This window comes from Actinomycetospora sp. C-140 (assembly GCF_054796175.1).
Map to the genome: position 1 here is coordinate 169,454 of NZ_JBTWNF010000006.1, position 57,671 is coordinate 227,124.

At 75.5% G+C, this 57,671-nt stretch carries 47 protein-coding genes and 1 pseudogene (1 of these 48 cut by a window edge); 14 read left to right on the forward strand and 34 right to left on the reverse strand.

Annotated elements, in window-relative coordinates; translation table 11 throughout:
- A protein-coding gene (locus ACR9E3_RS12455; RefSeq protein ID WP_460380594.1) for an ABC1 kinase family protein crosses the window boundary here: on the forward strand, nucleotides 1-514 show its 3' portion. 800 nt of this gene lie to the left of the window's left edge; 514 of the gene's 1,314 nt are visible here — the last part of the coding sequence; its start codon lies beyond the left edge, outside the window; it ends in the stop codon at nucleotides 512-514.
- A gap of 176 nt (nucleotides 515-690) precedes the next feature.
- On the opposite strand, the gene ACR9E3_RS12460 is transcribed toward ACR9E3_RS12455, so the two are convergent.
- Nucleotides 691-999: a WhiB family transcriptional regulator gene (locus ACR9E3_RS12460; protein ID WP_285655803.1), complete on the reverse strand. Its 309-nt coding sequence runs from the start codon at nucleotides 997-999 to the stop codon at nucleotides 691-693.
- A gap of 669 nt (nucleotides 1,000-1,668) precedes the next feature.
- Entirely contained in the window at nucleotides 1,669-3,762 is a 2,094-nt protein-coding gene (locus tag ACR9E3_RS12465; RefSeq protein ID WP_460380595.1) for an ATP-dependent DNA helicase UvrD2, read from the reverse strand.
- 101 nt (nucleotides 3,763-3,863) lie between these two features.
- Here ACR9E3_RS12465 and ACR9E3_RS12470 point away from each other — a divergent pair, with 101 nt between their 5' ends.
- The 4 genes from ACR9E3_RS12470 (at nucleotide 3,864) to ACR9E3_RS12485 (ending at nucleotide 9,335) form a co-directional block, all read left to right on the forward strand.
- On the forward strand, nucleotides 3,864-4,838 hold the full coding sequence (locus tag ACR9E3_RS12470) for an ATP-binding cassette domain-containing protein (RefSeq protein ID WP_460380596.1): 975 nt from the start codon (nucleotides 3,864-3,866) through the stop codon (nucleotides 4,836-4,838).
- Nucleotides 4,835-5,671, forward strand: coding sequence for an ABC transporter permease (locus ACR9E3_RS12475; RefSeq protein WP_460380597.1), 837 nt, complete (start codon nucleotides 4,835-4,837; stop codon nucleotides 5,669-5,671). The genes ACR9E3_RS12470 and ACR9E3_RS12475 overlap by 4 nt, the downstream gene beginning before the upstream one ends.
- 72 nt (nucleotides 5,672-5,743) lie before the next feature.
- Nucleotides 5,744-9,055, forward strand: a complete 3,312-nt coding sequence (locus ACR9E3_RS12480) for a bifunctional proline dehydrogenase/L-glutamate gamma-semialdehyde dehydrogenase (protein ID WP_460380598.1) — start codon at nucleotides 5,744-5,746, stop codon at nucleotides 9,053-9,055.
- Nucleotides 9,056-9,089: 34 nt separating this feature from the next.
- Nucleotides 9,090-9,335: a mycoredoxin gene (locus tag ACR9E3_RS12485; protein ID WP_460380599.1), complete on the forward strand. Its 246-nt coding sequence runs from the start codon at nucleotides 9,090-9,092 to the stop codon at nucleotides 9,333-9,335.
- 4 nt (nucleotides 9,336-9,339) lie between these two features.
- Here the strand turns inward: ACR9E3_RS12485 and nudC are convergent, their stop codons facing one another.
- The 6 genes from nudC to ACR9E3_RS12515 form a co-directional block, all read right to left on the reverse strand.
- Nucleotides 9,340-10,431, reverse strand: a complete 1,092-nt coding sequence (nudC, locus tag ACR9E3_RS12490; RefSeq protein WP_460380600.1) for an NAD(+) diphosphatase — start codon at nucleotides 10,429-10,431, stop codon at nucleotides 9,340-9,342.
- Nucleotides 10,428-11,810 (reverse strand): M16 family metallopeptidase, encoded by a 1,383-nt coding sequence (locus ACR9E3_RS12495; protein ID WP_460380601.1) that lies wholly within the window; start codon nucleotides 11,808-11,810, stop codon nucleotides 10,428-10,430. Before ACR9E3_RS12495 ends, nudC begins: the two co-directional genes overlap by 4 nt.
- A complete protein-coding gene (locus tag ACR9E3_RS12500; protein WP_460380602.1) occupies nucleotides 11,807-13,126 on the reverse strand; it encodes a M16 family metallopeptidase in 1,320 nt (439 codons plus the stop codon). Before ACR9E3_RS12500 ends, ACR9E3_RS12495 begins: the two co-directional genes overlap by 4 nt.
- Before the next feature lie 10 nt (nucleotides 13,127-13,136).
- Nucleotides 13,137-13,883 carry a hypothetical protein gene (locus ACR9E3_RS12505; RefSeq protein WP_460380603.1) on the reverse strand — a complete coding sequence of 249 codons (747 nt, stop codon included), beginning with the start codon at nucleotides 13,881-13,883 and terminating at the stop codon, nucleotides 13,137-13,139.
- Nucleotides 13,884-14,228: 345 nt separating this feature from the next.
- Nucleotides 14,229-15,203, reverse strand: a complete 975-nt coding sequence (locus ACR9E3_RS12510; protein WP_460380604.1) for an SDR family NAD(P)-dependent oxidoreductase — start codon at nucleotides 15,201-15,203, stop codon at nucleotides 14,229-14,231.
- 104 nt (nucleotides 15,204-15,307) lie between these two features.
- The gene (locus tag ACR9E3_RS12515; protein WP_460380606.1) at nucleotides 15,308-15,739 is read right to left on the reverse strand and encodes a DoxX family protein; all 432 of its coding nucleotides are present in this window, start codon (nucleotides 15,737-15,739) and stop codon (nucleotides 15,308-15,310) included.
- 194 nt (nucleotides 15,740-15,933) lie between these two features.
- On the opposite strand from ACR9E3_RS12515, the gene ACR9E3_RS12520 reads away from it, so the two are divergent.
- Nucleotides 15,934-17,670 (forward strand): gamma-glutamyltransferase family protein, encoded by a 1,737-nt coding sequence (locus ACR9E3_RS12520; RefSeq protein ID WP_460380736.1) that lies wholly within the window; start codon nucleotides 15,934-15,936, stop codon nucleotides 17,668-17,670.
- A gap of 87 nt (nucleotides 17,671-17,757) precedes the next feature.
- Nucleotides 17,758-18,078 (forward strand): DoxX family protein, encoded by a 321-nt coding sequence (locus ACR9E3_RS12525; protein ID WP_460380737.1) that lies wholly within the window; start codon nucleotides 17,758-17,760, stop codon nucleotides 18,076-18,078.
- 75 nt (nucleotides 18,079-18,153) lie between these two features.
- Here the strand turns inward: ACR9E3_RS12525 and ACR9E3_RS12530 are convergent, their stop codons facing one another.
- From ACR9E3_RS12530 to ACR9E3_RS12540, 3 genes are read right to left on the reverse strand one after another with little or no spacing between them, the layout of a single operon-like run.
- On the reverse strand, nucleotides 18,154-19,152 hold the full coding sequence (locus ACR9E3_RS12530; protein WP_460380607.1) for a pirin family protein: 999 nt from the start codon (nucleotides 19,150-19,152) through the stop codon (nucleotides 18,154-18,156).
- A 26-nt stretch (nucleotides 19,153-19,178) separates the two neighbouring features.
- Nucleotides 19,179-22,751, reverse strand: a complete 3,573-nt coding sequence (locus tag ACR9E3_RS12535; RefSeq protein ID WP_460380608.1) for an ATP-dependent helicase — start codon at nucleotides 22,749-22,751, stop codon at nucleotides 19,179-19,181.
- Nucleotides 22,748-26,005 carry an ATP-dependent helicase gene (locus ACR9E3_RS12540; RefSeq protein ID WP_460380609.1) on the reverse strand — a complete coding sequence of 1,086 codons (3,258 nt, stop codon included), beginning with the start codon at nucleotides 26,003-26,005 and terminating at the stop codon, nucleotides 22,748-22,750. Before ACR9E3_RS12540 ends, ACR9E3_RS12535 begins: the two co-directional genes overlap by 4 nt.
- Nucleotides 26,006-26,172: 167 nt before the next feature.
- Between ACR9E3_RS12540 and ACR9E3_RS12545 the strand changes: the two genes are divergently transcribed.
- The gene (locus tag ACR9E3_RS12545; RefSeq protein WP_460380610.1) at nucleotides 26,173-26,478 is read left to right on the forward strand and encodes an MGMT family protein; all 306 of its coding nucleotides are present in this window, start codon (nucleotides 26,173-26,175) and stop codon (nucleotides 26,476-26,478) included.
- Between the two features lie 36 nt (nucleotides 26,479-26,514).
- On the opposite strand, the gene ACR9E3_RS12550 is transcribed toward ACR9E3_RS12545, so the two are convergent.
- From ACR9E3_RS12550 to ACR9E3_RS12575, 6 genes are all read right to left on the reverse strand, one after another.
- Nucleotides 26,515-27,627 (reverse strand): MSMEG_0565 family glycosyltransferase, encoded by a 1,113-nt coding sequence (locus ACR9E3_RS12550; protein ID WP_460380611.1) that lies wholly within the window; start codon nucleotides 27,625-27,627, stop codon nucleotides 26,515-26,517.
- Nucleotides 27,628-27,631: 4 nt separating this feature from the next.
- The gene (locus ACR9E3_RS12555; protein WP_460380612.1) at nucleotides 27,632-28,480 is read right to left on the reverse strand and encodes a carbon-nitrogen hydrolase family protein; all 849 of its coding nucleotides are present in this window, start codon (nucleotides 28,478-28,480) and stop codon (nucleotides 27,632-27,634) included.
- A 9-nt stretch (nucleotides 28,481-28,489) separates the two neighbouring features.
- Entirely contained in the window at nucleotides 28,490-29,356 is an 867-nt protein-coding gene (locus tag ACR9E3_RS12560; RefSeq protein ID WP_460380613.1) for a carbon-nitrogen hydrolase family protein, read from the reverse strand.
- Entirely contained in the window at nucleotides 29,353-30,885 is a 1,533-nt protein-coding gene (locus tag ACR9E3_RS12565) for an MSMEG_0567/sll0787 family protein (protein WP_460380614.1), read from the reverse strand. Before ACR9E3_RS12565 ends, ACR9E3_RS12560 begins: the two co-directional genes overlap by 4 nt.
- A 5-nt stretch (nucleotides 30,886-30,890) precedes the next feature.
- Nucleotides 30,891-32,024: an MSMEG_0568 family radical SAM protein gene (locus tag ACR9E3_RS12570; RefSeq protein WP_460380615.1), complete on the reverse strand. Its 1,134-nt coding sequence runs from the start codon at nucleotides 32,022-32,024 to the stop codon at nucleotides 30,891-30,893.
- Nucleotides 32,025-32,102: 78 nt separating this feature from the next.
- Nucleotides 32,103-32,621, reverse strand: coding sequence for an MSMEG_0572/Sll0783 family nitrogen starvation response protein (locus ACR9E3_RS12575; protein WP_285655105.1), 519 nt, complete (start codon nucleotides 32,619-32,621; stop codon nucleotides 32,103-32,105).
- Nucleotides 32,622-33,037: 416 nt separating this feature from the next.
- Here ACR9E3_RS12575 and ACR9E3_RS12580 point away from each other — a divergent pair, with 416 nt between their 5' ends.
- The gene (locus ACR9E3_RS12580) at nucleotides 33,038-34,015 is read left to right on the forward strand and encodes a hypothetical protein (protein WP_460380616.1); all 978 of its coding nucleotides are present in this window, start codon (nucleotides 33,038-33,040) and stop codon (nucleotides 34,013-34,015) included.
- A gap of 114 nt (nucleotides 34,016-34,129) precedes the next feature.
- Here the strand turns inward: ACR9E3_RS12580 and ACR9E3_RS12585 are convergent, their stop codons facing one another.
- The 10 genes from ACR9E3_RS12585 to ACR9E3_RS12630 all read right to left on the reverse strand — a co-directional run bounded on the left by ACR9E3_RS12585 (nucleotide 34,130) and on the right by ACR9E3_RS12630 (nucleotide 43,540).
- Nucleotides 34,130-34,384, reverse strand: a complete 255-nt coding sequence (locus ACR9E3_RS12585) for a hypothetical protein (protein ID WP_460380617.1) — start codon at nucleotides 34,382-34,384, stop codon at nucleotides 34,130-34,132.
- A gap of 49 nt (nucleotides 34,385-34,433) precedes the next feature.
- Nucleotides 34,434-34,820 carry a hypothetical protein gene (locus ACR9E3_RS12590; protein ID WP_460380618.1) on the reverse strand — a complete coding sequence of 129 codons (387 nt, stop codon included), beginning with the start codon at nucleotides 34,818-34,820 and terminating at the stop codon, nucleotides 34,434-34,436.
- Entirely contained in the window at nucleotides 34,817-35,509 is a 693-nt protein-coding gene (locus tag ACR9E3_RS12595; RefSeq protein WP_460380619.1) for a sirohydrochlorin chelatase, read from the reverse strand. Before ACR9E3_RS12595 ends, ACR9E3_RS12590 begins: the two co-directional genes overlap by 4 nt.
- Nucleotides 35,506-36,369 carry a uroporphyrinogen-III synthase gene (locus ACR9E3_RS12600; RefSeq protein WP_460380620.1) on the reverse strand — a complete coding sequence of 288 codons (864 nt, stop codon included), beginning with the start codon at nucleotides 36,367-36,369 and terminating at the stop codon, nucleotides 35,506-35,508. The genes ACR9E3_RS12595 and ACR9E3_RS12600 overlap by 4 nt, the downstream gene beginning before the upstream one ends.
- Nucleotides 36,366-36,674 (reverse strand): nitrite reductase small subunit NirD, encoded by a 309-nt coding sequence (gene nirD / locus ACR9E3_RS12605; protein WP_460380621.1) that lies wholly within the window; start codon nucleotides 36,672-36,674, stop codon nucleotides 36,366-36,368. Before nirD ends, ACR9E3_RS12600 begins: the two co-directional genes overlap by 4 nt.
- A gap of 149 nt (nucleotides 36,675-36,823) precedes the next feature.
- Nucleotides 36,824-39,454 (reverse strand): nitrite reductase large subunit NirB, encoded by a 2,631-nt coding sequence (gene nirB, locus ACR9E3_RS12610; RefSeq protein ID WP_460380622.1) that lies wholly within the window; start codon nucleotides 39,452-39,454, stop codon nucleotides 36,824-36,826.
- 3 nt (nucleotides 39,455-39,457) lie between these two features.
- Nucleotides 39,458-40,840: a nitrate/nitrite transporter gene (locus ACR9E3_RS12615; RefSeq protein WP_460380623.1), complete on the reverse strand. Its 1,383-nt coding sequence runs from the start codon at nucleotides 40,838-40,840 to the stop codon at nucleotides 39,458-39,460.
- A gap of 198 nt (nucleotides 40,841-41,038) precedes the next feature.
- On the reverse strand, nucleotides 41,039-41,857 hold the full coding sequence (locus tag ACR9E3_RS12620; protein WP_460380738.1) for a TIGR02569 family protein: 819 nt from the start codon (nucleotides 41,855-41,857) through the stop codon (nucleotides 41,039-41,041).
- A 194-nt stretch (nucleotides 41,858-42,051) separates the two neighbouring features.
- Nucleotides 42,052-42,504, reverse strand: a complete 453-nt coding sequence (cynS, locus tag ACR9E3_RS12625) for a cyanase (protein ID WP_460380624.1) — start codon at nucleotides 42,502-42,504, stop codon at nucleotides 42,052-42,054.
- Between the two features lie 13 nt (nucleotides 42,505-42,517).
- Nucleotides 42,518-43,540: an o-succinylbenzoate synthase gene (locus ACR9E3_RS12630; RefSeq protein WP_460380625.1), complete on the reverse strand. Its 1,023-nt coding sequence runs from the start codon at nucleotides 43,538-43,540 to the stop codon at nucleotides 42,518-42,520.
- A 19-nt stretch (nucleotides 43,541-43,559) separates the two neighbouring features.
- Between ACR9E3_RS12630 and menE the strand changes: the two genes are divergently transcribed.
- Both menE and ACR9E3_RS12640 read left to right on the forward strand, forming a co-directional pair.
- Nucleotides 43,560-44,738 carry an o-succinylbenzoate--CoA ligase gene (menE, locus tag ACR9E3_RS12635; protein ID WP_460380626.1) on the forward strand — a complete coding sequence of 393 codons (1,179 nt, stop codon included), beginning with the start codon at nucleotides 43,560-43,562 and terminating at the stop codon, nucleotides 44,736-44,738.
- On the forward strand, nucleotides 44,735-45,955 hold the full coding sequence (locus ACR9E3_RS12640; protein WP_460380627.1) for an FAD-dependent monooxygenase: 1,221 nt from the start codon (nucleotides 44,735-44,737) through the stop codon (nucleotides 45,953-45,955). Before menE ends, ACR9E3_RS12640 begins: the two co-directional genes overlap by 4 nt.
- 14 nt (nucleotides 45,956-45,969) lie before the next feature.
- Here the strand turns inward: ACR9E3_RS12640 and ACR9E3_RS12645 are convergent, their stop codons facing one another.
- From ACR9E3_RS12645 to ACR9E3_RS12655, 3 genes are all read right to left on the reverse strand, one after another.
- On the reverse strand, nucleotides 45,970-46,299 hold the full coding sequence (locus tag ACR9E3_RS12645; RefSeq protein ID WP_460380628.1) for a TfoX/Sxy family protein: 330 nt from the start codon (nucleotides 46,297-46,299) through the stop codon (nucleotides 45,970-45,972).
- A 19-nt stretch (nucleotides 46,300-46,318) separates the two neighbouring features.
- Nucleotides 46,319-46,639, reverse strand: coding sequence for a VOC family protein (locus ACR9E3_RS12650; protein ID WP_460380740.1), 321 nt, complete (start codon nucleotides 46,637-46,639; stop codon nucleotides 46,319-46,321).
- A 128-nt stretch (nucleotides 46,640-46,767) separates the two neighbouring features.
- On the reverse strand, nucleotides 46,768-48,315 hold the full coding sequence (locus ACR9E3_RS12655; protein ID WP_460380629.1) for an HNH endonuclease signature motif containing protein: 1,548 nt from the start codon (nucleotides 48,313-48,315) through the stop codon (nucleotides 46,768-46,770).
- A 113-nt stretch (nucleotides 48,316-48,428) separates the two neighbouring features.
- On the opposite strand from ACR9E3_RS12655, the gene ACR9E3_RS12660 reads away from it, so the two are divergent.
- Nucleotides 48,429-49,340, forward strand: coding sequence for a 1,4-dihydroxy-2-naphthoyl-CoA synthase (locus tag ACR9E3_RS12660; protein ID WP_460380630.1), 912 nt, complete (start codon nucleotides 48,429-48,431; stop codon nucleotides 49,338-49,340).
- Between the two features lie 23 nt (nucleotides 49,341-49,363).
- Nucleotides 49,364-49,765 (forward strand): VOC family protein, encoded by a 402-nt coding sequence (locus tag ACR9E3_RS12665; protein WP_460380631.1) that lies wholly within the window; start codon nucleotides 49,364-49,366, stop codon nucleotides 49,763-49,765.
- 67 nt (nucleotides 49,766-49,832) lie between these two features.
- Here ACR9E3_RS12665 and ACR9E3_RS12670 read toward each other — a convergent pair whose 3' ends face one another.
- From ACR9E3_RS12670 to ACR9E3_RS12680, 3 genes and pseudogenes are all read right to left on the reverse strand, one after another.
- Entirely contained in the window at nucleotides 49,833-50,222 is a 390-nt protein-coding gene (locus ACR9E3_RS12670; protein WP_460380632.1) for a VOC family protein, read from the reverse strand.
- Between the two features lie 97 nt (nucleotides 50,223-50,319).
- A complete protein-coding gene (locus tag ACR9E3_RS12675) occupies nucleotides 50,320-51,363 on the reverse strand; it encodes a Cys-every-fifth RiPP peptide CefA (RefSeq protein WP_460380741.1) in 1,044 nt (347 codons plus the stop codon).
- Nucleotides 51,309-54,470 (reverse strand): annotated as a pseudogene (locus ACR9E3_RS12680) (glycosyltransferase); the annotation flags it as partial. The pseudogene ACR9E3_RS12680 and the gene ACR9E3_RS12675, both read right to left, overlap by 55 nt.
- A 780-nt stretch (nucleotides 54,471-55,250) precedes the next feature.
- On the opposite strand from ACR9E3_RS12680, the gene ACR9E3_RS12685 reads away from it, so the two are divergent.
- A complete protein-coding gene (locus tag ACR9E3_RS12685) occupies nucleotides 55,251-56,984 on the forward strand; it encodes a sensor histidine kinase (RefSeq protein ID WP_460380633.1) in 1,734 nt (577 codons plus the stop codon).
- On the opposite strand, the gene ACR9E3_RS12690 is transcribed toward ACR9E3_RS12685, so the two are convergent.
- Nucleotides 56,960-57,655 carry a response regulator transcription factor gene (locus tag ACR9E3_RS12690; RefSeq protein WP_460380634.1) on the reverse strand — a complete coding sequence of 232 codons (696 nt, stop codon included), beginning with the start codon at nucleotides 57,653-57,655 and terminating at the stop codon, nucleotides 56,960-56,962. The genes ACR9E3_RS12685 and ACR9E3_RS12690 overlap by 25 nt on opposite strands.
- Between the last annotated feature and the right edge of the window lie 16 nt (nucleotides 57,656-57,671).

Here is a 57,671-nt window from a genome sequence, read left to right on the forward strand (position 1 = left end):
GTTCCACTTCTCCTCGCCCGCGCGCGTCGGGCTACTGCACGCCGACCCGCACCCCGGCAACTTCCAGGTCCTGCCCGACGGGCGGCTGTGCGTGATCGACTTCGGCGCCGTCGCGCGCCTGCCCGACGGGCTCCCCGAGGAGCTCGGGCACATGCTGCGGCTGGCGGTCGAGGACCGCGCCGACGACCTGCTGAAGCTGCTGCGCGAGCTGAACTTCGTGCTGCCCGGCGTCGACATGGGCCCGGACGAGGCGATGGCCTACCTGGGGCCGCTGACCGACCCGCTGCGCACCGAGAAGTTCCACTTCACGCGCGCGTGGCTGCGCGGGCAGGCCGAGCGCCTCGGCGACCTGCGGCGTCCCGAGTTCACCACCGGGCGCGGTCTCAACCTCCCGCCGCAGTACATGCTCGTGCACCGGGTGACGCTCGCCTCGGTGGCGGTGCTGTGCCAGCTCGACGCCGAGGTCCCGATGCGCGCGGTCTTCGAGGAGTGGCAGCCGGGCTTCGCCCTCTGACCGGCTCCTCCTCCGGGGCCCGGTGCGCCCCCGAGGCGCACCGGGCCCCCTCTCCCCCGCGCTCGGGGGTCTCGGGCCGGGCGGGGGCGACGGAGCGAGGGGCGCCTCCGCTGCGTCACACGCAGCGGAGGGCGCCCTCGCTTCCCCGACCCGCGGCCCGGCGGTGCGGGGTCTGGTCAGGCGACCCCGGCGGCCGCCCGGGCCGCGGCGATCTCGGCGTCGCGGGCGAGGTCGGCCTTCGAGGGCCGGCCCCGGGGCCGCTTGCGGGCGATCACCGCGCCCCGGTCGAGGATCTCCCCGCCCCACACGCCGCAGTACTCGCGGCGCTCCAGCGCGCCGGACAGGCAGGCGCGCCGGACGGGGCAGTCACCACAGAGGGCCTTGGCCCGCTCGAGGTCGGCGGGGAGGTCGGAGAACCACAGGTCCTCCTCCGCCCGCCGGCAGGGCAGGTCGTCGACCACGGTGAGCGCGTCGAAGAGGTCGATGTCGAGGGTCTCGGGTCCGGTCTCGGGGGTGGTCGGTGCGGCGGCGAGTCCGGCGGGGGACACGGTCTACCTCCGGTGACGGTTCGGCGGGGCCGGGAGCCGCGGAGTCGTGTCCTGACACTGCTCGGAAACGACGAAAGGCCGCGGTCCCTGGTGCGGGTCCGCGGCCTCGAGGTGCTGGTGGTGGGCCTGGTGTCAGGTCCCCCACCGCGAGGGCGCGGACGGTCGCTGCGGACGGAAGGTCGGGAGATTGCGCAGATCGCGCCGGCGGATGCGGGGGCGCGGCATCTCGACCTGCTGCCCCTGCGGCTCGCACGCGGCGACGCCGACCAACGGCGTCACGGTGACGTACGAGCGCCAGCTTCCGACGTGGCGACCGGTGCCCGCGAGAGTCACGATGTCCATCGTCACGAGCCCCCTTCCTGCGTCACCACGTGGCGGCGAACCGCCCGACCGGCAGCCTCGTGCGCCGGTGTGTGATCGACCGTAGGACCGGCCCGATGAGAAGGGCAACGTATTTTCCGGAAGTTTTCTCCGAGATCTCCGGACCGGACACGGACGACCACGGCGCGCCGGCGCGAGCGGCACGTCGCCCATGATCGACAGGGCCGGGGCCCGCGGACGGTGCCTCTCGCGGCGGCGAGCACCGACCCGCGCCGCCACCGTGACCTACGAGGCGTGCTCCCGCAGCAGGGTGAGCACCTCGGTGCCGTAGCGCTCGAGCTTCGACGACCCGATGCCGGGGATGGCGACGAGGCCCGAGGGGTCGTGGGGGCGCTGCTCGGCGAGGGCGATGAGCGTGGCGTCGGTGAACACGACGTAGGCGGGCACCGAGCGCGACTTCGCCTCCGCGGAGCGCCAGGCCTTCAGCGCGTCCAGCAGCGACTCGTCGACGTCGGTGGGGTGGGTGCTGCAGCGCCCGAGCTTCGCGGACGCGGCGTCGGGCAGCGGCTTGCCGCACAGCCGGCACACCGCCTTGCCCTTCGTCCCGTTGCCGCCGGTGGGCACGCGGGCGGCCGGGTGCTCGTCGGGGACGAGGCCGTAGAGGAAGCGGCTGCGCCGCCGCGAGCGCCGCCCGCCCGCGCTGCGCGACAGGGCCCACGACATCCGCAGGTGCACGCGCGCGCGGGTGACGCCGACGTAGAACAGGCGCCGCTCCTCCTCGATCGCGTCGTCGTCGCCCTCGGCGTGCTGGATCGGCAGCGTCCCGTCGGTGAGCCCGACGAGGAACACGGCATCCCACTCGAGGCCCTTCGCGGCGTGCAGCGACGCGAGCGTGACCCCCTGCACGGTCGGCGGGTGCTGGGCCTGGGCGCGGGTGGTGAGCTCGCCGAGGAAGACGTCGAGGTCGGCGTCGGGCACCGATGCGACGAGCTCCTCGGCCAGCTCGGCGAGCGCGCGCAGCGACTCCCAGCGCTGGCGGGCCGCGCCCTGCCCGGCCGCGCCGGCGGGCGGGGAGTCGGTGAGCCCCTGCTCGCCGAGCACCGCGCGCACCAGCGACACCATGCCCTCGCCCCGCGCGTCCTCCGGAGCCCGCGCCGCCGCGGTGCGCAGGGCGGCGACGGCGGTGCGGACCTCGGTGCGCTGGAAGAACCGCTCGCCCCCGCGCACCTGGTAGGCGATGCCGGCGTCGCCGAGCGCCTGCTCGTACACCTCGGACTGCGCGTTGACGCGGTAGAGCACCGCGATCTCCGCCGGCGGCACCCCGTCGTCGATCAACTCGCGGATCGCCGCCGCGACGGCGGTGCCCTCGGCCGGCTCGTCGTCGTGCTCGGCGAAGTCGGGCGCCGGGCCGGGCGGGCGCTGGCCCTCGAGGCGCAGCCGCGACCCGGCCGCGCGGCCCCGTGCCGCCCCGATGACGGTGTTGGCGGCCGCGACCACCTGCGGGGTGGAGCGGTAGTCGCGCACCAGGCGCACGACCGTGGCCTCGGCGAACACCCGGGGGAACTCGAGGAGGTACGAGGGGCTCGCCCCGGCGAACGAGTAGATGGTCTGGTTGGCGTCGCCGACGACGGTGAGGTCGTCGCGCCCGCCGAGCCACGCCGAGAGCAGCCGGTGCTGGGCCGGGGTGACGTCCTGGAACTCGTCGACGACGAAGCAGCGGTACCGCTCGTGGAACTCGTGGGCGACCTCCGGGTGCTCCTCGAGTGCGGCCGCGGTGTGGAGCAGGAGGTCGTCGAAGTCGAGCAGCTCGGCGCGGTTCTTCAGCGTCTCGTAGGTCTCGTAGACGGCGGCGACCTGCTCGACCGGCGCCGGCACGTCGCGGGCCGCCCGCCCGGCCGCGGCGGGGTAGTCGTCCGGCGGCACCAGCGAGGCCTTGGCCCACTCGATCTCGCCGGCGAGGTCGCGCAGGGACTCGCGGGTCGTCGGGGCGCCCGCCCGCTGTGCCGCCTGCCCGACGATGCGCAGCTTGCCCTCGAGTACCTCCCACGGCGTGCCGCCCACGACACGTGGCCAGAAGTAGCGCAGCTGGCGCAGCGCGGCGGCGTGGAAGGTGCGCGCCTGGACCGGCGGCTGCCCCGGGCCGCCCACGCCGAGATCCCGCAGCCGCGTGCGCATCTCCCCCGCCGCCCGGGCCGTGAACGTCACGGCAAGGACCTGCCCCGACGAGACGTGCCCGGCCGAGACGAGGTGGGCGATGCGGCGGGTGATCGTGCGGGTCTTGCCGGTGCCCGCGCCCGCGAGGACGCACACGGGACCACGCGGCGCGAGGACGGCCTGGGTCTGCTCGGGGTCGAGCCCGGACGTCGCGTCACCACCCACGCCCCCATCGTCTCAACCCGGTCCGACGGGCGTGGCGCGGACGGGCGGGAAGGTCCGAAATCTCCATGACGCTGTCGGACCCCCGTGGAACGGTGGAGGGCGTGCCACCAGCCATCGAGGCCGACGGTCTCGTCAAGCGCTTCGGCGCCACCACCGCCCTCGCCGGGGCGAGCCTCTCGGCCGCCGAGGGCACGGTCCTCGGCGTGCTGGGGCCCAACGGCGCGGGCAAGACCACGGCGACGCGGGTGCTCGCCACGCTGCTCGCGCCCGACGAGGGCCGGGCGACGGTGGGCGGGTACGACGTCGTCACCGAGCCGCACCGCGTGCGCTCGCTCATCGGGCTCACCGGCCAGTACGCGGGGGTCGACGAGGCGCTCACGGGCACCGAGAACCTCGTGCTCATCGCCCGCCTGCTCGGGCAGTCCCGGCCCGCCGCGCGCACCCGGGCCGCGGAGCTGCTCGAGCAGTTCGGGCTCACCGACGCGGCCGGGCGCGCGGCGCGCACCTACTCGGGGGGCATGCGCCGGCGTCTCGACCTCGCGGCGTCGCTGGTGGGACGCCCGCGCATCCTGTTCCTCGACGAGCCCACCACGGGGCTCGACCCGGCGAGCCGCAACGAGCTCTGGGACATGGTGCGCTCGCTGGTCGGCGGCGGGGTGACGGTGCTGCTGACCACGCAGTACCTCGACGAGGCCGACCAGCTCGCCGACGACATCGTCGTCATCGACCGCGGCACGGTGGTCGCGACGGGCACGCCCGACGAGCTCAAGGCGCGCGCCGGGGCCGCGGTCCTGCAGATGCGTCCCGCGCACGGCGAGCAGCTCGAGGTGGTGCGGCGCGTCGCGGGCGAGCTGGCCGGCGCGTCGCCGACGGTCGAGCACGGCACGGTCGCCGTTCCGGCCGCCGACGAGACGCTCATGCCCGGGGTCGTCCGCCGGCTCGACGACGTCGGCGTGCGGCTCGCGGAGCTCACGCTGCGCCGCGCCACGCTCGACGAGGTGTTCCTCGCCCTCACCGGCCACCGCGCCGTGGACGTGGCGACCGCCGACCAGACCGACGTCCGGGAGACCGCGTGACCCTCGACCGCACGGTGCCCCGCGATCCGGCCACCGCCGCCGCTCCGCCCCCGCCGGCGTCCCGGCGCGCGACGCCCGCGCAGTGGGTCAGCCAGTCGATCACCATGGCCTGGCGCAGCCTCGTCCAGATCAAGCACAACCCGTCCGAGCTGCTCGACCTCTCGATCCAGCCGATCATGTTCGTGCTGCTGTTCACGTTCGTGTTCGGCGGCGCGATCGGCGGCTCCACCGACGCCTACCTGCAGTTCTCGCTGGGCGGGCTCATCGCGCAGAACGCGCTGTTCCTCACGATCTACACGGCGACCGGGCTCGCGACCGACCTCCAGAAGGGCACGTTCGACCGGTTCCGCAGCCTGCCGATCGCCCGGTCCGCGCCGCTGTCCGGGCGCATCCTCGGCGACGTCCTGCGCCAGTTGTGGTCGCTGGTCGTGCTGCTCGTGGTCGGGGTGGTGCTCGGCTTCCGCATCACGACGAGCCCGCTCGCGGTGCTCGGGGCCTTCGGCCTGCTCGTGGCGTTCACGGTCGCGTTCTCGTGGACGTCGGTGCTGCTCGGGGTGCTCGCGCGCGACCCGGAGAAGGTGCAGATCTACGGGTTCACCGTGCTCTTCCCGCTGACGTTCGCGAGCAACGCCTTCGCGCCGACCCAGACGATGCCCGACTGGCTGCAGGCCTGGGTGTCGATCAACCCCGTGTCGCGCATGGCCGACGCCCTGCGCGGCCTGCTCGTCGGCGGGCCGGTGGCGGCCAACGCGATCGCGACGCTGCTGTGGGGTGCGGCGTTCGCGGCGGTCTTCGGGCCCCTCGCGGTCTGGGCGCTGCGCACACGGGTCTGACGCGCGGGTCCTGGTCGCGGTCCGGAACGGGACGGACGGGACGCCGGCGCCGGGCCGGAGCACGATGGGGGCATGACCGAGCAGCTCGCGCCCGGCACGTCGCCCGGCGAGACCGGCGGGATCCCCGACGACCTCGTCGAGCGGGCCGTCGCCCGCGCCGACCGCTGGGCCCGGGCGGGCGCGGCGGGCACCGGGAGCGGCCCGTCGGCCCAGCTCGCCGCGCTGATGCACGACCCGGCGGGCGTCGACTTCACGCTGCGCTTCGTCGACCGCGTCGCCCGGCCCGCCGACCAGGGTGTCGCGGCCCGGGAGCTCGCCCGGCTCGCGGGCCGCGGCGGGGAGCTCCCCGCCTTCGTCCGCGGCCTCGACCGCCTGCTGCTGCGCGCCGGCGGGGTGCTCGCGCCGCGCCTGCCCCGGGCCGTCGTGCCCCTCGCGCGCCGCCGGATGAAGGCGCTGGTGGGACACCTCATCGTGGACGCCGACGGACCCGACCTCGCCCGGCGCCTGCAGCAGGCCCGCGACGAGGGCTTCCGGCTCAACCTCAACCTCCTCGGCGAGGCCGTGCTGGGCGAGGACGAGGCCGACCGGCGCCTCCGGCGGATCACCGACCTGATGCGCCGCGACGACGTCGACTACGTGTCGGTGAAGGCGTCGTCGGTGGCGAGCCAGCTCGTGCCGTGGGACCTCGAGGGCAGCCGGGACCGGCTCGTCGAGAAGCTGCTGCCGCTGTTCACGCTCGCGCGCGACACCGGAACCTTCGTGAACCTCGACATGGAGGAGTACAAGGACCTCGACCTCACCGTCGCGCTGTTCACGACGCTGCTGGCGCGCCCCGAGTTCACGGGGATGTCGGCGGGCATCGTGCTGCAGGCCTACCTGCCCGACGCGCTCGGCGCGCTGACCGAGCTGGCCGCGTTCGCACGAGACCGGGTCGCCGCGGGCGGCGCGCCCATCAAGGTGCGTCTGGTCAAGGGCGCGAACCTCGCGATGGAGCAGGTCGACGCGGAGCTGCACGACTGGCCGCAGGCCCCGTACCCGACGAAGGCCGAGGTCGACGCGAACTACGTGCGGCTGCTCGACCACGCCATCGGCGGCGACCTCGTCGACGCGCTGCGGATCGGCGTCGCGAGCCACCACCTGCACCACGTCGCGCTCGCCGTCGAGCTGGCGGCCGCGCGCGGGGCCGAGCGCCAGGTCGACGTCGAGATGCTGCAGGGCATGGCCCCGGCCCAGGCGAAGGTCGTCTCGGCGGACGTCCGGGAACAGCTCGTGCTCTACACGCCGGTGGTGCACGCCGAGGACTTCGACGCCGCCGTCTCCTACCTCGTGCGGCGTCTGGAGGAGAACGCGTCGCCGGAGAACTACCTGTACGCGCTGTTCTCGGACGCAGGCCCGGGCAGCTACGTCGACCGGTTCCGCGCCTCGGTGCGCGACCGCGACGCCGTGCCCGCCGAGCCGCGTCGGTCACGGGAGCGGGTGGCGATCGGCGAGTCGTTCCGCAACGAGCCCGACACCGACCCCTCGCTGGCCGCCGACCGCGCATGGGCCCTGACGGCGATCGGCACACCCGCCCCGCCCGTGCGCACCCCCGAGATCACCGATCCCCGCGCGGTCGACGCCGTCGTCGAGCGGGCGGCGGCGTCCTCCTGGGGCGCCCGTCCGGCCGGCGAGCGCGCCGCCGTGCTCCGCGACGCGGCCCGGGCGCTGGCCGCCGCCCGCGGCGAGCTGCTCACGGTGATGGTCGGCGAGGCCGGCAAGACCATCGCCGAGGCCGACCCCGAGATCTCCGAAGCGATCGACTTCGCCGCCTACTACGCGGACCGGGCGGTGGAGCTCGACGGCGCGCCCTTCACCCCGGACCGCGTCGTGGTCGTCACCCCGCCCTGGAACTTCCCGGTCGCGATCCCCCTCGGCTGCTGCCTCGCCGCGCTCGCGGCCGGCGCGTCCGTGGTGATCAAGCCGGCGCCGCAGGTGCGCGCCTGCGCCGAGGTCGGCGTCGCCGCACTGCACCGCGGCGGAATCCCCGCCGACGCGCTGCAGCTCGTGCACACCGACGAGGGCGAGGCCGGGCGGCGGCTGGTGACCCACCCGTCCGTCGACCACGTCGTGCTCACCGGGGCGTCGTCGACCGCGGCGCTCTTCCGGTCGTGGCGCCCCGACCTGCGCCTGGTCGCCGAGACGAGCGGCAAGAACGCGCTGGTGATCACGCCGAGCGCGGACCCGGACCTCGCCGTCGCCGACCTCGTCCGCTCGGCCTTCGGGCACGCCGGGCAGAAGTGCTCGGCGGCGTCACTGGCGATCCTCGTCGGCTCGGTGCGCTCCACGCGCACGGCGGCGGGCGCCCGGTTCCACCGCCAGCTCACCGACGCCGTCCGGACGCTGCGCGTCGGCCCCGGCAGCGACCCGTCGACGACGATGGGGCCGCTGATCGGGCCGCCGGGCGACGAGCTCGCGCGGGCCCTCACGCGCCTCGACCGCGGCGAGCGCTGGCTCGTCGAGCCGCGACACCTCGGCGGGACGCGGTGGTCGCCCGGGGTGAAGGAACCGGTCGCGGCGGGCTCGTGGTTCCACCGCACCGAGTGCTTCGGGCCGGTCCTCGGGCTCATGCACGCCGCGGACCTCGACGAGGCGATCGCGCTGCAGAACGCCACCGGCTACGGGCTCACCGGCGGGCTGCACGCCCTCGACCCCGACGAGATCGCGCAGTGGAGCGAGGCGGTCGAGGTCGGCAACGCCTACGTCAACCGGCACATCACCGGCGCGATCGTGCAACGCCAGTCCTTCGGTGGCTGGAAGGGCTCGGTCGTGGGGCCGGGCGCGAAGCCGGGCGGGCCGAACTACGTCGCCCAGTTCGGGACGTGGCACGACGGGCCGGTCGACGCCCTCCCGTCGGCGCCGCTCGCCCCCGCCGTCGCCGACCTGCTGGCCGCGGCCGCCCCGGCGACCGACGCCGGCGACCTCGCGTGGCTGCGCGCCGCGGCCGGGTCGGACGCCGCGGCGTGGCGCGACGAGTTCGCCGTCGAGCACGACCCGACGGGCCTGCGGGTCGAGGCCAACGTGTTCCGCTACCGCCCGCTGCCCTCCCTGCGTCTCGTCGTCGCACCCGGCGCCTCGGACCGCGACGTCCTGCGGGTCCGGCTCGCCGCGGCGTGCGCCGGCGTCCCGGTGACGGTGGCGGCGCCCGAGGACGTCGCCCCCGGCCCGTCCGAGCGGCTGCGCGTGGTCGGGACGCCCCCGGAATGGCTGCTGCGGGCGGCCGCGACCGCCGGCGCGTCCCTGGTCGACGCCCCCGTGGTGGCCGACGGGCGCCGGGAGATGCTCACCGTGCTGCGGGAGCAGGCGATCAGTGTGACCCGTCACCGGTTCGGGCACGTGGAAGCCTGAAGGTCATCGGTGCGTTGCACCTCCTGTGGCACAGATGACGATGTACACGACCGCCTGGTGCGGCTTCTGCCGGCAGCTGAAGATGCAGCTGGACCGCGAGGGCATCGGCTACGACGAGGTGGACATCGAGCGCGAGCCCGACGCCGCCGAGATCGTGATGAAGGTCAACGGTGGCAACCGCACCGTGCCGACCGTCGTCTTCCCGGACGGCAGCGCCGCCACGAACCCGAGCTTCGCCGAGGTCAAGGACACGCTGGCGCGCGTCGAAGCCGCGTCCTGATCTCCTAGCCGGCCGCCGCCCACGCCTCGAGCATGGCGCGGGCGATGGAGACACCGCCGGGCAGGATGAGGTCGCGGCCGGCTCCCGCTTCGAAGTTGGTCCCGCCGACGCCGGCCGCGCCCCGCGGCGCGCCGTCGCGGTGGGACCACGCGCCCGCGTCCAGGGCCTCCTGCAGCTGGGCGCGGGTGACCCACCGGGCGCCCTCGATCTCGCCCTCCTGCAGCTTGAGTGGCTGCGCCGGGTCGGCGACCGCGGTGAACCCGATCATCAGCGAGCGCGGGAACGGCCACGGCTGCGAGCCGAGGTACGAGATCGTGTGGACGTCGACCCCGACCTCCTCGGCGCACTCCCGCGCGACGCACGCCTCCAGCGACTCGCCGGCCTCGACGAACCCGGCGAGCACGGAGTAGCGGCCCGCCGGCCAGATCGGCTGGCGCGCGAGCAGCACCTGGGCCTGGTCACCCGGCCGGCCGTCGTGCACCAGGCAGATCATCGACGCGTCGGTGCGCGGGTACTCCTCGTGCTCGTGCGCACGGCACAGCTGCGCCCAGCCCGCCTTGACGGGGTACATCTCCGAGCCGTCGCGGGCGCAGAACCGGGCGCGGTCGTGCCAGTTGAGCAGCGCCACCGCCGTGGTCAGCAGTCCCGCGCCGCGGGCGTCGAGGTCGGCCCCCGAGCTGCGGAGGTCGGTCCAGTTCTCGTGGTCCGGCCCGCCGCCGGCGCGCTCCCATTGCTCGGCCGTCATGAACCCGGAGCCGGCGTCGTTGCCGTCGGCCGAGGACGGGTCGGGCACGCGCACCGCCCAGAACGCGGTACCGCTCTCCTCGCCGAGCAGGACCGCGCCGTCCGGGATGTCGGCCCCGAACACCGACGTCGGGGCGAACGCCAGCGTCAGCGTGCCGTCGGCGCCGCGCAGAACCGGCGTGCGGCCGTGCGGGTCGACGAGCACGACCTGGGCGTCCGGCCACAGCGCCCTGGCGTGGTCCGGGTCGACGCGCAGCTGCTCGCGGCGGTCGACCGTCGAGCGCGAGAGCGACGGGTCGTCGTCGAGGTGGAACGCGGCACGCAGGTCCGGGCCGGCCGTCCCCGAGCTCACGACGGGATCTCCACGCCGCCGAGGGCCCGCAGCCCGTCGGCGCTCGCGGCGGCGTCCGCGACGACGACCCCGGTGAACCGGGTCGGCGCATAGAACTCGGCGGCCGCCGCGGCGACCTCGTCCACGGTGACGGCCTCGACGCGCGCCGGGTGCTCGCGGATCCACGCCGAGGACAGGCCGTGCGCGGCGAGCGCGGCGACCGTCGAGGCGTAGCCCGCCTGCGTCGTCATCGAGATCAGCAGGGAGCCGACGAGGTAGCGCCGCGCCGACTCGACCTCGGCTGCCGTGGGCGGCACGACCGCGAACCGCCCCAGCTCGTAGCGGGTCTCCAGCAGCGCCGGCGCGGTCACCTCCGAGGCGACGTCGGTCTCGACGAGCAGCGCGGCACCGTGCGCGTCGAGCTCGAGGCTCGAGGACGCGTGGTAGGTGTAGCCCTTGTCCTCGCGCAGGTTCTCCACCAGCCGCGAGGAGAAGTAGCCGCCGAGCGACAGGTTCGCCAGCTGCAGCGCGGGATAGCGCGGGTCGGTGCGCCCGACCGCCGGCGCGGAGAGCCGCAGTTGCGACTGCACGGCCCCCGGGCGATCGACCAGCAGCAGGTCGCGGGCGGTCAGCGCGGGCAACGCCGGCATCGCCTCGGCCGACCCCGTGGTCCAGCCGGCCAGCGCCTTCTCGACGCGCGCCACCGCGTCGGCCGGGTCGACGTCGCCGACGACCACGAGCACCGAGCCGCCCGGACGCAGCGCCGCGTCCTGCAGCGCGCGGACGGCGTCGGCGGTCACCGCGGTGACCTCCTCGGCCCGGGGCATCTCGCGGGTCACCGGGTGGTCGCCGTAGCGGCGCTCCTGCAGCGCCCGCCGGGCGATCACCGACGGCTGCGCGGAGGCGAGCTCGATCCGCTCGACGAGACGGTCGCGCTCGCGGGCGAGCTCGTCGTCGGGGTGGGTCGCCGCGAGCACGAGGTCGGCGAGCACGTCGAGCAGCGTGTCGAGGCCCTCGGCCAGGGCGTGCCCGGACACCGCGAGGCGCTCCGGGTCGACGGAGAACCCGATCTCGCCGCCGACGCCGGCGAGGTCGTCGTCGATCCCGACCCGGGTCCGCGAGCGGGTGCCCGAGAGGATCGTGGTCGAGAGGACCTCGGCGACCGCGGCGTGGTCGGAGGCGCCGCTGCCGGCGGGGTCCGCGAACGGCACGCGCAGGCGCAGCTCGACCATCGGCACCTCGGCGCGGCGCACGGCGATGACGCGCAGCCCCGAGCCGAGGACGGTGTCGACCTCGTCGGGCGCGGGCACGGCGCGCTGGGGACCGAGGTCCGGCAGCGGGCGCGGGCCGGTGGGGGTGCTGCCGATCTCCTCGGCGCTGCGGCGGGTGGGGGCGCTCACGCGGCTCCTCCGGGGGTGACGGTGAGGACCGCGCGGGCGTCGGGGCGCAGGGCCCCGGCCGCGCCGGCGACGGCGGCGGGCTCGATCGCGGCGAGCATGCCGGGCAGCTCGTCGGCGAGCTCGGCGCGGCCCTGCACCAGCTCCGCGGAGCCGAGGGCGAGCATGCGGCTCATCAGCCGGTCGTGCTCGCGGTGCAGCGACGACGCCCAGCGCGCCGTCACCCGGCGCAGCTCCTCGGGGTCGGGGCCCTGCGCCGCGAGCGTCGCGAGCTCGTCGTCCACGGCGCCGAGGATGCGGTCGGGCTCGACCGACGCCGGGTGCACCGCGGTGAGCGTGAACGTGTCCGGGTCGCGAGCGTCCAGGGGCGCGCCCATCAGCCCGCAGGAGGCCGAGACGTCGGTGACCAGCTCGTCCCCGTAGACCAGGCGCTGGGTCAGGCGCGCCGCCTCACCGTCGGTGAGCAGGCTCGCCAGCACGGCGTGCGCGAGGTAGCCGGGCAGGTCCGTCGCCGGGTCGGGCAGGCGGTAGCCGACCGCGAGCGCGGGCATCGGGGCGTTCGCGTCCGTGACGGTGTCACGGCGTTCCCGGTCCGGTGGTGGCTCGCCGAAGCCCGGCCGTCGCGGCACCGAGCGGGCGGGGATGTCACCGAAGTGCTTCTCCACCAGCGTCGCGGCCTCGTCCGGGTCGAGGTCGCCGACGACGGTGAGCACGGCGTTGCCCGGCGCGTAGTAGGCGTCGAAGAACGCGGCGGCGTCGTCGAGGTCGGCCTGCTCGAGGTCGGTGAAGTCCCCGTAGCCGTTGTGGGCGTTGGGGTACGTGTCGTAGAGCACCGGCGGCAGCAGGATCCAGGGGAAGCCGCCGTAGGGCCGGTTGAGGACGTTGAGCCGGATCTCCTCCTTGACCACGTCCACCTGGTTGCGCAGGTTCTCGGCCGTCAGCCGCGGCGCGCGCAGGCGGTCGGCCTCGAGGAACAGCGCGCGCTCGAGCGCCGCGGAGGGCAGGACCTCGAAGTAGTTCGTGTAGTCCTGGTGGGTCGACCCGTTGAACACGCCGCCGGACGACTGCACGTGCCGGAAGTGGGCGAGCTTCTCCAGGCTCTCCGAGCCCTGGAACATCAGGTGCTCGAAGAGGTGCGCGAACCCGGTGCGGCCCTCCGGCTCGGAGCGGAAACCGACGTCGACGTGGACGGCGACGCCCACGACGGGGGCGGCGGTGTCGGGCACGAGCAGGACGCGCAGCCCGTTGTCGAGCACGCGGCGGTGCAGCCCCTGGGCGGTGCTGTCGGTGCTGCCAGGGGCGGTCACGCTGGAGGTCACACGGCCCAACCTAACCGCGGTGCGGACCGGCGGCCGGGCGACGCGGCCCGGCGCCGTGACCGCGGCTGCGCGAGCGCGCGGCACCGCGCCCGGCCGCGCTCTCGCGTGACCCCGGCAGCCGACGACCGGCGTCGAGCGCGGCGGGCCGTCCGGCCCGGGCGGACCGACCGGGACGCGCGGTCGGGCGGTGGGCCGTCCCGGCCCGCGGACGGGGCTCGGGGCCCCGCGTGGTGGTCGTGGTGACGGGACGCGCGGGGCGGCGGGCCGTCGACGCCGCCCGGCGCGAGCGCTCCCGCGCGATCGCGACGAGCAGTCCGGCCATGCCGAGGCCCGCGACGCCGGTGAGCAGGATCTCCAGGCGCCCCGTCAGCGGGGACTCGGCGGGCTCGGTGGCGGCGAGCGCGGCCGACGACCCGGTGCCGAGCACGCGGGCCGGGGTGTCGGCGGGCTCGGCGCCGACGAAGGCCATCCGCACCGTGATGCGGCTCCCGACCGTGGTGCCGCAGGCGTCGAGCGGCATCAGCCGCCGGCCCGCGGGGCCGTCGACCGCGACGGTGTCGCGCGGGTCCTCGCCGACGCACGAGCTGGTGGCCACGACCGTGGCCGGCCCGACCGTCTCGACGGCGGCGGGCGCGGGCTCCGCCGGGGCCGTGCCGCCGTCGCGGCCCTCGCCCCGCGCCCCGACGGGGAACGCCGCGAGGATCAGCCACAGGGCGAGGCCGGCCCCGACGGCGACCGCGAGGAGCACCCCCGGCACGCGCCCATGGCGCGGCGACCGTCGTGATCGGGTTCCGCCGCGTACCAGGTGGGAACGATCCAGACCCGCGCTCGCCGACGTTCCCCTCGCAGCCCCCGTGAGTGACACGGGCGGGATTCAAACACCCGCGGCGGTCCCACGATCGAGGCATCCGTCACGCTCACGATCAGGCGTCTGCTAGGGCCGTCCGGGGACGTCCGATGGGCCGATCCCGGCGCCGGTCCTGGCCTTGATGCCCCGCCCGGCGACGATGCGTCGTCCCGTTCGGGCGCGTGGGTGACGGTCCCGGGCGGGACGGTTCGCCGTCGGACACGCCGCCCCGCCCGTCACACGTCCGGATGAACGTCAGCGGAAGGCGTTCACGCCCGTCCGCTCGGCCGAGACCGCCCACAGCCTCGCGGCCGCGTCGGGGTCGACGGCGTAGTCACGGACGCCGTCGCGTCCCGAGGCGTTCCCGTCGACCACCTCGGCGACCTCGCAGTCCTCGAGGTAGAGACCACCGCGCCCGGCGAGCAGCGGCGACGTGGCGGCCCAGACCTCGGTGGCCGCGCCCTGGTCGGGGGTCTTGAAGCTCGCCGCCGCCTGCGGGGTCGGGTGGCCGTCGGCGTCGATCCACCCCAGCTCGACCATCTCCGCGCGCTCGAGGTGGCGCTGCAGCGGGGTCATGATGCCGCCGGGGTGCAGGGAGAACGCCCGCACGCCGTGGGGCGCCCCGAGCGTGTCGAGATGGAGGGCGAACAGGATGTTCGCGGTCTTCGACTGCCCGTAGGCGCGCCACTTGTCGTAGGGCTCGGCGCGCCAGTCGAGGTCGTCGAACCGCACGGGCGAGCGGTGGTGCCCCCGCGAGGACACCGACACCACCCGCGCGTCCCGGCCGCGCACGATCGCCGGCCAGAGCCGGTTGACCAGCGCGAAGTGGCCGAGGTGGTTGGTGCCGAACTGCGCCTCCCAGCCCGGGCCGACGCGGGTCTCGGGCGTCGCCATGATCCCGGCGTTGTCGATCATCATGTCGATCGCGCGGCCCGAGGCGAGGAAACGGTCGGCGAAGGCGGCGACGCTGTCTTGGTCGCCGAGGTCGAGCGCGTCGGTCTCCACGCCGTCGATGCCGTCGAGGGCCTCCTTCGCGGCGTCGGGACGCCGGGCGGGGACCACCACCCGGGCGCCGGCGCCGGCGAGCGCGCGCGTCGCCTCGAGCCCGAGACCCGAGTAGCCGCCGGTGACGACGGCGAGGCGGCCGCCGAGGTCGATCCCGTCCAGGACCTCGGTGGCGGTCGTGTGCGCTCCGAAGCCGGAGCCGATCGGGTGCTGTGCTGTGGTCACGGGACCGACGCTAGGAGTTCGAGCGCGCTCGAACGCAAACCCTGTTCCCCGCGCACGACACCGCCCGGCCACCGCGTCGCGCGGTGACCGGGCGGGGAGCTCTCTCAGCGGCGGGCCAGCACCCGCGGGATCTCGTGGCGGCGGGCGACGGCCACGACGCCCAGCAGCACCCCGAGGATCACCGGCGTGTACCAGAAGCCCTCGGACAGGAAGAACAGCTGGGCGCCCGTCGCCCCGACCATGAGCGCGACGAGGCACGCCGCGGCGAGGCCGGCGAGGCGCGGGACGAGTAGGCCGATGCCGCCGGCGACCTCGAGCAGACCCACCACGACGCGCAGCCACTGGCCGGTGCCCAGATCCTCGAAGATCTGGACCGCGTAGGCCTCGCCGAACAGCTTCGGGGCGCCGGACCCGACGATGAACATCACCCCGAGCAGCACCTGCAGCGTCCAGAGACCGATCGTCGCCGGCCGGGTGCGGGTGGTGGCGGGTGCCGGGGCGAGGGTCATGACGGTCGGCGCGGTCGACGTGGTCATCGGGGGCCTCCTGGAGGGGCGGGGTGCGATGAGAGAAGCGTGTCGGAGTCTTAGTCCTACGTCAATACTTACTCGTTGTTCTTTCGTACTTGCACCGGGTGTAGCCGGTCGGCAACGCTCCGCTGGTGACACCCGCGGGATGGACGGCCCCACCGGAGTTCACGACCCGTCCCGTGCTCGAGGGCACCGTCGGGATGGCCGCGGCGACGCACTGGGCGGCGGCCGCCACCGCGATGGGGGTCCTCGAACGGGGCGGGACCGCGTTCGACGCCGCGGTCGCGGCCGCGTTCGTCCTGCACGTCACGGAGCCCCACCTCAACGGGCCGGGCGGGGACATGACCGCGGTGTTCGCGACCGCCGACGACCCCACCCCCCGCGTGCTCGACGGACAGGGGCCGGCGCCGGCGGGCGCGTCGGCGGCCCGCTACCGCGCGGAGGGCCTCGACCGCGTCCCCGGCGCCGGTGCCCTGGCCGCGGCGATCCCCGGCGCGGTCGACGCGTGGTTGCTGCTGCTGCGCGACCACGGCACCTGGGAGGTCGGCGACGTCCTCGCCCCCGCGATCGGCTACGCCCGCGACGGCGTGCCCGCGGTGCCGCGCCTGGCGAGCACGGTCGCCGCCGTCGCCGATCTGTTCCGCGAGCACTGGCCGACCTCGGCCGCGCTGTGGCTGCCCGGCGGGCGACCGCCGCGGGCGGGTGAGGTGGTGCGCAACCCCGCCTGGGCGCAGTCGCTGGAACGCCTCGCGGCCGCCGCCCAGGGTCCCGACCGGGCCGCCCGCGTCGACGCGGTGCGCACCGAGTGGGCCGAGGGCTTCGTCGCCGAGGCCGTCGCGGCGTCCTGCCGCGTCCCGCACCGGCACGCGTCGGGCACCCACCACGCGGGCGTCCTCACCGTCGCGGACACCGCCGGCTATCGGGCGCGGTTCGACGACGCCGCGATCGGGACGTTCCGCGGCCACCGGATCGCGAAGACGCCCGCGTGGGGACAGGGACCGACGCTGCTCGCCGCGCTCGCGGTGCTCGACGGCTTCGGCGACGCCGACCTCGACCCGTCCACCGAGCACGGCGCCCACCTCGTCCTCGAGACCACCAAGCTCGCCCAGGCCGACCGGGAGGCGTGGTTCGGGGACGCCGTGGGGCCGCTCGACCTGGCCGACCTCCTCGATCCGGGCTACGTCGCCGCCCGCCGGGCGTTGATCGGGCCGGAGGCCTCCCGCGAGATCCGGCCCGGGTGGCTCGGCGGCCGCGAGCCGGTGCTCGCCGACCTCGCCCTGGCCGGCGACGTCGGCGTCACGGCCGACGGCACGATCGGCGAGCCCACGGTCACGCTCGCCGGCGAGACGAAGGGCGACACCTGCCACGTCGACGTCGTGGACCGCGCCGGCAACATCGTCTCGGCGACCCCGTCCGGCGGCTGGCTCCAGTCGTCGCCGGCGATCGCCGATCTCGGGTTCGCGCTCGGCACGCGGCTGCAGATGACCTGGCTCCAGGAGGGGCTGCCGTCCACGCTCACCCCGGGCCGGCGGCCCCGGACCACGCTGTCCCCCACGCTCGTGCTCGACGACGACGGACCCGTCGCGGCTCTCGGCACCCCCGGCGGCGACCAGCAGGACCAGTGGCAGCTGCTCTACCTGCTGCGCACGCTCGTCGGCGGGTACGACCCGCAGCAGGCCATCGACGCGCCCGCGCTGCACACGACGTCGTCACCCGGCTCGTTCTGGCCGCGGGGCCGGGTCCCCGGCGGCGCCGTCGTGGAGGACCGCCTGGGCGACGCCGTGATCGACGGCCTCACCCGGCGCGGGCACCGCGTCACCCGCAGCGGGCCGTGGTCGCTGGGCCGGCTCTCGGCGGTCGGCATCGACCGGGCCCGAGGGCTGCGGTGGGCCGCGGCGAACCCGCGCGGGATGCAGGGGTACGCCGTCGGGCGGTGACCACCCGGCTCTGCCAGGGTGCGGACCGTGATCCGTTCGCGACCGTCGTCGACACCTCCGGTCGTGCTCGCCGGTGGCCTGCTCACGATGGGAGTGCTGCACGGGGTGGCGCCGCAGCCGTTCGACGGGATCGTGCCGCCGTGGCTGCCGGGGTCGGCGCGGTTCTGGACCTACGCCAGCGGCGTCGCCGAGGTCGCCGTCGGGGCCGCCGTCGCCGTGCCCCGCACGCGCCGGCTCGGGGCCCTCGCCGCGGCCGCGCTGTTCGTCGCCGTGTTCCCCGCGAACGTGCAGATGGCATGGGACTGGCGGCGCCGCTCCTGGCCCTGGCGCACCGCGGCGTTCGGCCGCCTGCCGCTCCAGGCCCCGATGATCGCCCACGCCCTGCGGGTGCGGCGCGAGGCGGCGTGACCGGGCGTCAGCGGTGACCGGGCGTCAGCGGTGACCGGGCGTCAGCGGTGACCGCGCGTCAGCGGTGACCGCGGGTCAGCGCGGGTTGCCGCGCGGGCGGATCGTCGCGTGCGGCAGGGCGGGCGCCGGGAGCCGCGCGGCATCCCCGGTACGTCCGTCGCGCCCGACGTAGCCGGCGACCTCGCCGAAGCGCTCGCTGCCGGCCTCCCAGTCGGCGCGGAAGGCGACGATCTCGTCGTGGGTCCGGCCCACGAAGTTCCACCACATGACGATCTCCTCGCCGAACGGCGGGCCGCCGAGCAGGACGAGGCGAGCGGGCTCGTCCCCCTCCTCGCCGGCCGTGATCTCGAGGTGTGCCGTGCCTGCGGGGACGACCCCGAGCTCCGCCGGCTCCAGGGCCTGCCCCCGCAGCGTGACGCGGCCGCGGTCGACGAGGAGGCCGTGCTCGAAGGTGGGGTCGACGGCGAGCGTGACCCGCGCGCCGGGCGCGAGCAGCAGTTCCGCGCCGAGCAGCGGCGTCGCGGTGGCCACCGGGGACGTGACGCCGGCGAGGGTGCCGAGGAAGACGCGGGCGGTCGTGTGCTCGTCGATCTCGACCGGGGCGGGCGCGTGGTGGGCGAAGTCGCGCGGGGCGTCGCGGGCGTGCTCGGGCAGCGCGACCCAGAGCTGCACCCCGTGCAGGACGGTCGTGCCCGGCGTGCTGACCTCCGAGTGCGCGATGCCGTGCCCGCCGGTCATGAGGTTGAGCTCGCCCGGTCGCACGACGGCGTGGACGCCGTGGCTGTCGCGGTGCTCGACCTCGCCGGTGAACAGCCAGCTCACCGTCTGCAGGCCCGTGTGCGGGTGCGGCGGGACGTCCATGCCACCCGTGGCGGCGGCGTCGTCGGGGCCGTAGTGATCGACGAAGCACCACGCCCCCACCAGCGAGCGCTGCCGCTGCGGCAGCGTCCGGCGCACGGTCATCGCCCGGGGTCCGCCGAGCGGTACGGCCCGCGGCGTCAGGACCTCGACGGTCGACGCCGCGCCGCCGGGCGTGCACGCGACCTCCGCGGGAGCGATCTCGGTGTTGCTCACGTCCTCGAGTGTGCCCGCGCCCGCGCTCAACGCGGATCGATGTCCACGTCCGGTGGCGGGCCGTCGTCGCGGTCGGGGTCGTCGTCGGTGTCGGGCCCTACCGCAGCGGCCGGCGGCGGCTCCGGGTCGCCCTCGGGCGCCCGTTGCTCCTCGGGGACGGCGGCGACGAGCGCGCGCAGACCGTCGGCGTCGAGCAGGTCGGCGGGCGCGACCGTGTGGTCGTGGCGCACGTAGTGCAGCGCCGCGCGCACCCGCTCGACCGGGACGCCCGAGAGCGACGACCACGCCAGCCGGTAGGCCGCGAGCTGCACGGCGAGCGCCGGGAGCGCCTCATCGCGCGGCCGGGCGCCGGTCTTCCAGTCGACGACGGTCGCGCCGCCGTCGGTGTCGGCGAAGACCGCGTCGATGCGGCCCCGCACGAGCGTGCCCGCGACCTCGGTCTCGAACGGCACCTCGACCGCCACCGGCGTGCGGTTCGCCCACCGGCTCGCGGTGAAGCGCTCGCGCAGCTCGGCGGCGTCGGCCGCGCCCGCCGGGTCGGCGGCGGCGTCCGCGTCCTCGTCGGCGGCGCCGGGCAGCTCGTCGAACTCCAGCAGCTCGGTGGCCGAGAACCAGCGCTCGAGCCAGGCGTGGAACTCGGTGCCCCGCCGCGCCCGCGGGTCGGGCGGGCGTGGCACCGGCCGGCGCAGCCGTCGTGCCAGCGCGCCGGGGTCGGCGGCGAGGTCGACGAGCTGGCTGACCGACAGCTGCGGCGGCAGCAGGACCCGCGCGTGGCGGTCGCGCGCCGCGGCACGTTCCGCGAGCAGGACCTCGATGTCGGCGGCCCAGCCCTCGGGGTCGGGGACCTCGGTCCCGTCCTCGGTCTGGGGCTCGGGCGGCGGCGAGTCGAGACCGAGGTCGAGCTCCGGTGCGTCGGGAGCGGATGCGGCCGACGCGGTCGAGCCGGCGGACCGGCGGGCCCGCGCGGCCCGCACCAGCGCGGCGCCCTGCTCGACCGCGGCCCGGCGGTGACCCAGCGGGTCGACCGGCCACGCCGCCTGGTGGATGGCCGCCGCCATCGGGTTGGTCTCGTCCTCGGCGGGCGGCTCGGCCCAGTGGTCGACGACGCCGCAGCGCCCCCGGCCCGCGGCGGCCAGCTCGCCGACCTCGCCGAGCAGGTCCGACGGGCCGCGTGGCGTGTCACCGGTGTCGCCCCACCAGTGCCCGGACACGAGCAGACCGTGCTCGGCGCGCGTCAGCGCGACGTAGAACAGGCGGCGTTCCTCGATCAGGCGCCGGTCGTCGAAAGCGCGCTCGTGGGCGTCGAGGCGCTCCTGGATCTCCTTGCGGTCGGCCGCGCCGTCGAGATCGAGATCCGGGAGGTCGGGCCGGTCGCCGCGCAGGTGCACCGGCAGCGAGGCGACGGAGGTGAGCCACGACCCGGAGCGCTTCGAGGCGGGGAACACCTTGTCGACGACGTGCGGCAGCGCGACCAGCTCCCACTCGAGGCCCTTGGCGGCGTGCACCGTGAGGACCTGCACGCGGGTGCCGCCCGTGGCCGGGTCGGCGACGTCGACCTCGCCGGGCGTGAGGCCGTCCTCGGCGTCCTCGGCCGCGTCGAGGTAGGCGAGCAGCGCCGTGACCGTCGCCGTGCCCCCCGACGAGGCGGCGCCGGCCGCGAAGTCGGCGACGACGTCGGCGAACGCGTCGAGGTGCGCGCGGCCGGTGGGGCCGGGCCGCGCGGCGGTCTCGACGTCGAGCAGCAGCACCCGCTCGACGTCGGCGACGAGGTCGACCAGGGGCGCGGTCACCCGTCGGCGCAGCATCGCGAGCTCGTGCGCCAGGTGCTGGAGACGGTCGAAGCCCGCCGCGGAGTAGCGCGCGGCCGGGCCCGGGTCGTCCAGCGCGTCGACCAGCCCGGCGCGTTCGGCGTGCTCGCCGGGCAGTGCGGCGGCGACGGGGTCGGGGACGGCGGTGCTGACGGGGCCGTTCCCCTCGTCCGTCGCCGGCGCCGCCAGCTCGCGGGCCCGGCGCCACAGGGCGGCGAGGTCGGCGCCCCCGATGCGCCAGCGCGCGCCCGTGAGCAGCCGGACCGCGGCGCCGCCGGCCAGCGGGTCGACCACGAGCCGTAGCGCGGAGACGACGTCGCGGACCTCCGGCTCGTCGAGCAGGCCACCGAGGCCCACGACCTCGACGGGCAGGTCGCGGGCCCGCAGCGCGGCGGCGAGCCCGCTCATGTCCGCGCGGCGGCGCACGAGCACCGCGGTGGTGGGTGGCTCGGACTCGGCGTCCGCGGCCGCCCGCCAGCGGTCGGCGATCGCGTCCGCGATCCACGCCCGCTCGGTCTCGACGTCGGTGTGCAGGGCCACCCGCACGTCGCCGGCCGGGGCGCCGGGGCGTGGGCGGAGCTCGTCGACCGGCACCCCGGCGTGGCGCAGCGGCTCGGCGATGCCGTTGGCGAGGGCGAGCACCTCGGGCGGGTTGCGGAAGCTCGTCAGGAGCCCGTGGCGGGCGGCCGCCACCCACTCCCGGGTCGAGCTCCGCTGCGCTCCGTCTCCCGCGGTCTCGCCGTCGGCGTCGGCGCGCGGGAAGTCGGTGACGAACCGCGGGAGGTTGGCCGCGCTCGCCCCGCGCCAGCCGTAGATCGACTGGAACGGGTCGCCGACCGCGGTGACCGAGGTGTCGCCGTCGCCCGCGAAGAGCGAGCGCAGCATGATCCGCTGGGCGTGGCCGGTGTCCTGGTACTCGTCGAGCAGCACCGCGCGGTAGGCCAGCCGCTCGGCCTCCCCGACCTCGTCGTGGGTCTCGGCGAGGCGCGCGGCGGCGGCCATCTGGTCGGCGAAGTCGAGGCAGCGCTCGGCGCGCTTGCGCTCGGCCAGCTCCTCGACCAGCGGCAGCAGGTCCGCCCGGAACCGCTGCGCGGCGACCTTGGTGGCCAGCGCCTGCGGGAGCGCCGCCCGCTGCCCCTTGCCCGGCGGGGCGCTCTCCACGGCACGGGCGAAGCGCTCGGCGTGGTCGCGCAGCGAGCCGGCGTCGGCGAGGTGCTCGCCCAGCTCGCCGGCCAGCGACTGCACCAGCGCGGTGACGGTGGCCGGGACGCGGTCGGTGTCGAGGTCGGCGGCCCAGGTGGAGACGATGCGGTGCGCGAGCTGCCAGGACGCCGTCGGCGAGAGCAGCCGGGCGCCGGGGTCGACGGGCAGGCGCAGGCCGTGCTCGGTGAGCAGTCGACCGGCGTAGGCGTGGTAGGTCGAGATCGTCGGCTCGCCGGCGCGCGCGGCCAGCCGCCGGTCGCCGCTCGGGTCGAGCTCGTCGAGCAGCGTCGACGCGCCGAGCACCCGCAGGCGGCGGCGCACGCGGTCGGCGAGCTGACCGGCGGCCTTGCGCGTGAACGTCAGGCCGAGCACCTGCTCGGGCCGCACGAGACCGTTGGCGACCAGCCAGACGACGCGCGCGGCCATGGTCTCGGTCTTGCCCGAGCCCGCCCCGGCGGTGACCAGCGCGGGCTCCGACGGCGCGCCGATCACCGCGGCCTGCTCGTCGGTGGGACGGCGCAGGCCGAGGCGCTCGGCGAGCTCGACGGGGTCGATCAGCTCGGTGCCCGCCACGGCGATCGCGGTCACGGCACCTGCCTCCCCGAGGTGTGCACCGGGCAGGCGGTGCGGACCGGGCAGCGGTCGCAGGTGTCGTTCTCGCGGCCGACGAAGCCGGGACCCTCGGTGGCGCGGGCGGCCGTCGCCACGGCGTCGCGCCACAGCGCCAGGCCCTCGTCGTCGAGGGGCTCCTGGGCCCGTTCCTTCGCCGCTCCCCCGGCTCGCGAGAGGTAGACCAGGCGCGCCCCGCCGGGGGCGCTGCGGGCGGCGGTGCGGTCCGGCCCGGCGAGGACCTCGGCGAACGCGCCGAGCGCCGTCGCGAGCTGGTAGACGGCGAGCTGGGGGTGCAGCTGCGCGTCGGCCTTCGAGATCGGGGTCTTGCCCGTCTTGACGTCGATGATCACCGGGCGTCCGTGCGGGTCGATCTCGAGGCGGTCGACGCGGCCCCGCACCCGCACCCCGTCGGCCACCGCGACCTCGAGCTCGCGCTCGACCGCGGCCTCGGTGAGCTGCGCGCGCGTCTGCTCGCGCCAGGCGAGGAACGATCCCAGCATCCGCCGGGTGTTCGCGAGCTCCCGGCGCGAGAACCACGGCGCGCCCGCGTCGACCGAGGCCCACGCGACGTCGAGGGCCTCCTGCAGCTCGCGCTCCCCCGCGCCCTCCGCGGCGCGCTGCACGAGGGCGTGGACCAACGACCCGGTGACCGAGGCGAGCGAGTCGGTGTCGTCGCCGCCGTGGGTCTGCAGCGCCCAGCGCAGCGGGCAGGTCAGGATCGTCTCGACCGCGCTCGGGCTGACCGCGACCGGCGAGCCGGCCGGCCGCAGCGGGGCGTCGGTGGAGGGGCCGAGCAGGCCGTACCAGTCGTCGGGGTCGGACCCTGGCACGCCGGCGTCGGCGAGGCGGGCGAGCCCGTCGGCGGCGCGTTCCCGGCGCTCGGGCGTGGTGTCCGGGTCGGTGACGGCCCGGCGCAGCTCCCCGACCAGTTCGGCAAGCACCAGCGCGCGGCCGGGGCGGCTGCGCGGGCGGTGTGCCTCCGCGGGGTCGTCGGTGACGGGGCCGCCGTCGACGTCGTCGAGGAACCGCGACGGCGTGACGTCCTCCGCCTCGACGGCGCTGACGTGCGCGGCGCGCCGGGCCCGTGACAGCGCGACCGCGAACAGCCGGCGTTCCTCGGCGAGCAGGGGCGCCTGCCCGGACACCGCCGGGTCGTCCGGGACGCCGGCCAGCACGTCGACCAGCCGCTCGACCCCGAGCAGCGTGCCGCGTCGCCGCAGGTCCGGCCAGGCGCCCTCCTGGACGTTGGGGATGACGACGACGTCCCACTCGCGCCCGCGCGACGCGTGGGCGGTGAGCAGGGCGACCGCCTCGCCGTCGGGCGCGCGGGGGGCGAGCGTGTCGGCGCGGATGCGCTGGTCGTCGGCCTGGGCGACGAAGCCCGCGACCGTGCCGCCCGGCAGGTCCTCGACGTAGCGGGCGGCCCGTTCGACGAGGGCGACGACGGCGTCGAGGTCGCGGTCGGCCTGCGCGCCGGTGACGCCGCCGCGCTCGCTGGCGGCGACCCAGCGCCGTTGCAGACCGCTGCGGTCCCACACCGCCCAGAGCACGTCGGGGACCGAGGCACCGGCCCGGATGGCGTGCGCGGCCGCGGCGAGCAGCTCGCCGACGCGGGCCAGGGGCGCGGCCTCGGAGGTGCTCAGGAGCGCGAGGGGGTTCTTCGCCTCCTCCACGTGGTCGAGCAGGGCGTCGACGATGAGGGCGTCGCTCGGCGTGTCGGCCGCGCCGCCGCCGGCCTCGTGGCGCCGCAGCAGCCCGCGGCGCAGCCGCCGCACGGCCAGGGGGTCGGCACCGCCGAGCGGGGAGGCGAGCAGGGTCAGCGCGGTGTCGGCGTCGAGGCGCGGCGGGTCGGCGGCGCAGCGCAGCACCGTCAGCAGCGGGGCCACCGCGGGCAGCGCCGCGAGCGGGGTGTCGTCCGCGGGCACGGCCAGCGGGACCCCGGCCGCGAGGAGCGCCCGGCGCAGCGGCGGGAGCGAGCCCGACACCGAGCGCACGACCACCGCCATCCGCGACCACGGGACGCCGTCGGTGAGGTGGGCGCGACGCAGCCGGTCGGCGACCGCGGCGGCCTGGCGTCCGGGGGTGGCGTAGACGTCGACGGTCAGCCGGCCCGGGTCGTCCTGCTCGTCCTGCCCGTCCCCCGGTGCCGCCCGCGTCCGTCCCGGGCCGGCGCCGGGCAGGGCCGCGACGACGCGGGCGACGGCGTCGCGCAGGACCGGGCGGCTGCGGTGGTCGGTGCGCAGCACGACGGTGGCGAGCCCGCCCGGGTCGGCGTCGCGCAGCAGCGCCGGGTCGGCCCCGCGGAACCCGAGCACCGAGGAGTCGGGGTCGCCGGCGAGCACCCAGTCGTCGGCGGCCGCACCGAGCGCGCGGGCCAGCTCGACCTGCTGGGGGTCCATGTCCTGGACGTCGTCGACCACGAGGTGGCGCACCGTCGCGCGCTCGGCCTCGAGCAGCTCGGGGTCCGCGACGAAGGCGTCGAGCACCGCGGCGACGAGCTCGGCGGCGTCGAGCGGCGGCGCGCTCGCGAGGGGGTTGGCCGATCCGGCCGCTGCGCGCAGGAGCGTGACCTCCTCGTACGTGCGGTAGAAGCGGCCGGCGGCGAGCCATGCCGGCACGCCGAAGCGCTTGCCGAGGTCGGTGAGCTCCTTCGGCCCCAGCCCCCGCTCGGCGGCCCGCAACAGGAGATCGCGCACCTCGCCGGCGAAGGCGGGCGCCTCGAGGGCCGGGCGCATGCGCAGCGGCCAGCCCGAGGGCACCCCCGCCCCGGCGACCTCGCCCGCGAGCAGCTCGCGGACCATCGCGTCCTGCTGGGCGCCGGGCAGCAGGCGCGGCGGGGCCTCGCCGCGGCGCGCGGCGTGGCGGCGGAGCACGGCGAACGCGTAGGAGTGCACGCTGCGCACCAGGGGTTCGGCGGCCGCCCGAGCACTCTCGGTGCCCCCGGCGAGCGCGCGGCGACGGGCCCCGATCCGTTCGCGCAGACCCGCGGCGGCCCGCCGGTCGCCGACCAGCACGAGCGGGCGGGCGTCCGGCTCGGCGTGCAGCAGGCGCGCCACCCGCTCGGCGACCAGCGTCGTCTTGCCCGTCCCCGGACCACCCAGCACCCGGAGGAACCCGGCGTCGTGCTCGACGACCCGGCGGGCGGCCTCGTCGAGCACCAGCTCGCCCGGCACCCACGCCGCGGCGCGCCGCAGCTCCGGCGCCCGGTCGGCGCGCGTCGGGGAACTCACGCCGACCACTTCACCACGTCCCCCCGACACCGCCGTGGACCTGGGTCGCGCCTGACGCACGGGGTGTTGTCAGCCTGGCGTCCACGCTGGCGTTGGACGTCAGGAAACCACCCACGATCAGCAGTCCCGGCTGCCGTCGCGGACGGTGAACGTGCTGGACTTGTGCCGTGGACGAGGCGCGGCACGAGCGGATCCGGGCGGCGGTGGCCGCGATCCCCCTCGGCTCGGTCGCGACCTACGGCGACGTCGCCCGCGAGGTCGGCGAGGCCTCGGCACGCCTCGTCGGGCGGGTGATGAGCGAGGACGGGGCCGACCTGCCGTGGCACCGCGTGCTGCGCGCCGACGGCTCCAGTGCCCCGCAGATCCTCGATGAGCAGCACGCCCGCCTGCGCGCCGAGGGCGTCGAGATCCACGACGGCCGTGTCGTGCTCGCGAACCACCGCGTGGCGAGCGGGTGGATTTCCTGTCGTTGAGCGTCAGCGTGGACGCCAGGCTGACACCCCCGGGCCTCAGCCGCCCGACTCGACACCTCGCCGGTAGAGGTCGAGGTGCGCGGCGGCCGCCGCGTCCCAGGTGTGCGCGGCGGCGAGGGCGCGGCCGACGGTCGCGTGGGCGGGGTCGAGGTCGGGATCGGCTCCCTCGAGCACCCGCCCGATCTCCCGGGCGAATCCCGCGGGCCCGTCGGCGAAGCGGGCGGCGCCGGCGAACACCTCGCGCAGCACGGGCAGGTCGCGCGTCACCAGCGGGACCCCGGCCGCGAGGGCCTCCATCGCCGCGAGCCCGAACCCCTCCTTCGTCGACGGGAACGCGAAGACCGCCGCACCCGCCACCAGGCCGGGCAGCTCCGCGTCGTCGACCGGGCCGAGCACCACCGGCGACACGCCCAGCTCCTCGGCGCGGGCGAAGACCTCGGCGCGATACGGGCGATAGTCGAACAGCGTGTCGCCGCCCGCGATCAGCAACGGCACGCCCGGGAGCAGCGCCATCGCCTCGACCAGCTCGAGGGTCCCCTTCCGCGGCTCGATCCCGCCGACGGCGAGCACGTAGCGCCCGTACTCCGCGCGCCACGGCTCCCCGGCCCCCGAGGACGCCGCCGCCGCGAACCGGCCCGCGTCGACACCGTTCCCGATCACCGCAGGCGACCGGCCCCACCCGGACCGCACCTCGCCGGCCACGGCCTCCGACACACAGACCAGTGCCGCCGGCTCGACGATCGCGCGCTCGTGACAGGCCGCGAGCTCGGGCGTCGTGAAGCGGTCGAGGTGGTGCACGGTCCGCCAGAGGTCCGCGTAGCCGCGGGAGAGACCCACCGCGTTCGCCGTCAGGCAGTCCTGGGCGTGGACGACGTCGCACTCGCCCCCGAACGCACCCCACGCCTCGGCCAGCAGCGCGATCGAGCGCAGGATCCGGTCCCCGACCGACTCCCCCTCGATCTCCGGCACCGGCACGAGCCGCACGGTCACCGCGGCGTGCACCGGCCGGAAGAACCCCGTGTCCCCGCCGCGGGCCAGCGCCCACACCGTGACGTCGTGGCCCGCCCGGGCGAACGCCTCGGCCAGCGCGAGGGTGTGGACGACGCCGCCGCGCGGCTTGGTCGAGTAGGTCAGCAGGGCGATCTTCACGGGGTCACGGCCCGTAGGTCTCGGGTCGCCGCTCGGTCAGGTGGTGCAGGACGGCGCGCGCCGCGCCGACGGCGCCGGGCAGGTCGACCTCGGCCACGGCCAGGCCACCCTTCGACCAGGTCCGCGCCAGGATCTCCCCGCCCGGTCCGACCACCTTCGCGCGGCCGAGGAAGTGCAGCGCGCCGTTGCGTCCGCTCTGGTTCGACGACAGCCACACCACCTGGTTCTCCGCCGCCCGCGCCTGGTCGTAGAGGTCGAACAGTCGCGCCTGGCGGTCCTGGGCCATCCGCGGCGCCCGGTTCGTCAGGGACGTCGGCCAGGCCGACAGGCAGGCAATGATCTCCGCGCCGTCCACCGCGAGCGCCCGCGACGCCTCGGGGAACGTCTTGTCGTGGTCGATGAGCAGCCCCATCCGGCCCACCGGCGTGTCGAACGCCGCGAACCCGTCACCGGCCCGGAACAGCGGGGCGATCCCGGCCGGCAGGTGCACCTTGCGGTGCCGGCCGAGGATCCCGTCGCCGGACAGGCACACGGCGGCGTCGTAGCGTGCGGGCCCGGCCCCGTCGTCGGCGTCGACCTCCGGCCCCAGCTCGCAGTACCCGAGGCAGACGACCATGTCGCCGGCGATGTCGATCACCGACCGGACCTCGTCGCCGTTCGGCTCCAGCAGCGGGGGCAGGCACTCGAGGTCGGGGTGGCGCAGGTCGGTGAGGTAGCCCCCGAGCGCGCCGTCGGGCAGCGCGAGCAGCTCGACGCCCGCGTCCCGGGCGTGCGAGATGATCATCTTGATGCGGTCGAGGTCGAACCCGATGTCGCGCGTGAAGTGGGCCGCGGCGGCGGCGAGGCGGACCACCGGCGAGCCCTAGCCGGCCCGCGCCGTGACGGGCACCGGGGCGAGCTCGTAGGACGCCGGTCGCCGGTCGCGCAGGTGCCCCATGAACCGCCGGGCCGCCTCGACGGCGTCGTCGACGTCGACGGACGCGACGGCGAGTCCGGCGTCCGTGCCGGTGGTGTCGAGGACCTCCCCGCCCGGGTCGACGATCTTGGCGCTGGCGACGAGACGCATGTCGCCGAACGTCCCGGCCTGGTTCGCCGACACCCAGACGATCTGGTTCTCCAGCGCGCGGGCCCGGTCGAACAGGTCGAAGCGCCGGGTCCAGCGGTCGTCGGCGAGCACCGGCGCCTGGTTGGTGCGCGACGCAGGCCACGCCGACATGCACACGACGATCCGCGCCCCGTCCACGGCCAGTGCCCGGGCCGCCTCGGGGAACGCCTTGTCGTAGCAGATCATCATGCCGAGCCGGCCGATCGGTGTGTCGAACGCGGCGAAGCGGTCGCCCGCGGCGTACGAATTGTTCTCGTTGAGCGGCTGGTGGACCTTGCGGTGGTGCCCGAGCACGCCGTCGCCGGTCACGGCCACGCAGCTGTTGTAGGGCAGTCCGCCCGACGCCGCGTCGCCACGCTCGCAGAAGCCCGCGGTGACGACCGTGTCGCCGGCGAGGTCGATCAGCCGCCGCACCTCGGGCCCGTCGATCTCGAGCTGGGGCGGCACGTCGTCCGGATCGTCGTGCAGCGACGACAGGTAGCCCCCGAGCGCGGCTTCGGGGAGCGCGAGCAGGTCGGCCCCCGCGCTCCGGGCCCGGCCGAGCAGCGCCTCGATCGTCGCGAAGTCCTCGTCGAGGTCGCGACCGAAGCCCGCGGCCGCGGCCGCGAACGTCCTGACGGTCATGGGTGGATCCCTTCCGTGGTCCGGGCGGCGCCCAGCCCTGTCACGCCGCCCGCGACGGCCTCGGTGATCTCGCCATCGGGCCAGCGCAGCGCGACGCCGCTGCTCGCGGTCAGCTCTCCGCACACGGCGCTCGTCGCGGGGCCGGCCGTCGGAGCCGGGGCGCCGGGCGCGTCGGCGGTGAGCAGGGCGAAGCCGGGGAAGCAGGTCAGCCAGTCGGCGACGGTCGCGCCGGTCGGGCGCGGCACGGCGGCGACGTCGAGCACGGCGCCCGTGCCCGAGGCCTCGGCGAGCATGCCGAGGGTGCCGACGACGCCGGCCATCGAGACGTCCTTCGCCGCGGCCGGGCGATGCGGCGCGTCCGGGCCGATCGCGGCGACCATCGCCCGCAGCTCGGCGGGCGTGCGCGTCGACGTCGAGTCCCACTGCCGCCCGGTGTAGCCCGGACGCCACGTCCCGCCGAGGTCGGCGGTCAGCCGCACGGCCATCCCCGGGCGTCCGCCCGCGGCCGGGACCGGCGGCAGGGACGCGGAGCCTGCCGGAGCCGGACCCGTCGGGGCCGTGCGGCCCAGCGCCGTGACGGCCAGGGACGCGGGGACCTCGAGCTGCGTGTGTCCGCCGATCACCGGCACGCCGTACGCGTCGGCGGCGGCGCGCAGGCCGGTGAGCACGCGGTGCGCGAACGACGCGTCGCGCGCCCCGACGGCGTCGAGCAGGGCGGTCGGGGCGGCGCCCATGGCCGCGAGGTCGTTGACGTTGACCAGCACCCCGCACCAGCCGGCCCACTCCGGGTCGCGCTCGACCATCGCGGGCAGGATCGCGTCGCAGGCCGCGACGACGTCGGACCCCGGCACCGGCGCCCCGTCGTCCCCGACGTGCCGCCCCGTGCCGGCCAGGCCCGCGACCAGCTCTCCCAGCGGCGCCTTGGTCGCCGCGACCAGCGCCGCGAAGCGTCCGACGGGCCAGCGCATGTGCACGTGCGGGAGGCCGGCGACCGTCGTGTCGCGGACGCGCTGCCAGCCCAGGCGGCGGAAGAGCGTCTCGTTCGCGGCCTGGACGTCGGCCTCGAAGCGCAGCACGCCGGCCGCTTCCGCGCGGGCGCAGGCCGCGCGCACCAGGGCCGCACCGACCCGGACGCTCGCCCGCCGACGGGCCCGGCGGGCGACGACGAGGCGGCTGCCCGTCCACCACCCGAGGTCGGGCCGCGCCGTGTCGGCGTGGACGGGGGCGAGGCGGACGCCGCCCAGCACCTCGCCCGTCGCGTCGCGGGCGACCAGCACGATCGCCCGCGGGTCGTGGTCGTGCTCGTCGAGGTCGCCGGCCCCGCCGACACCGTCGTCGCGGAAGAGCCCCTGCTCGTCGACGAACACGGCGCGCCGCAGCGCCCGGTAGGCGACGACGTCGGGGTGCCGCGCGTCGATGGCCGGGGCCTCGGCGATGGTGACGTCGCGGGCCGGCCGGCGGGTGCGGCCGCCGAGGATCTCGTCGGCGGCGCCCATCTCGCCGAGGGAGTGGTCGTCCAGCAGGGACATCGTGCTCAGCCCCCCGCCGCGGACAGGGCCGAGCAGGCACCGCACGCGGCGCACCCCGCGGCCTGGTCGGCGCCGCGCATGCCGGCGGCCTGGAGGATCTTGGCGACGCGGGCGGTGACCTCGGCGAGCAGCTCCGGGTCCGGCGCGGGGTCGCCGTCGGCGAACGCGAGCGTGCCGGGGATCGGGCGGTAGGGCACGACGAAGGGGTAGACGCCGCGGTCGACGAGGTCGGCCGCGCCGGCGACGAGCTCGTCGGGGTCCTCGCCCAGGCCGACGATGAGGTAGGTCGACACGGCGTTCGCGCCGAAGAGCCGCACGCTCTCGTCCCAGGCGAGCCGGTACTGCGACAGCGGCACGGTGGCCTTGCCCGGCATCCAGCGCGCGCGCACGGCGTCGTCGAGCGACTCGACGTGGATGCCGATCGCGTCGGCGCCGGCGTCCTTGAGCTCCTGCAGGGCCGCCAGGTCGTCGGGGGCGGGCGGCTCGCACTGCACCTGGATCGGCAGCCCGGGCACCGCCTCCCTGATCGCGCGCACGCAACGAGCCAGGTGGCGGGCGCCGCGGTCGCGGCCGTTGGACGTGCCGGTGGTCAGCACCATCTGCCGCACGCCGTCGAGGCGCACCGCCGCCTCGGCGACCTCGGCGAGCTGCGCGGGCGTCTTCACGGCGGTGGTCGCGCCGGAGGCCAACGACTGCTCGATGGCGCAGAAGCGGCACCGGTCCTGTTCCCCGTAGCGCACGCACGTCTGCACGACCGTCGTCGCCAGCACGTCGTCGCCGTGGAGGCGTGCGAGCTTCTCGTAGGGGACGCCGTCGGCGGTGGTGAGGTCGTAGAAGGCGGGGCGCGCGACGGTGTCGACGGCGACGCCCAGGTCGGTGATCCCGCCGTCCGGACCGGTGCGCACGAGGCGCCCGTCGCGCAGCCGGTACGGGCTCGCCGGGTTGATCGGGATCGTGGTCCTGCGGCCGTCGACGAGCACGTGGCCGTCGGCGGAGGGGCCGGCGCCGCCGGGGCGACGCAGGGGGATCGTCGCGCCCAGGTCGGTGGTGTTCTTCGCCGTGTCGGGGAGGTCGAGCGCGACGCCGCGGACGGCCACTTCGGAACGGGCGGACAACCCGAGATCGGTGTCGGACGACATCAACGGACCTCCTGTGCTCTCGACGCGGGGCGACACGGGCGCGGTGCGAGGAACACGTCCCGCACCGCGCCGCGCGCGTCAGAGCTGGTAGGTCGAGTTGATGATCGCGCCCTTGCGGGCGTAGTAGATGAGCGCGTCCTGGACGTCGAGCGGGTGCGTCGGGATGACGCCCTCGATGAGGTCCTCCTCGCGCGCGCCGTGCAGCGACAGGCCGAAGCGGCAGCAGTAGACCTTGCCGCCCTCGCTCATGAACGTCTTGAGCTGGTCGTTGATGTTGTGCTCACCGGGGAACGCCGAGGTGCCGGTGGTGGGGAAACCGCGCGTGGCCAGGCAGTTCAGCGAGCCGGGCCCGTAGAAGTACATCGCGGACTCGAAGCCCTTGCGCAGCGCGCGCGTGGCCTGGAGGACGGCGACGAAGCTGACCGACGACTCGTGCGCGATGCCGTGGACCAGCGTGAAGTAGGTCTCGCCGCCCTCGGCCTGGAGGTCGGGGAAGACCTTCGTCCCGCCGTAGATGCTCGAGCCCTCGGGCAGCGAGGGGTGCGGGATCTCCTCGAGGCTCTTCTTCTCGACGTCGGAGAGCTCGGTGCTCGTCATGCTGTGCTCCTCGCGGGATGCTGTGTGCGGCGGTGCCCGCGATCGACGGGCAGCCCTGGGAAGGAGAGTTCGGGGACGGCGGGGTCCTCGCCGACCCCGGATGCGGGACCGTGCGTTCCGGTTCCTCGCTGCGACTCAGCACACCAACCGGCGATTTCCGAAGTGTTTCCTCGTGACTACGAGGCCGAGTCGTCCTCCGCGATGTGTTTCAGCGCGGTGACCCGACGCCCGCCGGGTTCGGAGATGGTCGCGGGCGAGGTCCGGGGTGTTGTCAGCCTGGCGTCCACGCTGACGCTCAACGTCAGGAAATCCACCCGCTCGCCGTTGCAGGGAACTGTGCACATCCTCCGAATGCGCCCACAGCCAGAAAGCGCAGTGCTCACGCCCGCGCCGCGCCGTCCCTCATCGTCGACGCCGTGCGCAGAGGCGACTGGGCGGTCGATCCCGACGTGTTGTGGGCGGCGAGCCGCGAGGGTGTCATCTCGGTCCGCGAGCTGGAGGACCTCGGCGTCCCCGAGGCGACGGCCTACCGGCGGTGTCGCGACGGCGGGCCCTGGCAGCGGCTCGGACCGGGCATCATCGCCCTCCACAACGGCACGCCGACCTGGCGCCAACAGCTGCTCGCCGGACTGCTCCACGGCGGCGACGACGCGGTGATCACCGGGCGTGCGGCACTCCGGCTCCACGGTCTCCACAGCGGTCCGGAACCGGACGAGGTGCACCTGCTCATCCGCCACGTCCGGCAGGTGCGCAGCTGGCAGACGTTCCGCGTCGAGCGGACCTCCCGTCTGCCGCGTCCCGTCGAACGCGCCGGCCTCCCGGTGGCGCCGCTGCCGCGGGCACTGACGGACCAGGCCCGTCTGATGACCGACCAGACGGCGATCGCGGAGATGCTCGCCGAACCGGTGCGGCGGTTCATGGTCACCCCGGAGGAGTTGCTGGCAGAGCTCGACGCCGGGTGCCGCAAGGGCAGCTCAGCACCACGGTCGGTGCTGCGCGCCGTCGTCGCGGGCGTCCGCTCGGGGGCGGAGTTCGACGCCCGGACGTGGTGGCTCGCCCAGCCCGACCTGCCGCCGGCCCGCTTCAACGTGGCAGTGATCGACCCGTCCGGGTGGCAGGCGGGCATCGTGGACGTCCTCGTCGAGGGGGTCGGCTTCGTGTGGGAGATCGACTCCGTCACGCACCACTTCGCCACGCCCGATCAGGTCGAGGCGACCCTGCGGCGGCAGCGCGCCCTGCGCGCCGTCGGGCTCCACGTCCTGAGCACGCGGCCGGCGCAGCTGCGCGACGACCCCAGCGGCACTCTCCAGGACGTGACGGACGGCCTCGGTGTGGCGGCGGCCCTGCCGCCGGCCCGAGCCACGTTCCGGGACGACATCCCGCGTCCTTCGTGACCTCCGCGGGAATCGAGTTGGTGGATTTCCTGGCGTTGAACGTCAGCGTGGACGCCAGGCTGACAACACCCCGTGCGTCAGCCGCCATTCTGCGTCAGACGCCGGAAAGGGCGGTCAGCGGTCGATGGGGGTGGAGCCGTCGCCCGTCTCGATGCCGCCGCTGGGGTAGGTCGTCGTGCCGTTGCTCGTCGACGAGCCCGTGGAGACGGCGACGTCGTTGACGACGTTCGACAGGAACACCGTGATCGAGGACCCGGCGTCGGCGAGCGTGGACGCGCCGCTACGCGTCGTGGACGCCGCCTGCTGCGGGTTCGAGATGATCGCGTACAGCACCAGCAATATCACGATCGTGCCGATCACGCGTGCCATGCGGACAGCATCGCCCCATCGTGACGCGGGGTAAACATCGGGGTGGCACTCAGTCGCCGGAAAGTCGATGAAGGTCGACGTCGATGAAGCCGATCGGGGGATGAACGGCCTGCGCACGGTCTACGTCGGGTGGCCCCACGGGTCGTTGGGGTTCCGCGACCCGGCGCGGGATCGGGCGCGGGCGGCGCGCGGTCCGGGCGAAGAGACGGTCGCCGACGATCGTCCCGAGGTAGGTGTCGTGCGGGTCGAGGACGTCGTCGCGCGGCTCGGGCGACGCCTCGTGGGACCACGGGAACCAGCCGATCCAGCGGTCGCGGGTGCTCCACACGTAGGGCAGGCCCGGCCGGTACCACGCGATCCAGCGCCCGTCGGACGCGTAGAGGTGCACGGCCATGCCGGGGTCCGACCGTGGCGTCCGCGGCACCCCAGGGCTCACGTGCCCACCCCCGCCGAGGCGGCCGCCCGGTACCGCTCGACGACGACCCCGACGACCGCCGGGTGCTCGCCCAGCGGGGCGGCGACGCCGTCGGCGCCGGCGTCGCCGAGCCAGCGGAAGAACGCGCCGGGCGCGAGCAGCCAGGTCGCGAGCACGACGCGCGGCCCGCGCGACGACGCCGACGCGACGACGTCCGCCACCCGCGGCTCGCCGCCGGCGATGTAGCCGACCGGCACCTCGTGGCCCACCCGCGCGGTGAGCAGGGCGGCGGCCGTGCGCAGGTCGTCCTGCGCCACGGCGTCGGTGGAGCCCGCCGCGGCCAGCACGACGGTGTCGCCGGGCTGCCCGCCGGCCTCGGCGAGCCGGTCGAGCAGCGCGCCCACCAGCGTGGGGTCGGGCCCGAGGGGATCGGCCACGACGACGTCGTCGCGGCCGGTCGCGGCGAGCTGCTCGGGGACGTCGACGCGCACGTGGAACCCGGACGCCAGGAACGCGGGCACCACGACGACGGCATCGGCGAGCTCCGCGAGGACCGAGGCCATCGACGGGCTCGCGACCCCGGCGTAGGCCAGCCGTACCGCGACCTCGGGCAGCGCCTGCTGCACGGACGCCGCGAGCCGGTCCCAGGTCGCGCGCCCGGCCGGGTCCTCGGTGCCGTGGGCGAGCAGGAGCAGAGCGGGTGGGGTCACGAACCGAGCGCCTCCGAGACCGACCCCGACGCGCCACCGCTCACCGACGACGCGTGCTCCTCCAACCGCTTCACCATCGCCCCCAGCCGGAACCGCTCGGGCGCGATGCCGACGACGCCGAGACGTTCCAGCGGCGCCGCGGTCACCGGCCCCACGCAGGTCGCGAGTACCTCGCCCGACGCCAGCGCCGACAGCACCTCGTCTCGCACTCCCCGCGCCGTCGCCCGGTGCACGAGGCCCTCGACCGCCGGCGCGCTCGTGAAGGTCACGGTGTCGACCTCGCGCGCGACGACCGCGTCGATCAGTGCGTCGACCGCGGCGAGATCGGGCGGCGGCTCCCACCGGTACACCGCCACCGTGACCACCTCGGCGCCGGCGGACCGTAGCGCCGCGAGGAAGTCGGTCATCGGGTCGCCGTGCAGCTGGACCGCGATCCGCACGCCGTCGACCCCGGACGAGAGCAGGTGGGCGAGCACCTCGGGCGACGACTCCGTCTCGTCGGCCGACCACGCCTCACGCAGTCCGGCGCCCCGGATCGCGCCGCGCGCCTTCGGACCGCGCGCCAGCACCGTCGCCGACCCGAGCACCTCCTGCAGCTCGGACGCGAGCCCCCACGACGACGCGACCTCCAGCCACCCCCGGAACCCCTGCCCGGTGGTGGCCACGACGACGGCCGGCGGCGCGGCGACGAGCGCCCGCGTGGTCTCGGCGAGCTCCGCGTCGTCCTCCAGCGGCACGATCCGCATCGTCGGGCCGTGCACCACCTCCGCGCCCTTGCGACGCAGGAGGTCGAGCTGGTCGTCGGCGCGACGGTCGGCCGTCACGCCGACCCGCCACCCCTCGAGCGGGCGGCCCGTCACGCGTGACCGACCTGGACGACGCCTTCCACCACCCGCACAGGATAGGTCGCCACCGCGACGTCGGCGTCCTCGAGACACCGACCGTCCGCCAGCGCGAAGTGCTGCTTGAAGATCGGCGACGCGATCACCGGCGTCCCGCCGACGTCGCCCACGATGCCGCGGGAGAGCACCGACGCGCCCGAGAACGGGTCGACGTTGTGCAGCGCGAAGATCCGGTCATCGTGGGTGCGGACGACGGCGACGGGCTCCCCCGCCACCAGCGCCGCGACCGCCCGCTCGGGCTGGACGCGCTCGACAGGGCACACCTCGGTCCACCCCGACGCCGTCGATACCGACCCCGCCGACACGGCCACGGGGGACGGCGACGGGTCCTTCGCCTCGGCCCCGGCGGTGGTCCCGGACGGGTGCTCCCGGAGACGGAGCGCAGCGGAACTCGACCATCGACTCGGCTCGGTCACACGCCCACCTCCTCCACGGGACGGATCGGCAGGGTGATCGACCCCGGGACGGGCCCGAATCCCAGCTCCGGCACCTCCGTCGGCTGGCCGTCCCTCATCCCGGCGGGCACGCGGTTCCCGCGGTGGTCGACGAACTCGACGCTGGGGTCCGGCGCGCCAGGCGCGTTGACGAACGACGTGAACCGCGCGAGCTTCTCCGGGTCGTCGAGGACCGCGGCCCACTCGTCGGCGTACGACGACACGTGCCGCGCCATCTGCTCGTCGAGCGACGCGCAGATGCCCAGCGAGTCCTCCATGATCACCTCGCGCAGGTGGTCGAGGCCGCCCTCCAGCCCCTCGATCCACGGCGCCGTGCGCTGCAGCCGGTCGGCGGTGCGCACGTAGAACATGAGGAACCGGTCGACGGTGCGCACGAGCGTCGCGGTGTCGAGGTCCGACGCGATCAGCTCGGCGTGCCGGGGGGTGAAGCCGCCGTTGCCGCCGACGTAGAGGTTCCAGCCGTGCTCGGTGGCGATCACCCCGAAGTCCTTCGACCGCGCCTCGGCACACTCCCGGGCGCACCCGCTGACCCCGGACTTCAGCTTGTGCGGCGAGCGCAGCCCCCGGTAGCGCAGCTCGAGCGCGACGGCGAGCGAGACCGAGTCCTGCACGCCGTAGCGGCACCAGTCCGTGCCGACGCAGGACTTCACCGTGCGCAGCGCCTTACCGTACGCGTGCCCGGACTCGAAGCCGGCGTCGACGAGCCGCCGCCAGATCGCGGGCAGCTGCTCGACCCGGGCGCCGAACATGTCGATCCGCTGGCCGCCGGTGATCTTCGTGTAGAGCCCGAAGTCGCGGGCGATCTCCCCGATGACGATGAGGCCCTCGCCGCTGACCTCCCCGCCGGGGAGCCGCGGCACGATCGAGTACGTGCCGTTGCGCTGCATGTTCGCGAGGAAGTGGTCGTTGGTGTCCTGCAGGACAGCCTGCTCGCCGTCGAGGACGTGCCCGCCCGCCAGGGTCGCGAGCATCGAGGCCACCGCGGGCTTGCAGACGTCGCACCCGCGCCCCGTGCCGTACTCCGCGACGATCGAGGAGAACGTCGTCAGCCCCGTCGCCATGACGATCTCGTAGAGCTCCGCCCGGCTCTGCGCGAAGTGCTCGCACAGGGCCGTCGAGACCTCCACACCGCACGACGCGAGCACCTTGCCCAGCGTCGGGACGCACGAGCCGCACGTGGTCCCGGCGCGCGTGCAGGCCTTCAGCTCGGGCACCGTCGACGCCTCACCCGAGGCGATCGCCTCGACGAGCGCGCCCTTGGTCACCGCGTTGCACGAACAGATCTGTGCGCCGTCGGGCAGCGCGTCGATCCCGACGCCGACGGCGCCCTCGCCCGCGGGTGCGATCAGTGCCATCGGGTCGCCGGGCAGCTGCTCGCCGAGGAACCCGCGCAGCGTCTCGTAGTTCGACGCGTCGCCGACGAGGACGCCGCCGAGCAGCGTCCGGCCCCCCGATTCCTCCTGGCTGTCCGTCACCACGAGCTTGGAGTACGTCCCGGTGACCGGGTCGTCGAGACGTACCTCGAGCGCCCCGCCGGTGGTCGCGTGCGCGTCACCGAACGAGGCCACGTCGACCCCGAGCAGCTTGAGCTTGGTCGACATGTCGGCCTCGGTGAACCGGGAGTCGCCGCCCGTGAGCCGGTCGGCGACGACCTCGGCCATCGCGTAGCCGGGCGCCACCAACCCATACGTACGGCCCTCGACCGCCGCCACCTCCCCGATCGCCCAGACGTGCTCGTCGCGCGTCCGGCACCGGGCGTCGACCAGCACGCCCCCGCGCTCGGCCACCGGCAGCCCGATGTCGCGGGCCAGGGTGTCGGCCGGTCGGATGCCCGCGGAGAACACCACGACCGACGCGTCGAGCTCGGTGCCGTCGGAGAGGGTGACGGTGAGACCGCCCCGGTGGTCACGCCGGATCTCCGACGTCGACACCCCGGTGTGCACCCGCAGCCCGAGGTCGCCGACGAGCCGGCGCAGCAGCGCCCCGCCGCCCTCGTCGACCTGCGCCGGCATCAGCCGCGGCGCCATCTCGACGACGTGCGGCACGAGCCCGAGGGTGCGCAGGGCGTCGGCCGCCTCCAGGCCGAGCAGCCCCCCGCCGATGACCACGCCCGCGCGCCGCCCGGCCCCCGCGCGGGCGGTCGCGGCCTCGGTGGCGGAGCGCAGCGCGTCGAGGTCGTCGAGGGTCCGGTAGACGAAGACGTCGTCGAGCTCGCGGCCGGGCACCGGCGGCACGAACGGCACCGAGCCCGTGGCGAGCACCAGCTCGTCGTAGGGCACGCGGCGTCCGCCCGCGGTGGTCACCACCCGGGCGGCACGGTCCACGGCGACGGCGCGGTCGTCGAGGTGCAGGTCGACGAGGTCGTCGGCGAGGAAGTCCTCGTCGGCGAGCGCCAGCTCCTCCTCGGAGGCCTTTCCCAGGTACGAGGAGAGCGCGACGCGGTCGTACGCGGGCCGGGACTCCTCGGCCAGCAGCACGACCCGGTACTCCCCGTCGGTGTCACGGCGCCGCAGGCTCTCGACGAACCGGTGGCCGACCATCCCGTGGCCCACGACGACCACGGTCCGGGTGGCAGCGGTGGTCGACATCGGTCAGACCTCCGCGTACGAGACCCGCGTGCCGGTCTTCGGGTCGGTCGCGGCCTTCGCGTTGCGCATGTAGACGACGAAGGTCACGGCCATGCACACGGCGTAGAAGGCGAGGAACGCCCAGAACGCCGGCGCCCCCGACTGCGTCGCCTGGAACGACGAGCGGAACGCGAGGTTGATCAGCAGGCCGCCGAACGCCCCGATCGCCGCGGTGATCCCGATCGCCGCGCCGGAGATGCGGCGCGCCCAGAGCAGGGCCTCGGCCTGGTCCCAGCCGCGTTCCTCGGTGGCGGCGAGCGCCTTCGTCCGGAAGATCGACGGGATCATCTTGTAGGTCGACCCGTTGCCGATGCCCGAGGTGATGAACAGCAGGACGAAGCCCGCGGTGAACAGCCCGAGCGAGTCGATGCCCGACGCCCAGATGCAGACCAGCGTCGCGACGGCCATCGCCGCGAAGTTCCAGAAGGTGACCTTCGTGCCGCCGATGCGGTCGGAGAGCCAGCCGCCGACGGGGCGGATGAGCGAGCCGAGCAGCGGGCCGATGAACGTGACCGCGGCGGCCTGCAGCGGCGTGCGCCCGAACTGGTTCTGCAGCACGAGGCCGAAGGCGAAGCTGTAGCCGATGAACGACCCGAACGTCCCGATGTAGAGGAACGACATCACCCACGTCTGCGCGTCGCGGGCGGCCTCCTTGAGCGCGCCGGTGTCGTTGCGCACCGAGGAGATGTTGTCCATGAAGAACGCGGCGCCGGCGATCGAGAGCACGATCAGCGGGATGTAGACCGCCAGCACGAGGCGCGGCGCGCTCGTGCCCGCCGTTCCGATGATCAACAGCGCGACGAGCTGGATGACGGCGACGCCGAGGTTGCCGCCGCCGGCGTTGATGCCCAGCGCGGCGCCCTTGCTCTTCTCGGGGAAGAAGGCGTTGATGTTGGTCATCGACGACGCGAAGTTGCCGCCGCCGAGCCCGACCAGCGCCGAGATGACCATGAAGGTGGTGAACGAGGTCCCCGGCTCCATGTAGATCGCCGCGAGGATCGACGGGATCAGGAGCAGGGACGCGCTGATGAGCGTCCAGTTCCGGCCGCCGAACACCGCGACCGCGAGGCTGTACGGGAGCCGCAGCAGCGAGCCGACGAGCGTCGCCATCGAGACCAGCAGGAACTTGCCGGCCGCGTCGATGTTGTACGCCGGCCCCATGAACAGCACGAGGACCGAGAAGAGGGTCCAGATCGAGAACCCGATGTGCTCGGAGAACACCGAGAACCACAGGTTCTTGTTGGCGATCTTCTTACCGGTGCTCTGCCAGAACGACTCGTCCTCGGGACGCCAGTCGTCGATCCAGCGACCACGCAGCAGGCTGCCTGTCGGCTGCGCTGCGGTCATGGGTCTCGCCTCCTCGCCGGGGCCTTCGTGGTGGGGAGCGACGGCGAGGAGAGTGCGACCCCGTCCGCGCGCGACGGGGGCCGGTCGGTCGACCCCGCGTCTGTGCGGCGGACGTTAGGAACCGCGTGTTACGTGGCGATGACCGCGTGTTGCGGCGGCGCGAACGGACCGTGCGGGGAGTGTCACCCCGCGCGACCGTCAGGCAGGCAGCAGGCTGCCGACGAGACGCGCGGCGTGCTCGAGACCCTGGAGCGACTCGCGGGTGCACGACGGGTGCTGGGCGTGCACGGCGAGCCGGAAGAGCAGGGCGTGCAGCAGGGCCTGCGGCCACGACGCGAGGTGCGACCAGCGCGTGATGATGCCCGGGTCCGCGCCGCCCCAGGCCAGCGCGTCGATGACGACGACGGCGGCGGCCCACTCCACGGGGCGCCAGAACGGCACGAGGTCGAGCACGGCCGGCGCGGCGCCGGGGTCGGCCGGGTCGAACAGCACGGTGCCGAACAGATCGCCGTGCACCAGCTGCGACGGCCGCTCCATCGCGCGCCGGCGACGGGCCAGCTCGGCGAACAGCGTGCCGCCGGTCTCCTCGTCGAGGGCGACCTCGCGCTCGCCGAAGGCGGCGCGGTCGGCGCGGGCCAGCAGATCGTCCCGGTCGTCGACGAGACGCGGGCGCTCGAGCCGGGCGGTCGCCCGGTGCAGCCGCAGCGACGCCGCGATGACGTCGTCGTGCCGGGGCTCGACGCGGCCGGCGACGTCGTGGCTCGCGGCCCAGCCGGCCACCACGCGACGGCCGTCGCTGGCGCGCACCGGGCGTGCGAGGCGCAGCCCGTCGACGCCCACCGCGGCCAGCTCCTCGACCGCGCCCGCCGACCACGCCGCGAGCACGGTGTCCGCCACGGGCCGGAGCACGAGGCCGTCGCACCACCACGCCGGACCGGGGAGGTCCGGCCGCGGGCGCGGCACCGACTCGCGCACCCCGAACGCCGTCCGGACGTGCTCGGGCGGGCCGTACGCCAGCCGCGGATCGGACCCGGCCGCAGACCCGGCCGCGCTGCCTCGGTCGACGTCCTCGCCCGGCTGTCCGGCCGAGGACGCCGTGCTGTGCGGAGGCGCGGCGGTCACGCTCCGCACGCTACTCGCGCGCGCGGAGCGACCCCTTCAGCGCGGATCGGCGTGTCTGGGTTTCACCGGACCTGTTCACCGCACCTCGTTCACCAGACCTTGTACGGCAGGAACTTGCCGTTGAACGTCAGCCTGACCCGGTCGCCCTTCGGGTCCTCGACGCGCTCGAAGTCGAGGGTGAAGTCGATGGCGCTCATGATGCCGTCGCCGAACTCCTCGCGGATGAGCTCGTGGAGGCTCGTGCCATAGACCTGCAGCGCCTCCTGCAGGCGGTAGGTCACCGGTTCGGTCGGGTCCATCGCGGCGTCGCCGCGCACCGGCGGCAGCGTGAGGGCCTCGACGACGTCCTCGTCGAGGTCGAGCAGGTCGCCGATCGTCGCGGCCTGGTCGGCGTCGAGCGGCTGCTGGCCCAGCAGCGCCGAGGTGGTCCACACCAGCGAGCGGTCGAGGGCCTTGGCCAGGTCGCCCCAGCTCACGCCCTTGGCCTCCTTGGCGCGCACGATGTCGCGACCGGCATCGAGGCGGTCGTCCTTGTCGCTCATGTCCGCGGTCTCCTCACGTCGGGCGGTCCGGGACGGCGCTGTCCTCGCGTGCGAGAGCTTGTACCCGGCGCAGCCGCGCGATCCACCAGTCGCGGGTCGCCGGCTCGGCGGCGTACCGCTCGAGCAGGGCCGGGTCGGGCGCCGGTGGCGTCGACGGCACGGGCAGCACCCCGTCGACGGGGTGGAACGGGGTGGCGACGACGTCGGCGGCCAGCAGGTCGGCGGTGCCCAGCCCGCAGGCGAACGGCAGCTCGGGGAGCGCCCCGGCCAGCGCCAGCCCCGCGGCGAGCCCGACCGAGCTCTCCACGGCCGACGACACCACGCACGGCAGCCCGATCACCTCGGCCATCCGCAGCGAGGCCCGCACGCCGCCCAGGGGCGCGACCTTGAGCACGGCGACGTCGGCCGCCTCCGCCCGCGCGACGCGCAGCGGGTCCTCGGCGCGACGGATCGACTCGTCGGCGGCGACGCGGACGTCGACGCGCCGACGCACGGCGGCGAGCTCCTCGACCGTCGCGCAGGGCTGCTCGACGTACTCCAGCCCGCCTGCCGCCCGCGCGAGCGCCGTCACCGCGGCGACGGCGCCGTCGACGTCCCAGCCGCCGTTGGCGTCGACACGGACCCGTCCGCCCGGCCCCAGCGCATCGCGGACGGCCTCGACGCGCGCCAGGTCGTCCCGCGCGTCCTGCCCCTTCTCGGCGACCTTGACCTTCGCGGTGCGCGTGCGGGAGGCCGTCACGATCCGGTGGGCGTGCTCCGGGTCGACGGCCGGGACGGTGACGTTGACCTCGACCCGGTCCCGCACCGGCGCCGGCCAGCCCTCCTCCGCGGCCTCGCGCGCGCAGCGCCACCACGCGAGCGCCTCGGCGTCGTCGTACTCGGCGAACGGGCAGAACTCCCCCCAGCCGGCCGGTCCGCGGACCAGCGCGAGCTCGCGCACCGTGATGCCGCGGAATCGGGTCCGCAGCGGCAGCGCGGCGACCGACACGTCCGCGCTCGAGACGTCCGCGCTCGACGCGGCACCGGGGGCGATCATCGGTTCTACCCTAGGACGGATGCGCGCCGTGGAGACCGTCCCGACCGACGGGAGCCCCGAGGCCGCGAGCCGGCTCGGCCGCGTGGCCGCGGAGGCCGTCGCGGGGCACGGTCCGGCGGTGCTGCCCACCGGCCCGGACGATCCGCCCCCGCCGCCGGAGCTGCTCGCGCCCGTCGACGACGCCGTCGCCGCCGTCGTCACGACCACCGGCTCGACCGGCGCGCCGAAGGCCGTCCTCCTGCCGGCCGCCGCGCTCATCGCCTCCGCGGACGCCACCACCGCCCGCATCGGACCGCCCGCCCGGTGGCTGCTCGCGCTGCCGGCCCACCACGTCGCGGGTCTGCAGGTACTGCTGCGCTCGGCGCGGGCGGGCGTCCCGGCCGCCGTGATGGACCTGCGCGACGGGTTCCGCCCCGACGCCTTCGCCGCGGTCGCGGGGTCGGCGGCCTACACCTCGCTGGTCCCGACCCAGCTCCTGCGCCTGCTCGACGCCGGGGGCGCGGCGCTCGAGGCGCTGCGGTCGTTCTCCGCAGTGCTGCTCGGCGGCGCCGCGGCGGACCCGGCGCTGCTCGACCGTGCCCGGGCGGCGGGGGTCCCGGTCGTGACGACCTACGGCATGAGCGAGACCTGCGGCGGGTGCGTCTACGACGGCCGGCCACTCGACGGCGTGACGGTGACGCTGGCGGATGTCTCCTCCGGCACCGGCGGCCGCATCCACCTCGGCGGGGCGACGCTCGCGGCGGGCTACCGCGGGGCGGTCTCCCCCGGCGCCGCCAGCGCCTTCGACGGCGGCGTGTTCCGCACCAACGACCTCGGCGCCTGGACCCCCGACGGCCGCCTCGAGGTCCTCGGGCGCGCCGACGACGTGATCGTCACCGGCGGCGAGAACGTCGCCCCGGCCGCCGTGGAGCGCGCGCTCCTGGCCCAGGACGGGGTCCGCGAGGCCTGCGTCGTCGGTCTGCCCGACGCCGAGTGGGGCGCCCGCGTCGTCGCCGCGGTGGTGGGCGACGACCTCGACCCCGAGTCGCTGCGCGCGGCCGTCGCCCCGGGGCTCGGCCGCGCCGCGCCGCGCGCGGTCGCGGTGCTCGACGCGCTGCCCCTGCGCGGGATCGGCAAGCCGGACCGCGCCGCGCTCCGCGCCCTGCTGGCCGACGACCCTTCCGCCGCCCCAGGCCACCACCCGACGATGTCGGAGTGAGCAGGCTACGCGTGGCCGTCGTCGGCGGCGGCATCGGTGGCGCCACGGCCGCCCTCGCGCTGCGGCGCCACGGCGTCGACGTCGCGGTGTACGAGCGGCGCGACACCGTGCCGCCCGTCGGCTCCGGCCTCGGGCTCGCCGGCAACGGGTACCGGGTCCTCGCCGACCTCGGCCTCGGGCCCGCGCTCGACGACGCGGGCGCCCCGATCTCCGCGATGCTCCTGCTCGGCGCGGACGGCACCGAGATCGCGCGCTACGACACCGGACGCCTGCTGGGGATGCGCCGGGCGGACCTGGTGCGCATCGTCCTCGACGGCCTCGGGCCCGGCGTCGTGCACCACGGTCGCGAGTGCGTCGCGGTCGACGTCGGCTCAGACAGCGGTGCCGACTCCGGCCCCGGCATCGACACCGGGAAAGGCTCGCGGACCGGCGCCGGCGCTAGCGCGACCCGTCCCGTCGTCCGCTTCGCCGACGGGTCCGCGGTGACGGCCGACGTCGTGGTCGCGGCGGACGGCCTGCACTCCCGCGTGGCGGCCGCCGTCGCTTCCCGGCCGCCGCTGCGTCCGTCGGGGATGTCGGCGCTGCGCGGCTTCGTCGACAGCCGCGGGCTGCCCGGACACCTCGCCGCCGACCAGAACGCGTGGCTGGGCGCCGACCGCCACCTGCTCGCCTACCCCGTCGACCAGCACGGGACGGTCAACTTCGCCGCGTTCGTACCGAGGCCGACCGGGAGCGCCGACGAGTGGTCGTTCCGCGTCGACCCGGACGTCGTGCGCGAGGCGTTCGCGGGGTGGGACCCCGACACCGCGGCGATCCTCGGCCGGGCGCACGACGTGTACCGCTACGACCTGGCGGACCGGGACCCGTTCGCCCCCTGGACGCGGGCCGGTGTCGTCCTGCTCGGCGACGCCGCGCACCCGATGCTGCCGCACATGGGGCAGGGGGCCAACCAGGCCATCGAGGACGCCGCCGTCCTCGCTGCCCTGCTCGCCGAGGCCGGCGACCCCGTCGACGTCGCCGACCGCCTCGCCGCCTACGAGGCCACGCGCCGACCGCGGACCGACCGCGTCCAGGGTCAGTCCCGGCGCAACGGTGAACGCTTCGCCGGCGCCCGTCACCCGACCTCCGGCGGCGAGAACGACGACCTGTCCTGGGTCTACCGCTACGACGCGCCCGCGGCGGGACGCGACGCGGCGGCGGCGTTCCGTCCGGTGTAGCGGTGCCGTCGGCTCTACTTCGGGGGCAGCGTCTGCACGAACGCGACGCCCTCGTCGACCCAGCCGTCCAGCGCCGCCCCGTCCAGGCGCTCGCGGTCGACGTAGAGCCATCCGGCCATCGGCCGCCCTCGCATGATCATGTTGTCGACGCCCGGCGGGTCGAGGAGCGTCTCGGCCCGCGCCGGATCCACTCGGACCATGAGCCCACCGCGGCTGCTCGCGCACACGGTCATGTGCCCGCCGAGCAGGAACGCGAGCCCGCCGAACATCCGCTTCTCGGCGACGTCCCGCTGCCCGTCGAGCCGCTCGCGCAGGCGCTCGGCCAGCTCCTCGTCGTAGGCCACGGCTCGGAGTATGGCCTGCTCACGCCCCGAGCCGGTGGGCGATCTGGAAGACGTTGCCGAAGGGGTCGCGCACCATCGCCCGGCGGTCGCCGTAGGGCGTGTCGAGCGGGCTCTCCACCACCGTCGCGCCCGCCGCGAGCGCTCGGGCGAACACCGCGTCGGCATCGGCGACCACGACATAGAGGAACGCCGGGAACGCCTCGCGCTCACCGACCCCACTGACCATGATCACGGAGTCGCCGATCACGACCTCGGTCGGACGGCCCGCGGACACCTCGCCCTCGGCATCGAAGACCTCGCGCAGGAATTCCACCGCACCCGCGGGGTCGCTCACGACCATCCGCGGCGTCACCGACCTCCTGCTGTCCGGCACACCGGAGTGTCGGCACGCCGATGGCTCCCGGGCAAGGTCGGGTCGCGGGCAAGGCCGGGTCGCGGGGTGCTCCGGAGGCCGAAGCGATCCCCGGTCTATGCCGCGACCCGCGCCCGTCCGCCGGGCCGTGGTCTTCGCTGCGGGTCGATCCAGCTCGGTGGGGTGAACCAGGGCAGGCCGTCGAGGATGGCGACGGTCCAGTGGCCGTGGTGGATGAGCTGGTGGTGGAACCGGCACAACAAGGTCATGTTGTCCAGGGCGGTGTCGCCGTGGTCGAGCCACTGGCGCACGTGATGGGCGTGGCAGCGGCGGGGTCGTCGGGTGCAGCCGGGGAACGCACAACCACCGTCACGCACGATCAGGGCGCGGCGGATGCCCTCTGGGGCGGTGTAGGACAGCCGCCCGACGTCCAATGGTTCGCCGCGGGAGCCCAGGACCATCGGCACGATCCCGGCGTCGCACGCCCAGCGGCGGATGGTGGTGACGTCGACCGCGTGCCCGGAGTCGAGGACGCCGTGTCCGACCTGGTCGCGCAGCCAGCGGTGATCGATGGTGATCGTGAGCAGGGCCCGGGCCGGCCCGGCGCCAGGGCTGGACGCGGGGTTCGGTGCGGCCCGCAGCGGCTCGGGGATCCGCGGCTCGGGGATCAGCGCCTGCTGACCGGCACCAGTGTCGTCACCGCCGCAGGCACCGGTGCAATCACCAGCGCCGTCGGCTGCGGTGTCGGCGGCAGCGCTGTCCGTCTCGCTGCTCGTCTCGCTGATCGTCTCGTCGTCCACGGCGCCGACGTCGGTGGCGGCTTCCGCGTCGGCGCCGGCGTCCGTGCCGGCGTCCCGACTGGCGTCGACATCCGCGTCGTCGTCGGCGTCGTGGGTGTCGCTGGAGTTCTCGGGGTTCTCACCGCGGGCGTCGGTGGCCAGCCCGGTGGCGCCGAGCGCGTTCTGGGCGAGGTCTTTCAGGGCGTCGGCGTGCCGGCGGGCCAGGTCCCGGTCGTCGTCGGGGCCGGCCGGGGTCGAGAGCAGGTCGAACACCTCGACGATCATCTCGGCGTCCAGCGGGTCCTGCAGCCGGCCCTTCAGGGCCAGTGACCCGTCGCGGCGGCGCAGCAACCGCAGCTCGTCGCGGGCGTCGGCGCCGTCGGGTGGGGCGACGCCGTCGGGGTCGAACTCGGCGAGCATCCGGTCGGCGACCCGGCGCAGCATCCGCGGCGGCAACCCCGCCGCGGCCTCGGCCAGGATCCGCTCACACGAGACGAGGTCGTCGACCGCGACGGTCCCGAGGTGTTCCAGACGGCCCATCGTGCGGCGGATGATCACGACGTGGTCGCCGGAGACCTGACCCTCGGCGCACACCGCCGCGGTGCACGGATAGCGCGGGGGCAGCGGCTCACCGCGCAACGACACCCGCGGGCAGAGATCCTCGGCCTCCTCGACCCGGCGGCCGGCCTCGGCCGGGTCGACCCGCCACAGCTCCGCGACCAGCCGCGCCGCGCTGCGGTCCCCGGTCACCTGCGCCACCCCGAGACGGACCAGCTCGGCGACGTCCTCGAGCTGGCGGTAGTAGCCCCGACGCTGGTCCACCACCCGCTCACGGGCCCGGTCGAGCGCCGCACACTCCACCGGCCCCACCACCCGCTCGCTCATGTGTTCGAATCTAGCCCGGACCCCCGACAACGCCGTGGTCGATGCTGAGAACCCCCTCAGCTCCGGACGCCCGTGAGCACGCGCACCCCGTGACGCCTCCTAGGCTCGCGACCATGGTCGATGCCGACGCCCCGTTGTTCGATCCGTCGCAGTGGCGGGAGGTGACGGGCTTCGACTTCACCGACATCACCTACCACCGCCACGTCGAGCTGGGATGCGTGCGGATCGCGTTCGACCGCCCCGAGGTCCGCAACGCGTTCCGCCCCCACTCCGTCGACGAGCTCGCCACCGCCCTCGAGCACGCCCGCACCAGCGCTGACGTCGGCGCCGTCCTGCTCACGGGCAACGGACCGTCGTCGAAGGACGGCGGGCACGCGTTCTGCTCCGGCGGCGACCAGCGCATCCGTGGCCGCACGGGCTACCAGTACGCCGAGTCCGAGACGGAGGTCTCGCCGGCCGAGCGCGGCAACGCCGGGCGGCTGCACATCCTCGAGTGCCAGCGCCTCATCCGGTTCATGCCGAAGGTCGTCATCGCCGTCGTCAACGGGTGGGCGGCGGGCGGCGGGCACTCGCTGCACGCCGTGTGCGACCTGACCCTCGCGAGCGCCGAGCACGCCCGGTTCAAGCAGACCGACGCGGACGTCGGCAGCTTCGACGCGGCGTTCGGCTCGGCCTACCTCGCCCGCGCGGTGGGCCAGAAGTTCGCCCGGGAGATCTTCTTCCTCGGCCGGACGTACACCGCCGAGCAGATGCACGCGATGGGCGCGGTCAACGAGGCCGTGCCCCACGCCGAGCTCGAGACCACCGCGATCCAGTGGGCGCGCGAGATCCTCGGGAAGTCGCCGCAGGCGCAGCGGATGCTGAAGTACGCGTTCAACCTCCCCGACGACGGCCTCGTCGGCCAGCAGCTCTTCGCCGGCGAGACCACCCGCCTCGCCTACATGACCGACGAGGCGACCGAGGGCAAGGAGGCGTTCCTCGGCAAGCGCGCGCCGGACTGGAGCCCCTTCCCCTGGTACTACTGAGGCCCGACCTCCAGGAGCGTGCCGTGGCCGTCGTCGTCGCCGTGCCGACCGCCGACCGGCGCGTCGCGCACGACTTCTACACCGCAGGGCTGGGCCTGGAGCCCGTCGGCGAGACCGGTGACGACGGCCTCCCCGAACCCCTGCAGTTCGTGCTCGGGCCCGGGGTGACGCTCATGCTGATCCCGACCGGCGGCTTCGGGTGGGTCACCGCCGACCACGAGGTCGCCGCGCCGGGCCAGAGCGAGTGCCTGCTCTCGGTGGTGGTGGGGACGGCCGCCGAGGTCGACGCACTCACGGACCGCGCCCGCGCCGCCGGCGCCGTCGTGAAGGAGGAGCCCCGGGACCCTGGGTGGGGCACCTGGTGCAGCACGATCGCCGATCCCGACGGGCACCTCTGGATGATCCAGGTGGACCCCACCCACTGACCGTCAGCCCGTCCCGACGGCCTCGCGCGCGGCAGGCAGGGTCCGACGGGTGGTCGTCGATGACGCGTCAGTCCGTGCGGTTGTGCCCGCGCGCGCCTTCCGCGAACTCGACGGTGAAGCCGTCGGGGTCGCGCAGCTGCAACGACCGCTCGAAGCCGCGGTCGCGGGGCGGGGTGTGCACGGCGACGCCGCGGGCGACGAGGTCGGCGTAGAGGCCGTCGAGGTCGTCGGTCCCCATCTCGACCTGGACGAACGACCGGAGCCGACCACCGCCGGCATCGGCGTCCCGGATCACGCCGGCCCCGAGGTCGAGCAACCCGACGGTGCCGGTGCCGAGCCGCATCAGTCCGAACTGGTGGGTCCGGACCTCGCACACGAACCCGAGCGCCTCGTACCAGGCCACCGATCGATCCAGGTCGCTGACGGGCAGGCTGAGTCCTTCGAACCAGGTGTCCACGGCACGCTCCTCGCGCAGCATCGACAGAGCGCGCCACGGGACCCCACGAGCGTGGAGGACGGAGCGTTCCGACGCCGCACTCCGTCCGGAGCCGACGCTAGCACCGCGACGGGCCCGGACGCGGCGTCAGCGCCGGTCCGACCGCCCGCCGCCGTGCCTGCCCGCGTCCGTCGTCGACGGCCGGCCGGGGTCCTCCCCTGTCAGGGAGTGCCGGCCCCGCCGCGGCGTCGGTGCGTCGGATGCCGGCGCGCGACCCGGGCTCTCGGAGAACGACAGCACCGGGTCGTGCCCCGACGGGCCGGCGGGCACGAGCGACGTCGGCCCCTCGGGCGGCGGAACCGGGCGGTGCCGGTCCGCAGCGCGTCCGGGCCGGTCGGTGCCGGCGGGCGGCGTACCCGGACGACCGGGACGGCCCGGACGCGGCGGTCCCGGCGGTGTGGGCGAGGGCAGGGGCGGTGGCGGTGCCGGGACCGGCGCGGGACCACCACGGGAGCGGCCGACGCCGGTCGTCCCCGTCGCAGCCGTCGTCCCCGTCGCGCCGTGCGCCGGGAACGCGCCACTCGGTGCCGCACCAGCCCGCACCGCACCCGTCGGCACCGCACCCGTCGGCACCGCACCCGTCGGCACCGCACCCGTCGGCACCGCACCCGTCGGCACGGCACCCGTCGGTCGGGGAGCGTGGGCGGGGACCGGGGTGTAGCGACCGGTGCCCGGACCCGAGCGGTCCCGGTCCGGTCCGGCCGGTGCCCCGGTCGGTGCCCCGGTCGGTGTCCTGGTCCGGGTCCCCGTCGGCACACCGGTCGGCGGAGAGGGCACCGGTGCACGGCCGGTCGGCGTCGGGCGTGGCCGGGCGACGACGCGGTCGACCGGCGGGGACGGCGCGACACCCACCACCCGGCTGATCCGGGCGCGCAGGGAGCCCTGCGACAGCGCCGACGTCTCGCCGTTCTCGACGTCGGTCGGGATCACGGGCGGCATCGGGCCGGGGGCGGCGGGCCGCTTGGCGCGGGCCTTGCCGCGACCGTCGGGCAGCAGCGAGAGCTTGCGGCCGGCGGCGAGGTCCTCGACCCAGCCGAACGCGAGCACGCACACGACGATCAGCGCGCACGCGATCCCGAAGTGCTGGGCCTCGGAGTTCCACCCGAGCAGGTCGCCGATCGACGGGGCGAACGCGATCGCCACGTTGTGCCAGAGGTAGATCGTGATCGCCCGGGCGTTGACCACGGTGACCAGGCGCCCGAGCAGCGGCACGCGCTCGAGCCACGCCACCTGCGGGTTCAGCCGCAGCACGAGCAGCACGGCGCCGAGCGAGACGAGGGCCTGCGCGAACGGGATGTCGTTGAGGTCGATGCCGTCGTCACCGGCCGGGTGGCTGAACGCCCAGGCCAGGCCGCCGACGACGAAGAGGGTGGCGACGGCGGTGGCGAGCAGGAGCGGCAGGCGGCGCAGCGTGCCCTCGCGGTGGGCGAAGCCGAGCATCCAGCAGGCGGCGAAGGTGCCGCCGTCGACGAGCACCGGCCCGATGGCCCCCCACTCCCCCATCGGCGAGCCGAGCACCGCGTCGACGCCGACGAGCACGATCGGCACCGCCAGCGCCACCAGGGGCCGGCGGCGGAACGCCCAGAGCATCACCGGCGTGAGCAGCACGAACCACAGGTAGGCGCGGATGTACCAGAGGCCGACGACGGCGTCCGCGCCCCAGTCGCTGCCCGGGGGGTCGACGAGGGGGAAGACCCAGTACAGGAGATCCGACCACACCAGCGGGGACGTCACCGACCCGTCCGCGTCCTGCCCGGCCCACCCGTGCCAGAGCATGATCGGCACGGCGAGCAGACCGAAGAACCACAGCGGCGGCAGCAGGCGTCGCAACCGGTGCCCGATGACGTCGAGGGCCTCGCCGCGGCGCAGCGACTGGACCATCAGCGACCCGCCGAGGGCGAACATGACGCCCATCGACGGGAACACCATGCTCATCCAGCCCCAGCCGAACGCGTGGTAGGTCACGACCCGGATCAGCGCGACGGCGCGCAGCAGGTCGAGCCACCGTTCGCGGCCCCCGCCGGTCTTCGGGGCCTTGGTCGCGACCGGCGCCGCGGGGGCGGCGTCCGGCGCGGGCCCCCGGGGCACGGCGGGTGCGGGCAGCCGGTCGGCGGCCGGGCGCGAGCGGCCGTCCTGTCCGGCCGGCACGGCGAGGTGCTCGGCGACCGCGCCGGTGCGCTGCAGCTTCTGCCAGCGCACCCCGGCGCCGGTGAGGGCGCTGACGACGGCCTGCACGAGCACGACGTACATGAGCTGGCGGTACATCAGCTGCTGCACGGGCAGCGCCCAGAGCGGCCCGAGCGGCTCACCGTCCATCCGGAACGCGATCACGCCGGCGATCAGCTGGAGCACGAGCATCGAGCCCCACAGCAGCAGCGCGACGGCCGGGTCGCCGAAGATCAGCCCGTAGACGAAGAGCAGGTCGACCAGCGGCGCGGCCAGCGGCAGGGCGACGTGGAAGACGCCGATGTGGGCGAGTCCCAGCCGACCCATGCGCCCGGAGGCACCGCGCTCGCGCAGCGCCCGGCGGTGCTTCCAGAGCGCCTGCATCGTGCCGTAGCTCCAGCGGAACCGCTGCCGCCAGAGCTGCCCCGCGGTGACCGGCGCCTCGGTCCACGCCAGCGCCGACTCGTTGTAGACGACACGCCACCCCGCGCGACCGAGCGCGATGGTCAGGTCGGTGTCTTCGGCGAGCGTGTCCGACGAGAGCCCGCCGACCTCCTGCACGGCCTCGCGGCGGAACGCTCCCGCCGCGCCCGGGATGGTCGAGATCGAGCCCCAGGTGTCCTGCACCCGCCGGTCGACGTTGAAGCCGACCACGTACTCGAGGTGCTGCATCCGCGGGATGAGGCGCGTGCGGTTCGCGATCTTGACGTTGCCGGCGACGGCGCCGACCTCCGGGTCGGCGAACGGGGCCACGAGCTCGGCCACCGTGTCCGGCTGGAAGATCGTGTCACCGTCGATCATGACGATGAGGTCGTGCTTCGCGGCGGCGACGCCGCGGTTGAGCGCCGCGGACTTGCCCGCGTTCTCCTGGCGCACCACCCGGACCCGGGGCAGCGCGAGGTCCTCCAGCAGGTCGGCGGTGCCGTCGGTCGAGCCGTCGTCCACCACCACGACCTCGAGCGGGTGGTCGTTGGCGAGGATCGAGCGGACGGTCGCCTCGATGTTCTCCGCCTCGTTGTAGGCGGGGACCACCACCGAGACGGGGTCGGTGACCGGCTCGCCCCACGAGAAGGCGGGGTCCCGGCGGCGCTTCGCGTGGCGGCGGGCCACGACGACCATGACGAGCAGCCGCATGATCACCAGTCCGCCAACGCCGATCAGCGCGAGCTGCATCAGCGTGACGACGCCCTGCGCGACGCCGACGGTGGCGAGCAGCGCCTGCCCGACGTGGCGGTCGCGGGCGGGCGCGGGCTGCCCGTGCGGGCCGAGGCCGGCCGCGTCGCTGACGGTGGTGAAGCGGTAGCCCTGGGCCTGGAGCTCCGGGATCAGGCGGTCGAGCGCGGCGACGGTCTGGGACCGGTCCCCACCCGCGTCGTGCAGGAGGACCGTCGCGCCGGCGCCGTTCTGCGGGGTCGCGTTGCGGACGATCGCGTCGACGCCGGGGCGCTGCCAGTCCTCGCTGTCGACGTCGGTGAGGACGGTGACGTACCCGGCCTGCCCGGCGGCCACGACGGTGCCGTAGCCGGGGTCGTCGAGCGCGTCGGAGGTCGACGAGAACGGCGGGCGGATGAGGTGGGTCGAGATCCCGGTCGCGCCGGCGATGGCGAGCTCGGTGTCGGCGATCTCGCGGTCGCGGCGCCAGGTCGAGACGCCGGCGAGGTCGGGGTGGGTGAAGGTGTGGACACCGATCTCGGAGCCCGAGGTGATGATCCGCTGGGCCAGCTCGGGGTGCCGCGCGACCATCGACCCGACGGTGAAGAACGTGCCGGGCACACGGTGGCGGGCGAGGACGGCGAGGACCTCCGGGGTCCACGTCGGGTCGGGGCCGTCGTCGAACGTGAGGGCGACCGTGCGCTCGGGCAGCCGGGCTGAGCGCACGGGCTCGGTGCGGGCGTCGATGATCGGGCCGCCGGTGCTGATGTCGGCGGGGACGTGGTCGTGACCCTCGGGCGGCCGGGCGTGCGCGTCGTTGCCGATCGCGGCGTTCACGAGGCCGGAGACGGTGAGGACGGTCAGGACCATGACCGCGAGGACGATGGTCATCGTCCAGATGCCCCAGCGGCGGGGAGGCTTGGTCGACCGGACGCGCACCGTTGTCACTCCGAGTCACCTCTTCCCCGCTCACGGTCGCTCGACCGTGCCCTCATCGTCACCTCGTCGTGCACGAGACGATATCCACCCCCTCCTCGTCGTCACGCGGCGTGGGAACGTTTCGCACCCCGGGGATCGCGGTCGGTGAGCGTCCGGTGTCGGTTCTGTCCTGACTCGTCCATCGACGTCCCTTTCTCGCCGACGCTGCGTCGTCGCTGGCGGGCCCGGGTGCGCGGACCGGCCCCGAGCTGGGAGGCGATCACCACAGCGCCGCGGTCGCCGGGCCCGCGGCCGGACGTCGTCGCCCCGATCGGATCGCCGGGCACGCCGTGTCCACGGGGCGAACCGACGGGCCTCGCGGCGCGGGGTGGCCGCGCCGGGCGGTGGCGCAGCGTGATCGCCAGGCGCGGCGGCGCGATCCTCGGGGAGGAACAGCGCGATCCGCGAGGTTCGTCGCTCTCCGCGACCGCCGCCGCGCGGGCGCCGTGGATGCCCGGAGCGCAGGACGGGCGCATGGAAACGTGTGGCGGCGGACCGAGGGGCGCCCTGCATGCGTGTGGCGGCGGACCGAGGGGCGCCCTGCCTGCGTACGAGGCAGCGAGGGCGCCCCTCGCTCCCCACCCAGCACCCGCCCCAGCGCCCACCCCAGCGCCCACCCCAGCGCCCACCCGGCGCCGCCTCCGGCGGTCGCGCCTGCTTGCGCCGCGACGGCGGGGAGGCGACGGTCCTCCCGTGAGCAGCGGCGGGACGAGGGGCGGGACGGGGCTCGACCCGGAGAAGCCGGCCGGCACCCGACGCCGGTCGACGCTGGTGCGCCGACTGCTGGCGCTGGAGATCGTCACCGTCGTGCTCACCGCCGTGATCGCCGGCGGCGTCAGCGCCTGGAACACGCGCGAGACCATCGAGCACGACGCCGCGGACAAGATGCTGGCCGTCGCGGTGTCGCTCGCGTCGGCGCCCGGGCTCTCCGACGCCGTCGTCGCCCGGGACGTGCCGCGCGTCCAGGCCGCGGCCGAGGCCGCCCGCCAGGGCACCGGGGTCTCGTTCGTGACCGTCATGGACCCGGCCGGCACCCGGCTGAGCCACCCCGAGCCCGCGCGGATCGGCGAGACCTACCAGGGCACGTTCCTGCCGGCGGCCGCCGGCGCGACGCTCGTGGAGACGTTCCCGGGGACGCTCGGTCTGTCGGTCCGGGCGATCGTGCCGGTGCGGGGGGCCGCCGGGGACGTCGTCGGGATGGTCGCGGCGGGCCAGCTGCGCGTGCAGGTGGCCGACCGGATCGCCCGCGAGCTCGGGATCCTCGCGCTCGCCGCGGCCCTCGCGATCGCCCTCGGCGTCGGTGTCGCCTGGGTCGCGGCGCGGCGGGTCAAGCGCGACACTCTCGGGCTCGAGCCCCGTGAGATCACCGCGCTGCACCGCCACCACGAGGCCGTGATGGCCGCGATGCGCGAGGGCCTGCTCGTGCTCGACGCCGACACCGGGAGGGTCGTCGTCCTCAACGCCGAGGCCGCCCGGCTGCTCGGCGTGCCCGACACCGTCGACCCCTCCCGCGCCGCCGGGCCGACCCTCGACGAGCTGGGCGTCGACCCGGTCCTGCGCGAACGCCTCGCCGACGGCTCACCCGTCACCGACGAGACGATGCTCGTGGGCGAGCGGCTGCTGCTGGTCAACCGCACGGAGCTCGCGCAGCCCGCGATCACCGATCTCGTGGTCACCCTGCGGGACCGCACCGAGCTGGAGGCCATGACCCGCGAGCTCGACGACGCGCGCTCGGTGACCCGCGCGCTGCGCTTCGCCGCGCACGAGCACGCGAACCACCTGCAGGCCGTCTCCACGCTCATCGAGCTCGGAGCGCACGACGACGCCCGCGACCTCGCCCAGCGCTGGAACCACGACCTGCTCGACAGCGCTTCGAGTGGCTCCGACGGCTCCCACGAGGACCTGCGCGACCGGATCGCCGATCCCGCGCTCGCGGCGCTCGTGCTCGACAAGGCCACCGACGCCCGCGACCGGGGCCTCGAGCTGCGCGTCGGCGACACGACCAGCCTGGACACCGACGTCGCGGGCGACGAGCAGGCGTCGACCGACCGCGTCACGGTGGTCGGCAACCTCGTCGACAACGCCCTCGACGCCGCGTTGCAGAGCGCGCACGCGGGCCACGGCGGCGTCGTGGAGCTGGACGTGCACGCCGCGGACGGCGCCGTCGTCGTCCGCGTCGCCGACGACGGGCCCGGCCTCGCCGATCCGGAGGCGGCGTTCGCGCCGGGGTGGTCGACGAAGGACCGCGGCCGGGGCGAGCGGGGCCTGGGCCTGGCGCTCGTGCGGCGCGTCGTCGACCGCCGGGAGGGCAGCATCGACGTCGCGCCCGGCCCCGACGGCCGGGGCACCGTGTTCACCGTGCGGCTGCCGACCCGTCCGGTGGCGCGGAATCCACGGGATCCTCAGTCCCCGGCGGCGAGCCGGTAGCCGACCCCGCGGACCGTGACGACCGCCCCCGGGGCGTCGAGCTTGCTGCGCAGCGCGGCCACGTGGACCTCGAGCGAGTGCAGCCCGGCGTCGAGTCCCGGGTCGTCGGGGGCGAGCCCCCACACGTCGTCGAGGAGGTCGGCCCGGGACACGACGGCGCCGTCGCGGCGGGCGAGCGCGGCGAGGAGGTCGAACTCCTTGCGCCGCAGGCTCACCTCGCGCCCGGACACCTCGACGACCCGACGCGAGAGGTCGATCCGCAGCGGGCCGGCGTGCACGACGGGCGCGACGACGTGGCCCGCGCTGCGGCGCAGGACGGCCTCGATCCGCGCGGTGAGCTCGTCGATCGCGAAGGGCTTGACGACGTAGTCGTCGGCGCCGCTGCGCAGACCGAGCACCCGCGCCTGCTGGTGGCCCCGCGCGGTGACGGCGATGATGGGCACCGTCGAGCGGGTGCGCAGCCGGCGGCACACCTCGACGCCGTCGAGGTCGGGCAGCCCCAGGTCGAGCAGGACGATGTCGGGCGGGTCGGCCGCGGCGTCGGGCCCGGTCACGGCTTCGAGGGCGGCCGCGCCGGTGCCGACGGGCGTCACGCGGTAGCCCGCGCCCCGGAGCGCGGCGGACAGCGCGTCGCGCACCGCCCCGCTGTCCTCGACGAGCACGACCTTCACGGGTCCCCTTTCCTCA

Excerpts from the sequence above, each read along its gene's own strand:
- ACR9E3_RS12480 (WP_460380598.1), top strand. The coding sequence starts at position 5,744 with ATGACCGAGCAGCTCGCGCCCGGCACGTCGCCCGGCGAGACCGGCGGG.
- ACR9E3_RS12485 (WP_460380599.1), top strand. The coding sequence starts at position 9,090 with ATGACGATGTACACGACCGCCTGGTGCGGCTTCTGCCGGCAGCTGAAG.
- ACR9E3_RS12515 (WP_460380606.1), bottom strand. The coding sequence starts at position 15,739 with ATGACCACGTCGACCGCGCCGACCGTCATGACCCTCGCCCCGGCACCC.
- ACR9E3_RS12520 (WP_460380736.1), top strand. The coding sequence starts at position 15,934 with ATGGCCGCGGCGACGCACTGGGCGGCGGCCGCCACCGCGATGGGGGTC.
- ACR9E3_RS12525 (WP_460380737.1), top strand. The coding sequence starts at position 17,758 with ATGGGAGTGCTGCACGGGGTGGCGCCGCAGCCGTTCGACGGGATCGTG.
- ACR9E3_RS12560 (WP_460380613.1), bottom strand. The coding sequence starts at position 29,356 with ATGACCGTCAGGACGTTCGCGGCCGCGGCCGCGGGCTTCGGTCGCGAC.
- ACR9E3_RS12565 (WP_460380614.1), bottom strand. The coding sequence starts at position 30,885 with ATGTCCCTGCTGGACGACCACTCCCTCGGCGAGATGGGCGCCGCCGAC.
- ACR9E3_RS12570 (WP_460380615.1), bottom strand. The coding sequence starts at position 32,024 with ATGTCGTCCGACACCGATCTCGGGTTGTCCGCCCGTTCCGAAGTGGCC.
- ACR9E3_RS12575 (WP_285655105.1), bottom strand. The coding sequence starts at position 32,621 with ATGACGAGCACCGAGCTCTCCGACGTCGAGAAGAAGAGCCTCGAGGAG.
- ACR9E3_RS12585 (WP_460380617.1), bottom strand. The coding sequence starts at position 34,384 with ATGGCACGCGTGATCGGCACGATCGTGATATTGCTGGTGCTGTACGCG.
- nirB (WP_460380622.1), bottom strand. The coding sequence starts at position 39,454 with ATGTCGACCACCGCTGCCACCCGGACCGTGGTCGTCGTGGGCCACGGG.
- ACR9E3_RS12615 (WP_460380623.1), bottom strand. The coding sequence starts at position 40,840 with ATGACCGCAGCGCAGCCGACAGGCAGCCTGCTGCGTGGTCGCTGGATC.
- cynS (WP_460380624.1), bottom strand. The coding sequence starts at position 42,504 with ATGAGCGACAAGGACGACCGCCTCGATGCCGGTCGCGACATCGTGCGC.
- ACR9E3_RS12630 (WP_460380625.1), bottom strand. The coding sequence starts at position 43,540 with ATGATCGCCCCCGGTGCCGCGTCGAGCGCGGACGTCTCGAGCGCGGAC.
- menE (WP_460380626.1), top strand. The coding sequence starts at position 43,560 with ATGCGCGCCGTGGAGACCGTCCCGACCGACGGGAGCCCCGAGGCCGCG.
- ACR9E3_RS12650 (WP_460380740.1), bottom strand. The coding sequence starts at position 46,639 with ATGGTCGTGAGCGACCCCGCGGGTGCGGTGGAATTCCTGCGCGAGGTC.
- ACR9E3_RS12655 (WP_460380629.1), bottom strand. The coding sequence starts at position 48,315 with ATGAGCGAGCGGGTGGTGGGGCCGGTGGAGTGTGCGGCGCTCGACCGG.
- ACR9E3_RS12660 (WP_460380630.1), top strand. The coding sequence starts at position 48,429 with ATGGTCGATGCCGACGCCCCGTTGTTCGATCCGTCGCAGTGGCGGGAG.